We start from the raw sequence: 56,701 nt of genomic DNA on the forward strand, positions 1-56,701 counted from the left end.
ACCGGGGGTTGGCTGCGCCGGCCGCGGCGTGATCACCGCCATCAACTTCCTGGAAGAGAACGGCGCCTATGACGACGTGGACTACGTGTCCTACGACGTGCTGGGTGACGTGGTGTGCGGCGGCTTCGCCATGCCCATCCGCGAAAACAAGGCCCAGGAAATCTACATCGTCATGTCCGGCGAAATGATGGCGCTCTACGCCGCCAACAACATCGCCAAGGGCATTCTGAAGTACGCCCACTCCGGCGGCGTGCGCCTGGGCGGGCTGATCTGCAACGAGCGTCAGACCGACAAGGAAATCGACCTGGCCGACGCGCTGGCCAAGCGTCTGGGTTCCAAGCTGATCCACTTCGTGCCGCGCAACAACATCGTGCAGCACGCCGAACTGCGCCGCATGACCGTGATCGAATACGCTCCCGAGAGCGATCAGGCCCAGGAATACCGTGCGCTGGCCAACAAGGTGCACAACAACTCCGGCCAGGGCGTCATCCCGACCCCGATCACCATGGAAGAGCTGGAAGAGATGCTGATGGACTTCGGCATCATGAAGACCGAAGAGCAGCAGCTCGCCGAGCTGCAGGCCAAGGAAGCGGCCGCCTCGGCCTGATCCTGACGGCTGCCCGTTCCCGGCCGCACCGCCGGGAACGGACGGCAAATCATCGAAAATCGAAGTCGAAGCCGCGCGCGCCGTCGCGCCACGGGTGAGTTCTATCAGGAGGCCGGCACCATGAGCTTGGCAGTGAACAACGACCTGGACGTCAAGGGTCTTGTCGATAAGGTTCTCGAAGCCTACCCCGAGAAGTCGCGCAAGCGCCGCGCGAAGCACATCAACGTTCTTGAAGCCGAAGCCAAGGATTGCGGCGTCAAGTCGAACATCAAGTCGATCCCCGGCGTGATGACGATCCGTGGCTGCGCCTACGCCGGTTCCAAGGGCGTGGTGTGGGGTCCGATCAAGGACATGATCCACATCTCCCACGGGCCCGTCGGCTGCGGTTACTATTCCTGGTCCGGCCGCCGCAACTACTACATCGGCGACACCGGTGTGGACAGCTTCGGCACGATGCACTTCACCTCGGACTTCCAGGAAAAGGACATCGTTTTCGGCGGTGACAAGAAGCTCCACAAGGTCATCGAGGAAATCAACGAGCTGTTCCCGCTCGCCAACGGCATCTCGATCCAGTCGGAATGCCCGATCGGCCTGATCGGTGACGACATCGAGGCGGTCGCCCGCCTGAAGTCCGCCGAAATCGGCAAGCCGATCGTGCCGGTGCGCTGTGAAGGCTTCCGCGGCGTGTCCCAGTCGCTGGGCCACCACATCGCCAACGACTGCATCCGCGACTGGGTGTTCGAAAAGACCTCCCCCGTGGAAGGTTTCGAATCCACCCCCTACGACGTGACCGTCATCGGTGACTACAACATCGGTGGTGACGCCTGGGCCAGCCGCATCCTGCTGGAAGAGATCGGTCTGCGCGTGATCGCCCAGTGGTCGGGCGACGGCACCCTGGCCGAGCTGGAAAACACGCCCAAGGCCAAGGTGAACCTCATCCACTGCTACCGCTCGATGAACTACATCGCGCGCCACATGGAAGAGAAGTTCAACATTCCGTGGGTGGAATACAACTTCTTCGGCCCCAGCCAGATCGCCGAATCCCTGCGCAAGATCGCCGCCCTCTTTGACGACACGATCAAGGAAAACGCGGAAAAGGTCATCGCCAAGTACCAGCCGATGGTCGATGCGGTCATCGCCAAGTACCAGCCGCGCCTGAACGGCAAGAAGGTCATGATCTACGTCGGCGGCCTGCGTCCCCGCCACGTGGTCGATGCCTACCATGACCTGGGCATGGAAATCATCGGCACCGGCTATGAATTCGCCCACAACGACGACTATCAGCGCACGCCCCACTATGTGAAGGAAGGCACGCTGATCTATGACGACGTGACCGCCTTCGAACTGGAAAAGTTCGTGGAAGAGCTGCGTCCCGACATGGTCGCCTCGGGCATCAAGGAAAAGTACGTCTTCCAGAAGATGGGTCTGCCGTTCCGCCAGATGCACTCCTGGGATTACTCGGGTCCGTACCACGGCTACGACGGGTTCGCCATCTTCGCCCGCGACATGGACATGGCGATCAACAACCCGGTCTGGAACCTGACCAAGGCTCCTTTCTAAGTCCGCGCTCGTTCAGCCAGGTACCAGGAGACACCCCATGACGCAAGTCAACGAATTCCCCGTTTCGCAGAACGCGGACAAGGTTCTCGACCACTTCACCCTGTTCCGCCAGCCTGAATATCAGGAGATGTTCAAGCGGAAGAAGGATGATTTCGAGTTCGGCCATTCCGACGAAAAGGTCGCCGAGGTTTCGGAATGGACCAAGTCGGAAGACTACAAGGCCAAGAACTTCGCCCGTGAAGCGGTCGTCATCAACCCGACCAAGGCCTGCCAGCCCATCGGCGCCATGTTCGCGGCCCAGGGCTTCGAAGGCACCCTGCCCTTCGTCCATGGTTCGCAGGGCTGCGTCGCCTATTACCGCACCCATCTGACCCGTCACTTCAAGGAACCGAACTCCGCGGTGTCCTCGTCGATGACCGAAGACGCGGCGGTGTTCGGCGGCCTGAACAACATGATCGACGGCTTGGCGAACGCCTATGCGCTGTACAAGCCGAAGATGATCGCCGTCCTGACCACCTGCATGGCCGAAGTCATCGGCGACGACCTGCAGGGCTTCATCGCCAACGCGAAGAAGAAGGACAGCGTTCCCGAAGACTTCCCCGTCCCGTTCGCTCACACGCCCGCCTTCGTCGGCAGCCACATCGTCGGCTACGACAACATGATGAAGGGCATCCTGACGAACTTCTGGGGCAAGTCCGAAGACCTCGACACCCCGAAGACCGAGAAGATCAACCTGATCGGCGGCTTCGACGGGTATGCGGTCGGCAACAACCGCGAACTGAAGCGCATCTTCGGCCTGATGGGCATCGACGCCACCATCCTGTCGGACGTCTCGGACGTCTTCGACACCCCCGGTGACGGCGAATACCGCATGTACGACGGCGGCACCACCATCGAAGAGACGAAGGCCGCCCTGCACGCCAAGGCGACCATCTCCCTTCAGGAATACAACACCCCCCAGACCCTGCAGTTCTGCAAGGAAAAGGGCCAGGAAGTTGCCAAGTTCAACTATCCGCTGGGTGTCGCCGCCACCGACGAGCTGCTACTGAAGCTGGCCGAGATCACCGGCAAGGCCATCCCGGCGTCGCTGAAGCTGGAACGCGGCCGTCTGGTGGACGCCATCGCCGACAGCCACACCCACATCCACGGCAAGCGCTTCGCCGTGTTCGGCGACCCGGACTTCTGCCTGGGCATGACCCGCTTCCTGCTGGAACTGGGTGCCGAGCCGGTGCACATCCTGTCCACCTCCGGCTCCAAGAAGTGGGAGAAGCAGGTTCAGAAGGTGCTGGACGGCTCGCAGTTCGGCAAGGGCGGTGCGGCCTACGGCGGCAAGGATCTGTGGCACCTGCGGTCGCTGCTGTTCACCAACAAGGTGGACTACATCATCGGCAACAGCTACGGCAAGTATCTGGAACGTGACACGAAGATCCCGCTGATCCGTCTCACCTACCCGATCTTCGACCGTCACCACCACCACCGCTATCCGGTGTGGGGCTACCAGGGCGCGCTGAACGTGCTGGTCCGCATCCTCGACCGGATCTTCGAAGACATGGACGCCAACACCAGTGTCGTGGGTGTGACGGACATCTCCTTCGATCTGGTGCGCTGATCCGGCGGGCTTCGGCCCGGATTACCTCCCGAGCAAGCCCCCGCCCGGTTTTCGGGCGGGGGTGGCCACCACGGGTTCCGGGTTGGCGTTGCCGTTGCACCACGCCACCCGGTTCCCCCTCTTCCGGACCATCGGGCGGGGGCCCGACCCGGAAGACGACCCCTAGGGCGTCATTCGCGCGGAGGCGAACCATGCTGGCGGACAAGATCCAGGAGGTCTTCAACGAGCCCGGTTGCGGTGTCAACCAGGCGAAGACCACCAAGGAGCGCAAGAAAGGCTGCTCCAAACCGTTGAAACCCGGCGCTGCGGCGGGCGGATGCGCCTACGACGGCGCCATGATCGCGTTGCAGCCCATCGCCGACGTGGCGCATCTGGTTCACGGCCCCATCGCCTGCCTTGGCAATTCCTGGGACAACCGCGGCACGCGCTCGTCCGGTTCGCAGCTCTACCGCACCGGCTTCACCACCGATCTGTCGGAACTGGACATCGTTCACGGCGGTGAGAAGAAGCTCTACAAGGCCATCAAGGAAATCGTCCAGCAGCACAACCCGCCCGCGGTCTTCGTTTATCAGACCTGCGTGCCGGCGATGATCGGCGACGACATCGAAGCCGTGTGCAAGTACGCCGCCAAGAAGCTGGGCGTCCCGGTCATTCCGGTGAACGCGCCGGGCTTCGTGGGATCGAAGAACCTGGGCAACAAGCTGGCCGGCGAAACCCTGCTCGATCACGTGATCGGCACGCGGGAGCCGGAGGTGTCCACCCCCAACGACGTCTGCATCATCGGCGAATACAATCTGGCCGGCGAATTGTGGCTGGCCAAGCCGCTGATGGACGAGATCGGCATCCGCATCCAGTCCTGCATCTCCGGCGACGGCCGCTACAACGAGATCGCCGCCGCCCACCGGGCGCGCGTGACCATGGTGGTGTGCTCGCAGGCCCTGATCAACGTGGGCCGCAAGATGGAGGAACGCTGGGGCATCCCCTATTTCGAAGGATCGTTCTACGGCGTCACCGACATGTCGGACACGCTGCGCACCATGGCCACCATGCTGGTGCAGCGCGGCGCCGACCCGGCCATGCTGAACCGCGCCGAAGCGGTGATCGCGCGTGAAGAGGCCGCGGTGTCCAAGCGGCTGGAACGCTACAAGCCCCGCTTCACCGGCAAGCGCGTTCTGCTGTTCACCGGCGGCGTGAAGTCGTGGTCGATGGTGACGGCGCTGGAGGAAGCGGGCCTGACCATCGTCGGCAGCTCCACCAAGAAATCCACCAAGGAAGACAAGGAAAAGCTGAAGAAGCGCAAGGGCGAGGAGTTCCACATGTGGGACGACCTGAAGCCCAAGGAGATGTACCGCATGCTGCGCGACAGCGAGGCGGACATCATGCTGTCCGGCGGACGGTCGCAGTTCATCTCGCTCAAGGCCAAGGTTCCGTGGCTGGACGTGAACCAGGAACGCCACCACGCCTATGCCGGCTACGACGGCATCGTCAACCTGTGCGAGGAAATCGACAAAACCCTGTCGAATCCGATCTGGCGGCAGGTGCGCCTGCCGGCCCCGTGGGAATGAGGAGGCCGCCGCCATGACGCACATCCACCGTTTCCCCGCATCGTCCAAGGCCGCATCCACCAACCCGCTGAAGATGAGCGCGCCGCTGGGCGGGGCGCTCGCCTTCCTGGGCATGGACCGCAGCCTGCCGCTGTTCCACGGGTCGCAGGGCTGCACCGCCTTCGGCATGGTGCTGCTGGTCCGCCATTTCCGCGAGGCCATCCCGCTCCAGACCACCGCCATGAATCAGGTGTCCACCATCCTGGGCGGTTACGAGAATCTGGAAGAGGCGCTCAAGACCATCTACGAGCGCAACAAGCCCTCCCTGATCGGCGTCTGCACCACCGGCGTGACGGAAACCAAGGGCGAGGATCTGGAGGGTCACCTGAAGACCTTCCGCATGCGCAACCCGGACCTGAACGATCTCAATCTGGTGTTCGTCAGCACCCCCGATTTCAACGGCGGGTTCGAGGACGGTTACGCCGCCGTGGTCCAGGGCATCGTCGAGAGCTTTGCCGAGCCGGCGGAGCAGCGGGTCAAGGGGCAGGTCAACATCCTGGCCGGCTGCCACCTCACCCCCGGCGACGTGGAGGAAATCCGCGACATCGTGGAGGGCTTCGGCCTGACGCCGATCATCGTGCCCGACCTGTCGCTGTCCATGAGCGGGCGGCAGCCGACCGAGTTCACCGCCACCTCGCTGGGTGGCACCACGGTGGATCAGGTGCGCTCCATGGGGGCGTCGGAAGTGACGCTGGTGCTGGGCGAGCAGATGCGCCGCGCGGCGGCCGCCCTGGAACTCAAGACCGATGTGCCGTCGCTGTTCTTCGACCGGCTGACCGGGCTGGAAGCGTCGGACCGCTTCGTCAAGGCGCTGGCGGAGATTTCGGGCCGCCCGGTGCCGGCGCGGCTGCGCCGCCAGCGCGAAAGCCTGGTGGACGGGATGCTGGACGGCCACTTCTTCCTGACCCGCAAGAAGATGGTGGTGGCGCTGGAGCCGGATCACCTGTTCACCGTCACCAGCTATCTCCAGGATCTGGGCGTGGACGTGGTGGCCGCGGTGGCGCCGCAGCAGGCGGCGGTGCTGGAAAAGGTCAAGGCCGGCACGGTGATGGTCGGCGACCATTCCGACGTGGAGGCCATGGCCAAGGGCTGCGACCTTATCGTCAGCAATTCCCACGGGCGGATGGGGGCGGCCCACGCCGGCGTGCCGCTGTACCGCATGGGGCTGCCGATGTTCGACCGGCTGGGCAGCGGTCTGGTGGTGACGGTGGGCTACCGCGGGTCGCGCGACCTGCTGTTCGCGCTGGCGAACATCTTCCTGGCCGCGGAAACCGACCACGACTCCCACCACGGGAACCAGTCCCACGAACATGGACATGACGGCTGCTGCGGTGGCTCCGGCCACGGCGGCGGCCGGGAGGGCGGGTCATGCGGATGCACCGGCGCCTGAAGGTCATTGGTGGAACCGACGCCCGCACGGACGGCGCCCCTGGACGGCGCCGCAAAGGAGGATCAATGAAGGTTGCCTTCTGCACCCAGGACATGCAGCACGTCGATGCGCACTTCGGCTGGGCCAAGAACATCGTGATCTACGAGGTGAACAAGGCCGGCTACACCATGGCCGAGACCTGCCAGTTCGGCGGCTCCATGTTCGAGGACGGCAACGAGGACAAGCTGGTCCCGAAGCTCGACGCCCTGGCCGACTGCGCCATCGTCTACCTGTCGGCCATCGGCGCCTCGGCCGCCGCACGGGTGGTGGCGAAGAAGATCCACCCCGTGAAGGTGGAAGCCACCGACACCATCACCGCTCTGCTCGACAAGCTGGTCGTCACCATCAACGGCAACCCGCCCCCCTGGCTGCGCAAGGCGCTCGCCAAGGGCGAGGAGCAGGAATTCGATTTCGAAGACGAGGAGGCGTAAGACCCATGACCGCGACCGATGTGGCCGAAAACCTGGAAGCCCAGTTCGAAAAGACCCTCGTCATGCTGTTCCGCGCCGAGGATTCCTATGGCGCCTGGGAAGGCAAGAGCGACGACGAGCTGCTGTCGCCCTTCATCCTGGACAAGGAAGCCCGCTCCCTGATCCCGATCATCGGCGATCCCGACCCCGACACCCTGTGGCGGCTGGAGCTGTTCTACAAGGCGGTCGGCATCACCATCGAAAAGGTGTCGGGCGTCATGGCCGGCCCGATGCTGAAGATGAGCCACGAGGGTTTCGGGCGCGTGGTGCTGCTGGCGGGCCGTCTGGTGGTGGTGTCGAAGACGCTGCGCGACGTCCACCGCTTCGGCTTCCCCACCAAGGAGAAGCTGAACGCCGACGGTGCCAAGTTCGTCCGCGATGCCCTGGCGCTGATCGAACAGTATCCCGATCTGGCCCGCGCGTGAGGATGACGCCATGACCGACGCCGCCGCCCTGAAGGACGAGATCAAGAAGCTGAACGCCCGTGCGACCGCCAAGAAGATGGATCTGCACGACCTGTCGGAAGAACTGCCGCAGAACTGGCAGACCATTCTGACGGTGGCCCAGGAAACCTATGACGCCTTCAAGCTGCTGACCGAAAAGCGGGCGGAGCTGAAGGCGCTGGAACAAGCCTGAGCCGTCTTCGCCTTTCCCCTCCCCCTGCCAACCATCTTTTTGCGTACGGAGCGTTGATATGAGCGATTTCGTCACCGGCCAGACCCGCGGCGGCGGTTCCTGGACTCCGAAGTTCGTCGAGACCATCGACCAGAAGCAGTGCATCGGCTGCGGCCGCTGCTACAAGGTCTGTGGCCGTGACGTGCTGGAACTGATCGGCATCACCGAGGACGGCGACATCGTGGACGCCTTCGACGACGAGGCGGAAAAGAAGGTGATGAGCGTCAAGGAGCAGAACAACTGCATCGGCTGTGAAAGCTGCTCCAAGGTCTGTTCCAAGAGCTGTATTACCCACAAGCCGCTGGCGGCCTGACGTCATTCCCGTCCGTCCCATCCCCCGGTGGGGCGGACGGGTGCCGGGGGGGCCGCATGTCTTGCGCCTTCCGCCCTTGCGGCCCCCCGGCTCGCTTCTCTTTTCCGTATCCACGCCTGAACGGAGGCCAGCATGGGTCATGTGCCTGTGTCTTCGGACCTTACGCCGGCGGCGCTGTACCAGTGGCTGCTGGACCGTCAGGCGTGCTGCAATATCTTCGACGCCCACATTTTCGCCTGCATCCTGGCCTGCCGGCTGCCGCTGGGGCCTGCGGCGGTGGGGTTGACCCTGCCGGAGCTGACCCGGCTGCTGGCCCGCTATTTCCCCGCCGCCCTGGCCGACGGGCTGCCGCTGAGCGCCGCCGCCTGGACCGCCGCGCCGTCCGCCCCGCCGCTCTCCCCCCTGCTGGCCGCCGAGGTGACGGATCTGGCCGCCCTGATGCTGGACCACCGGGCGCAGGACGCCGAGGAGGAGGGGTGGATGGCCGTGCTGGTGGCGCGGGCCTGCCTGGACACGGCCCCGCTGTGGGACGCGCTGGGGCTGGCGGGCCGCCGCGACCTGGACGCGCTGATGCAGCGCCATTTCCCGGCCCTCAGCCACCGCAACGGCGGCGGCCAGGGCTGGCGCCCGTTCCTCTATCGCCTGCTGTGCCTGGACAGCGGCCTCATCCCCTGCGGCACCGACCACTGCACCGATTGCGGCGCCGGGCCGGTGTGTCTGGGCTGGGTGGAGTGGTAAGCGGCGCCGCCGGGGTAACAGGCCCTCGAGAGGGGGATTGCCCCGGCCGCCGTCAGAAGAACAGGCTGTCGATATCGTCCTCCGCCTGGGCCGCCGGGCTGGCGGCGGGGGGCGGCGTCAGCAGACCGTCGCCGCCCAGAAGGGCCCGGTGGATCGCCCGCTCCCGCTCCATGGTGTAGAGCGGCTGGAGCCGGCGGGCCAGCTCGTCCCGCACCGCCGGTCCCGCCACCGCGGCGCTGTCCGCCGGAACCAGGGTTTCCAGCCGCGCCGCCGCGTCCAGCGCCGCCGAGGCCACCTGATGGTGAATGGTGATGCCGCCGGCGGTGCCGCCCAGCCCCTGGGCCACCGCCGCGGTTTCCGCCCGCAGCGTGTCCAGCGCCGCCGACAGGCTGTCGCCCAGCGCGGTCAGGGCGTCGGCGGATTCCGTCATCACGTCCAGGGGGATGGTGCGTTCGATGGCGTGTTCCGCCTCCGACGCCGCGGCCAGTTCGCCGGACAGCTCCATGATCCGGGCCAGGATGGCGGCAATGGCCTGGGTGCATTCCTCGGTGCGCTTGCTGTTGGCGCGCAGTTCGTGGGCCACCACCCCCAGCGCCCGCCCCTCGGTGCCCAGCCGTCCGCATTTCAAGGTGGCGTTCAGCCCCATGATGCGCATGTCGGCGTCGATGGACCGGATCTTCGCCAGATCGGCGGCCATGGCCTGAAACGCCTGGGACACCTGATCGACCACCCCCTGGATGCGCTGGCGCGCCCCGGCATAGGCCCCCAGAAGCTGGCCGGCGCGGGCGATGTCGCGGGCGATGTCCTGCATGAACAGCCCGCCGCCGCTGCCGGAAAAGGCGGTTTCCGCTTCCGCCTGGATGGCGGCGGCATCGGCGGCCAGGGCGCGGAGGTTGCGGATCAGCCCCTCCACCTCGGCCCGGTAATCCTCCGCCCCGCCGCGCAACTGGCGGGCCTGGAGCAGGATGGCGGCGGCGGCCAGCGCATCATCCCCGGCGCCGGGCGTGCACAGGGTGCGCAGGGCGGTGCGCACATGCTCCAGGCGCTGGCTCACGTTGTCGTTGACCTGCAGCTCGGCCACGGTGGCGGCGATGCGGCGGGACACCTGCTGCGAATGGGTGGCGACGGTTTCCGCCGCGCGGGCGGCCATCTGGCGCCGCCGGGCCAGGGCCGACAGGCTTTCGGTCAGGCGCTGGCGCACGCTGCCAAGCTCGGCGGCCTCGTTCCGTTCGAAATCCGCCGCCGCGGTGCGGGCCGAGGCGATGCCGGCGTTCACCGTGTGCAGACGGATGGCCACCTGCCCGGTCGCCTGCTGGGCAAGCTGGCCCAGCCGCCCCACCTCGCTGGTGAAGACCGAGAAATCGAGCCCCCGCGCCGCCACCTGCACCGCCTGGATCTTGCCGTTGATGGCCAGGGCCGCGACCTCGCCCAGAACGCCCTGAAGGCCGGAAAGCTGCTTGCCCGCCTCCTGCGTCAGCTCCTGCAGCCGCAGCAGCAGCGGTGCCGCCCGGTTATCCCCCTCCGACAGGCGGGTGGTGGCCTGCATCGCCTGTTCCATGGACAGGATCGCGCGGGCCGCGTCGTCCCCATGAAGCTGGTCCCCCAGGGCCGCCAGCGTGGCCGACAGCCGCCCGAACACGTCCACCGCGCGGCCCAGCGTGCCGCCGATGTCCAGGAAGGTCTGGTCGGCGCTGCCGGTCACACGGCCCAGCGCGCCGCCGATGGCGGTCAGAGCGGCGGCGATGCGGTCCGGCTCGGCCAATCCGGCCCGGTACGGTTCTGCAAAATCCGGCATCGTCTTATCCTCCCCTCATCCCGCCGCGACGGACGCCGCGGGGACAAGCAGCATGGTTTCGTCGGACCCGAACAGGTGGCTGACGTCCAGCACGATCACGAACCGGTCGCCGTGCCGCCCCACCCCCTTGATGAACTGCGACTGCCAGCGCACACCGATGTCGGGCGCGTCCTCCATGGGGTGCTCCGACAGGGGCGTGACCTCGTACACCCGGTCGGCCAGCAGGCCCATGATCACCATGCGCCCGTTCAACGGCACGTCCAGAACGATGATGCGCGAGGACGGGGTGGGGGGAACCGGCGGCAGCCCCAGCTTGGTCCGCAGGTCGATGACCGGCACCGTGCGGTGCCGGACGTCGATCATCCCCATCAGGGCGGGCGGCGCGTTGGGGATGCGGCTGATGGGGCAGAGATCCAGGATCTCCTGGACCAGCGCGACGTCGATGGCGAACACCTCCCGGTCGATGCCCAGGGTGACGTACTGGGTGGATGCGCTGAGCGCTGCGGCTGTGGCCATGGCTGGAGATCCCTACAACAAGGATGGGCGCGTCAGTACCGCTGGAACTCGGCGTCCTCGGCGTCCATGTCGATGACGAAGCCGTCACCGCCGGCCACCCGCGCGGCCTTGGCCTTTTTCACCGTCTCGGCCTTGGGGGCGGCGGGACGGACGGCGGCCTTGGCGCGGGCGGCGGACAGGTGGGCCACCGGGGCCGTCTTGTGCGGCGGACGGTGGACGGTGGCTGCCGCGTTCACCACGGCCCTGCCGTCCTCGCCCAGGGTGAAGAAGGCGATGGTGTTCTGGAGCTGCTCGGCCTGGGACGCCAGCTCGACCGAGGTGGCCGACATCTCTTCCGACGCGGCGGCGTTCTGCTGGGTCACCTTGTCCAACTGCTGGATGGCGAGGTTGACCTGATTGGCGCCGGTGTCCTGTTCCCGGCAGGCGGCGGAGATTTCCTCCACCAGTTCGGCGGTGCGCTTGATGTCGGGCACCAGCTTGCCCAGCATCTGGCCGGCTTCCTGCGCCACCTTGACGGTTTCCGACGACAGGGCGTTGATCTCGGCGGCGGCGGCCTGGCTGCGTTCGGCCAGCTTGCGCACCTCCGACGCCACCACGGCGAACCCGCGGCCATGCTCGCCGGCCCGCGCCGCCTCCACCGCGGCGTTCAGGGCCAACAGGTCGGTCTGGCGGGCGATTTCCTGCACCACCGTGATCTTCTCGGCGATGGTCTGCATGGCGGTGACCGCGCGTTCCACCGCCACACCGCTGGTCTGGGCGTCCTTGGCCGACTGGCGGGCGATCCTTTCGGTCTGGCTGGCGTTGTCGGCGGTCTGCTTGATGTTGGCGGCCATCTCCTCCATGGACGAGGCGGCCTCTTCGGTGGCCGACGCCTGTTCGGTGGCGCCCTGGCTCAACTGTTCGGCGCCCGAGGAAAGCTGTTCGCTGCCGGCGGCCACGTTCTGGGCGGCGTGGATGGATTCGCCCACCACCCCGCGCAGCTTTTCCACCATGGTCCTCAGCGCGATGCCCAACTGGTCTTCGTCGCACAGCGGCACGATGGTGACGGTCAGGTCGCCCCTGGCGAGCTGGTCGGCGACGCCGGCGATGGCTTTCTGGTTTTCATTGACGGTGTGGAGCGAGCGGGCCATGTCGCCGATCTCGTCCTTGCGGCCGCGCCCGTCGATGACGGTGCTCATGCGCCGTTCGGCGATGGCGCCCATGGTCCGCACCATGGCGGCGATGGACACGGTGATCGAGCGCACGATCAAGGTGGCGAGCACGATGGCGGCGGCGGTGCCGATCAGCACGGCCAGGATGTTCTGGATGCGGGTGGCGTCGTACGTCTCGGTGGATTTCTCATACTCGGCGCGGGAAATCTGATCCTGGAAATCGATCAGGGTGCGCATGGTGACGTTGACGGTCAGAGCCAGTTCGCGGGCTTCGACCTGAAGCTGGTTTTGCAGCGCGGCGATGGCGGCGGCGTCCGGGGTGCCGCCCAGCACCGCGGCGGCGCTGTCCACGAATTTCATGTAGGCGGCCATGGCGATGCCGGCCTTGTCCGACGTCTCCTTCTCCTTGGGCGTCGAGGCGGTGGAGAGATAGCCCGCCCACTGCTTGTCGATCTCCTTGCGCAGATTGGCGATGACCGCGTTGTTTTCCCGCCGCAGCTCGGTGCTGGAGGAGATGGAGCTTTCCAGCATCCGCCCGCGGATGCGGCCGATGTTGTCCACGATGATGCCAAGCTGGACCAGACAGACCGTGCGGTCGTTGTAGACCGTCCGCAGCGAGGCGTTGATCTGCCCCATGCCCCGGTCGCCCAGCCAGGTGACCAGCACCAGCGGCACCGCCATGGCCAGTAGCAGGATGATCAGCCGCGAGCGGATCTTCATGTTGGCGAACATTATGTCTCTCCCTGATGGGGCCGCCGGACGGGCGGGCGGTTACGGTTCGCCGGTGGCGAAAACCCGGTCGATGTCGAGAATGATGAGGAATTCACCGTTCCGGCGGCCGATGCCGCGGATGAATTCGGGGCGCCAGCGCATGCCGACGCGCGGCGGGGCTTCGATGACGTGGGGGCCGGTGCCGGCCACCTCGTAAACCTTGTCGGCCAGGATGCCGACCGTGGTGGGCTCCCCGTCCACGGTGACCTCGATCACCACGATGCGGGTGTCGATGGTGTGCTGGCCGCACGGCATGCCGAACAGCACCCGCAGGTCCACCAGCGGCACCACCTTGCCCCGCACGTTGATCAGGCCGGGGGCGTGGTCGGGGGCGTTGGGCACGGCGGTGATGGGGATCAGGTCCAGGATTTCGCTGACGATGATGGCGTCCAGGGCGAACATCTCGCCGGCCAGGGCCATGGTCAGCATCTCCATGGGCGGTGACGCCGCCGGGGCCCGCAGGACCGGGGCGGGGGCCGCCGGGCCGCGGGATGCGGTATCGGGGGTGACGGTATCGCTGGTCATCGTGGCGCTCCTTGCCCAAGGCCCGTCCGGTGCGTCACGACGCTTTCCGGTGGTTTTCGCAGGACTGGCCGAAATCGATCAGGCGCGGCACGTCCAGGATCAGGGCGACGGTGCCGTCCCCCAGGATGGTCGCGCCGGAAAAGGACTGAACGCCGGAATGGATCTTCGACAGCGACTTGATCACCGTCTGGTAGTCGCCGATGATCTGGTCCACCGCCAACCCCACCCGCGCCTCGCCCGCCGACACCACCACCACCTTCTGGAAGGGTTCGGGCGGGGCCTGGACGTTGAACAGGGTCTTCAGGCGCAGGAACGGCACCACCTCGTCACGGATGTTGAGGAAATCCCGGCCCGTGGAGCGCAGGTCGTCGGCGGACGTCAGCTCCACGCATTCCTCCACCGCCGACAGCGGGATGACGTAGCGCCCGGTGCCCACCCGCACCAGCAGCCCGTCGATGATCGCCAGCGTCAGCGGCAGGCGCAGCGTCATCACCGTCCCCTGCCCCGGCGTGCTGGCGATGTCGATGGTGCCGCGCAGGGCGTCGATGGACCGCTTGACCACATCCATGCCCACGCCGCGCCCGGACACGCTGGTGATGCGGGCCGCGGTGGAAAAACCGGGCTGCAGGATCAACTGGAACAGCTCGCCGTCCGACAGGTCGGCGCCGGGGGGGATCAGGCCGTTCTCCTCCGCCTTCGCCCGCACCCGCGCCGGGTCGATGCCCGCACCGTCGTCCCGGATGGTGATCAGAACCTGGGCGCCGGAATGGACCGCCGACAGGTGCACGCAGCCCTGGCGGGGCTTTCCCCCCGCGGCCCGTCCGCCGGGGTCTTCGATGCCATGATCCAGGCTGTTGCGGATCAGGTGGACCAGAGGGTCGTGCAGCCGTTCGATGACGGTCTTGTCCAGTTCCGTTTCTTCGCCGGCGGTGGTCAGGACCACCTCCTTCCCCAACTCCTGCGACAGGTCGCGGACCAGACGGCGGAAGCGGCTGAACAGCGAGCCGATGGGCACCATGCGGATGCCCATGGTGGTGTCGCGCAGTTGCGACGACAGCCGTTCGATCTCCTCCACCAGCGCCGTCAGGTGCAGATCCTGGCCGCTGCTGGCCAACTGGCGCAGGCGCGCCTGGGCGATGACCAGTTCGCCCACCTGATCCATCAGCTCGTCCAGCCGCTCGGCCTGCACGCGGATGCCGGTGTCTTCGCGGCGGGCGGCCTTCTCGGCGTCGGCGCGCGGCGGCGGGGCCGGCTCGGCCGGGGCGGCGGGCGCCGGATGCGGCGAAAGACCGCAAGGACCGTCACCGGCCGCTACCGGCACGGGCTCCGTCCGTTCGGGCTCCGGCACCACCGTTTCGACGGTCAGGTCCATGTCGTCCACCACGAACATGAACACCTCGTCGATGCACGAGGCCGGACGGCTGGTGGTCAGGCGGCATTCCCAGGTGAGGTAGCTGCCGCACGGGTCGATCGCGTCCAGCGGCGGGATGGCCGCGGTGTCCGGGATCACGGTGCAGTCGCCCAGATCCCGCAGTTCCCGCAGCAGCAGCAGCGGGTTGGCCCCCATGCCCAGCGCATGGCGGGCCAGGGTGAAGGTGATGCGGAAGGTGGTCCGCCCCGCCCCGCCCGCCGGGCCGGCTGCCCCGCCGCCGGCGCCGGGGACGGCCGGATGGGGGGCCGCCCCCATCACCGCCGCCAGCCGGGCCAGGATCGCCTCGGTCCGGCCGGGTTCGGCGGCGTCCGGTTCCTCGATCAGGGTGCGCATGTGGTCCTTGGCGGCCAGCGCCACCTCGACCAGATCGCGGGTCACCGCCGCCTGCCCCTTGCGCACCATGTCGAAGGCGTTTTCCACATGGTGGGTGAAGGCGGATGCGGCGTCGAACCCGAACATGGCGCCCGACCCCTTGATGGTGTGGAGCGCGCGGAACGCGGTGTCGATCAGATCCTTGTCGGCGGGGCTGGCCTCGATGTCGAGCAGGGTGGTTTCCAGTTGCTCGAACAGCTCGCGGGCTTCGATGCGGAATGTCTCGACGGGATCGGTGGCGGCGGCCATCAGGCAAGTCTCCCTTCGGTCCAGAACGGGGCCTGCGGTCCGTCCGCCAGACCGCAGACCGCCAGGGCATCCAGCAGCGCCCCGCCCGCCGGGCCGGACATCATCAGCGTCTTGCCGGCGGCGGCGGCGCTCGTGCGGGCGGCAAGGATCAGTTGAATGAAGGTGATGTCGGCTTCGGTCACGCCGGAGCAGTCGATTTCGACGCGTTCCGACGTTTCCAGCGCTTCCCTCAGACGCCCGAAGACCTCTTCCGCCTCGCGGATGGTCAGAGCGCCCGAAAACCCGATCACCACGGTCGGTGCCTGCGGCATGTCCCGTCTCCCCGGCCTGTTGGCTTCGGTTCAGCCTAGAAGGGGGACGGGTATATGAGGGAGGAGCGGAACGGCTACGCCTGTATGGAAAAGGTATATGGACGGTCAGCACCCGTCCGGGTGACGCCTATCCGTCCGGATGAAGCCGGCGAAATCATCCGCCGCCAGCGGGCGGGAGAACAGGAACCCCTGGGCGAAATCGCAGCCGCAGTCCTTGAGGAAATCAAGCTGGCCGGTGGTTTCCACCCCTTCGGCCACCACCTCCAGATCCAGGGTGTGGGCCATGGCGACGATCGCCTGGGTCAGGGCCGCGTCCTGGGGCCGGTGCATCACCTTGGCGATGAACGACCGGTCCACCTTCAGCACGTCGAAGGGGAACTGGGTCAGATAGCCCATGGCCGAATAGCCGGTGCCGAAATCGTCGATGGCGAAACGCAGCCCCATGGCGCGCAGGTCTTCCAGCAGCGCCTTGGTATGGGCCGAGGTGTCCAGCAGCAGCCGCTCGGTGACCTCGATCTCCAACTGCCCCGGCGGGACGGCATGGGTGTGCAGCGCCCGCCCGATCACGTCCTGCAGCGACCGGTCGATCATCTGCCGGCTGGATACGTTGACGGCGATGCGCCCGGTGCGGATGCCCCGGGCGCGCCACGCGGCCAGATCGCGGCAGACGGTTTCGATCACCCAGGCGCCGATGGGAATGATCAGGCCGGTGGCCTCGGCCATGGGGATGAACTGGTCCGGGGGCACCGGGCCCAGCTCGGCGGAGGTCCAGCGCAACAGCGCCTCCGCCCCCAGCACGCGGCCGCTGCGCACATCCACCAGCGGGTGATAGACCAGCGCCATCTCCTGCCGGGCCAGGGCGTGGCGCAGGCCGGTTTCGATGGCCTGATGCTGCCGGGCACGGCTGTCGAGCGCCTGGGTGAAGAAGCGCCAGTGGCGCAGCGCGCCCCGCCCCCCGCCCTCGGCCCCGCCGCCCGCCGCGGGCACGGCGGCGGCGGCGCTGCGCAGCAGCATCTGCGGCGTCTGGCCGTCGCCGGGATAGGTGGCGATGCCGATGCGGGCGGACACGAAGATCTCGGTGCCGCCGATGACGAAGGGGGCGCCGAGCGCGGTGCAGATGCGCTCGGCCATGGTTTCGGGGGATGTCACCGCGGGTGCCGTCAGCGGGCCGACGATGGGCATGACCACGGCGAAATCGTCGTCGCCGGTGCGGGCGACGGTATCGGTGACGCTCACCTCCCCCTGCAGACGCTGGGCCACCGCGCGCAGAAGCTCGTCCCCCGCCTCGTGCCCCAGGGTATCGTTGACGGCCTTGAACCGGTCGAGGTCCACCATCATCACCACAAGCTGGCAATGGTCGCGCCCGGCATGGGCGATCGCCTGGCTCAGCCGGTCCTGCAGCAGCATGCGGTTGGGCAGGCCGGTCAGGGAATCGTAATTGGCCTGCCATTCCAGCCGCGCTTCGTATTCCTTGCGCAGGGTGATGTCTTCGGTGATGGCGACGTAATTGGTGATGGTGCCGGCGGCGTCGCGGATGGGCGACACCACCGCCGATTCCCAGAACAGGCTGCCGTCCTTGCGGTGGCTCTGGAAGGTGCCGCGCCAGTCGCGGCCCGCGGTCAGGGCGGCCCGCAGATCCTCATAGGTTTCCGGGGCCAGGATGTTCGGCACCAGAAAGCCCGGCTTTTCCCCGATCACCTCCGACGGCTGGTAGCCGGTGGTTTCCACGAACGTCGGGTTCACGTACTCGATCAGCCCGTCGCTGTCGGTGATGAGCACCGACGACGGGCTCTGACGGATCACCAGCGAGGTCTTGCGCACCTCGTCGGTCAGCCACTGCGACACCTCGGCCAGCGCCTTGTGCGCCCGGCAGGACGCCAGCAGGTTGCGCATGCGCGCCACGAACTCGATGCCGTCGATGGGCTTGGTCAGGAAATCGGTGGCGCCGCTTTGCAGCGCCATGTACCGGACGTCGCGGTCGTCGGCCGCGGTCACCATCACCACCGGCACCAGGGCATGGCGCGGGTCGGCGCGGATGGCCTCGATCACCGCCAGGCCGTCGGGGGGCGGCATCTGATAGTCCACCACCAGCAGATCGAAACTGTTGGCCCGGCACCACCCCATCCCCTGCCCGGAATCGGTGAAGCCGATGGGGGTGCAGTCCTCGATGGCTTCCAGCAGGCGGATCATCTGGCGCAGCGCGCTGGCGCTGTCGTCGATGACCACCGCCCGCTGCCGGGCGGGGGGTGGCAGCCGGGCGGTCACAGCGCATCCGCCCGGCATATTTCCGCCGCCAGCCGGTCCAGCGGCACGATGCGGGTGGCGGCACCGCGGGCGATGGCCTCCTTGGGCATGCCGAAGACCACGCAGCTCTCTTCGTTCTGGGCGATGGTCAGGGCGCCGGCGTTCTTCATCTCCAGCAGGCCGTTGGCCCCGTCGTCGCCCATGCCGGTCATGATGATGCCGACCGCGTTGGCCCCCGCGTACTGGGCGGCGGAACGGAACAGCACATCCACCGAGGGGCGGTGCCGCGACACCGGCGGCCCGTCCTTGACGGCGACGTAATAGCGCGCGCCGCTGCGCTGGAGCAGGGTGTGGCGGTTGCCCGGCGCGATCAGCACGTGGCCCCGCAACACCGGGTCGCCGTCGCACGCCTCCTTCACCGTCACCTGGCACAGCCCGTCCAGGCGGCGGGCGAAGGCGGCGGTGAACACCTCGGGCATGTGCTGGACCAGCACGATGCCGGGGGTATCCACCGGCAGCGCCTCCAGCACCTCGCGCAGGGATTCCGTGCCCCCGGTGGAGGCGCCGATGCACACCACCTTTTCCGTGGTGCGGGCCATGGCGCGGGCCGCCGGCGGGGGCAGGATGACGTCGGCGGTCAGCTTGCGGGGGGGCTGTTCGCGCACCGTGCGGCGGGCGGGCAGCTTCTGCAGCCGGGCGTTGGCCGCGGCCTTGACCGCATCGCGGATGGCGTCGGCGGATTCCTGGAAGAAATCGCGGGTTCCCAGCCGCGGCTTCAGGATCACGTCCACCGCCCCGGCTTCCAGCGCCTGCATCAGCGTGTCCGACCCCTGTTCGGGCAGGGACGAACAGATGACCACCGGCACCGGGTGCTGGGTCATCAGCTTGCGCAGGAAGGTGATGCCGTCCATGCGCGGCATCTCGATGTCGAGCGTGATGACATCGGGCGCCTGATGGGCGATGTGCCGGGCGGCGGCGAAGGGGTCGCAGGCGGTGGCGATCACCTCGATCTGCGGGTCGGACCCCAGGATGTCGGACAGCGTCTGGCGGACGCTGGCGGAATCATCGACGATCAGAACCTTGATCTTCTGCATGTCATTTCCGCCTGAAGATGGAGTTGCCGCAGGATTGCACGGGGGCCGTCATGCCGGAGATGCTGTCGGTGTGCCCAAGGATGAGATAGCCGCCGGGCCGCAGGTGGCCGCACAACTGCCGCACCACCATGTCCTGCGTGCCCCGGTCGAAATAGATCAGCAGGTTGCGGCAGAAGATCACGTCCATGTCGCGGTCCGCGGCATAGCGGTCATCCACCAGGTTGATGCGGGCGAACCGCACGGGCGCACGGGTTTCGGGGGCCATGCGCACCACCTTGCGGGACGGATCGGTCGCCCGCAGCACATAGCGCTGGCGCATGGGCAGCGGCACCGGCTCGATCATCTCTTCGGGATAGACGGCGCGGGCGGCGGTGGCCAGCACCTCGGTCGAGATGTCGCTGGCCAGGATGCTGTAGTGGAAGCCCGGCCACCCGAGGGCGAAGTCGTTGCACACCATCGCCATGGTGTACGGCTCCGCCCCGATGGAGCAGGCCGCGCTCCACAGTTTGGCCTCGCGCCCCGTCTGGGCCAGTTCGGGCAGGATGATCCGGTTGAGGAACGTGAAATGGGCCGGTTCCCGGAAGAAATCGGTCTTGTTGGTGGTCAGGGTGTCGATCAGCCCGATCACCTCGTTCCCGCCGCCGTCGGTGTCGAAGACCAGCCGCAGATAATCGGACAGCCGGCCGATGCCGATCCGCCGCGCACGGCGGCGCAGGCGGCCCTCGACCATCACCTTCTTCGTCGGCGGCAGGCAGATGCCGCAGGCCGACAGGATGAAGGATGCCACCCTGTCGAAATCGTCATCCGACAGGACATCGGCGGTTTCGTCGTGATCAAGCATGGCTGCGGCTCCGGCACGGCTCATGGCACGCCTCCTCCACACGCCCCCGGCGGTGCCGGTTCAGCCCAGCACCTTGCGGACGACCGCCAGAAGCTGTTCCTGCTTGAACGGCTTGGTGATCCAGGCGGTGGCGCCCGACTGCTTGGCTTCGGCCTTGCGGCCCTCGTCGGATTCGGTGGTCAGGAAGACGATGGGAACCCCCCGGTACGCCGGCATCTTGCGCAGCTCGCGGATCAGGGTCAGCCCATCCATGTTGGGCATGTTCAGGTCGGTCAGCACCATGTGCACGCTGGCCGACCCGGCCTTGGTCAGGGCTTCGCGCCCGTCGCTGGCCTCCACCACGTCATAGCCGGCCCCGCTCAGGGTCAGCTTCACCATCTGCCGCATGCTTGCGGAATCATCAACGCTCAGGATCGTCTTCGCCATAATGGCCCCCTCCGGTCAGGCTCCGGTTCAGGCTAGCCAATCCGGCGGGGTGGCGGGGAGACAGCGAACGGCTACGCCGCCATGGCAAAGGTATACGGAACGGGGGGTCAGGACAGGATGTCGGCCTGGGCGATGATGGTCGCCGCCTGTGCGCGGTTCTTCGCCCCCAGCTTCTTGTAGATGCGGGTGAGCTGGACCTTGATGGTCACCTCCCGCAGGTCGAGGATGCGGGCGATCTCCTTGTTCGAGCGTCCCTCGATGATCATCGCCATGATGGTGCGCTCACGCTCGGTGAACCCGTGCCCGTCGTCCGGGGGCACGGCGGGGCCGGCGGGATCCCCCGCCGCAAGGGGCGGGGCGGCGGACGGAGCCGGGGGGACGGCCATGGGAGCAGGGGGGCTGTAGAGCACCTGATGCATTTCGGCCGGCAGGTACGAACCGCCGTTGAGAATCACGTTGAGGGCCGAGGAGAACACCTTGTTGTCGAGCGTCTTGGGCAGGAAGCCGCGGGCCCCGGCGGCGATGCAGGCGCCGACGTCGGTGGGGCACGCCACCCCCGACATCACCACCACCGGTGCCCCGCGCGCCGCCTTGACCACCGTACTCACACCTTCCGGCCCCCGCATACCCGGCATCGAATAGTCAAGTAATAGAAGATCAGCCGGGTGCCCACTATCAATAAGTGCGATCAATTGATCCAGACTCTGCGCCAGATCTATTGAAATCCCGTCGATCAGCCGTTCGAGCAACACCTGAACGGCATTGAGATAGAGCGGATGATCGTCGGCGATAAGTATTCGCATACCGCGAAATCCTGCCTGTGATTCCGTGAAAGTTTGCCCTATCGAACTGTAAGGCGCAATGCTCAAGCAGAAGAGCGGCAACGGTGCGGACACGCGGGAAAGCCGCGGCGGAACGGGAAGGAAAACCAAGGGCGGAAGCCCTTGCCCATATACTTTTTTCGCACCACCCTATCCGACCGCCGGGTGGTTCCGGCGGCGGCGGCGTGGGTAGCTTCGGATGCAAGGCCGCAGCCGGGTGCGGCGGAAAGCCGCGCGATGGGGCGGACGGAAGACGGGAGGAAGGCAATGGATCCAGCCGGTGCGGACTCTTCCGCCGCGGCCGAGACGGCCCCCTGCGCCAAGGGCGAGATCCTCATCGTCGAGGATGCTCCCGAATCCCTGGCCCTGCTGTCCCACATCCTGATGCGGGCGGGATACGCCGTGCGCCAGGCGCCCGACGGCGAACTGGCGTTGTGGACCCTGAACACCCGGCTTCCCGATCTTCTGCTGCTGGACGTGCGCATGCCCGGCATCGACGGGTTCGAGGTGTGCCGCCGGCTGAAGGCCGATCCGCGCCTGTCCACGGTCCCGGTCATCTTCCTGTCGGCCCTGGATTCGGTGGAGGACAAGGTGAAGGGTCTGGCGCTGGGCGCGGTTGACTACATCGCCAAACCCTACCGCAGCGAAGAGGTGCTGGCCCGCGTCGATACCCACATCACCCTGTCGCGCCTGCGTCAGGCGCTGGACGCCATCCGCGAACAGCTCGACCAGCGGGTCAGCGAACGCACCGCGGAGCTGGAACACCAGAAACAGGAGATGGCCAACGTCCTGGCCGCCCTGGACATGGCCGGCGACGGCATCGTCAAGATCGGGCCGGACGACCGCATCAGCTATGCCAACCACGCCCTGCCGGCCACCTTCGGCCTGCCGGGAATGAGCGAACTGGCCGGCTGGCGGATCGAGGACATCCCGACCGGCGGCCGCCCCCTGATCGATCCCGCCGACATGCGGGCGCTGCGCGACACCGTGAACCGCATCGGCCACTGGCAAGGCGAGCTGGCGCTGTGGCGGGCGGGCGAAACCACGGCCCGGCGGCTGCTGGCCCATGTGCGCGCCCTGCCCGACGGGGGGCAGGTGGCGATCCTGACCGACGTGACCAACGTCCGGCGGCGGGAGGAGGAGCAGCGCCGGCTGGAGCTGGAGCTGAAGCAGGCCCGGCGGCTGGAAGCCCTGGGCCAACTGGCCAGCGGCGTGGCCCACGATTTCAACAACCTGCTGGGCGCCATTCTGGGATTCGCCCAGTTCATCGCCGAAGACACCGGGGACGACACCCCCCACCACCGCTATGCCAGCCGCATCATCAAGGCCGGGCAGCAGGCCAAATCCCTGATCGGCCAGATCATGACCTTCTCCCAGCGGCAGGAGGAGGCGGCGGAGGCCATCGACCTGGGGACGATGGTGGACGAGAACCTGTCGATCCTCAAGGCCGTCTCCGCCCCCAGCACCGCCCTCTGCGTGACCCGGCCCGACGGGCCGGTGGTGATCGCCGGCCAGCGCAACCAGCTGGTCCAGATCCTGATGAATCTGGTGGTCAACGGCAGCGAGGCGCTGCAGGGCCGGCCCGGCACCGTCACCATCGAACTGGCCCACATCGATGCGGCGGCGTCCGGCATCCCCCGCCCGCCCGCCGCCGGTCCTGCGGATCCGGTCTCGTCCGATCCGGCCGCCGCCGGGGGGCCGGTGACGTGGACGGACGCGGGCGGGTGGCTGGGCGCGGCCCTGGGTACTCCGCCCGCCGCCGGCCCCTGCATCCGGCTGACGGTCCGGGACGACGGCGAAGGCATGACCGCCGAAACGCTGGCGCGGATCTTCACCCCCTTTTTCACCACCAAGGGCCCCGTCGGGGGATCCGGCCTTGGCCTTGCGGTGGTGCACCGGGTCGTCACCGCCCACCGGGGCGCCATCACCGTCACCACCGCGCCGGGCTGCGGCAGCCGCTTCGACGTGGTGTTCCCGGAACCGGAGGACGGCGGCATGTCACCGGCGGAAAGCGCGGACACGACGGCCGCCGTCCGCCACAAGGGCTCGATCCTGCTGGTGGACGACAGCACGCATTTCGGCGACATGCTGATGACCGCCCTGTTCCGCCTGGGATACGAGATCTCGGTGTGCGACGACCCGGTGGACGCCGTCGGCTATGTCCAGGAAGACCCCGGTGCGTGGGATCTGGTCATCACCGATCAGGCGATGATGAACATGAGCGGCACCGAGCTGGTGGCCGCCGTCAAGCAGATCAGGCCCGGCCTTCCCTGCATCATCTGCACCGCCTTCCCCGCCGGCATCACCGAAGAGGCGGCACGCCAGGCCGGGGCCGACGGTTTCGCGACCAAGCCCCTGGACCTGGGAAAGTTCTCGGTGATGGTCAAGGAGGTTCTGACCCGGTGACGGGATGCACCGGGCCACCGGGCGGAGTATTGCCGGGTTATGCCTTCTTGACGAATTCCGACTTCAGGTTCATGGCCCCGATGCCGTCGATCTTGCAGGCGATGTTGTGCCCGTCGGCCCCGTCGGTCAGGCGGATGTTCTTCACCTTGGTGCCGCCCTTGACCACCAGGGACGAGCCCTTGACCTTCAGATCCTTGATCACGGTCACGCTGTCGCCGTCGCTCAGCACGTTGCCGTTGGCGTCCTTGACCACCTGGTCGCCGGCCCCGTCGGTGGCGGCGTCCGCGGCGGCGGGGTTCCATTCATGGGCGCATTCGGGGCAGATCCACAGCTCGCCGTCCGGGTAGACGTGTTCGGAACCGCACTGCGGGCACTTCAGATCGTCGCTCATGATCGTCCTTATGATTGGCGGAGCCGGGGTATCAGCCCCAGCGCAGGGCCGGGGCGTCAGCCCCAGCGCAGGAAGGTCACCCGCGTGTCGCCATAAAGCCGCTCGTCCAGCGGGGCGAAGCCGTCGGGAAGGATGGGCGTGACCGATGCGGTTTCTTCCAGCATCACCACCGCCCGGGGTGCGAACCAGCCGCCGGCGGCCAGGGCGGCCAGGGCCTTTTCCCCCAGACCGCGGCCATAGGGCGGGTCGAGAAAGGCCAGCGTCGCCGGCTCTTTCGGCGGCGGCGGTTTGGTGGCGTCACCGCGCAGGATCAGGGTGGAGGCGCTTTCGCCCAAGGCGGCGGCGTTGGCCCGCGCGCAGTCCAGCGGCCCGCGCCCCATGTCCAGCATCACGGCCCGCGCCGCGCCGCGCGACAGCGCCTCCAGCGCCAGGGCGCCGGTGCCGCAGAAGGCATCCAGCACCACGGCGCCGCCGATGGGCGATTCGCCGTCCGGTCCCCAGCCGCAATGGGCGAGGATGTTGAACAGAGCCTCCCGCGTGCGGTCGCTGGTGGGGCGCACGTCACGGCCCGACGGGGCCGACAGGGTGCGCCCGCGGTGCTTACCGCCGACGATCCGCACGGCCACCACCACCCCGCGGACCATTGCCGGGCTTGCCGCCCTCGGGCCGGTCCAGACGCAGGCGCTCGCTGAAGGACGCCCGGTTGCCCTGGGGCCGCGGCGCCTCCGTCCGCGCGTCCCCGCGGCCCGCCGGGGCCGGCTTCTGGGGGGCGGACTTCGGGGAAGCAGACTTCGCGGGCGCCGGCTTGGCCGGGCGGCCCTTCGGTGCCGGGCGCTCGTCGCCGCCAAAGCGGTTGCCGGCGGGACGTTCGTCACCAAAACGCTCGCCTCGCACCGGACGGCCCTTCGGCGCCGGGCGTTCATCGCCGCCGAAGCGGTTGCCGGCGGGACGTTCGTCGCCGAAACGCTCGCCTCGCACCGGACGGCCCTTCGGCGCCGGACGCTCATCGCCGCCAAAACGGTTGCCGGCGGGACGCTCGTCGCCGAAACGCTCGCCTCGCACCGGACGGCCCTTCGGCGCCGGGCGCTCGTCCCCGCCGAAGCGATTGCCGGCGGGACGCTCGTCGCCGAAACGCTCGCCTCGCGCCGGACGGCCCTTCGGCGCCGGGCGCTCGTCGCCGCCAAAGCGGTTGCCGGCGGGACGCTCGTCGCCGAAACGCTCGCCTCGCACCGGACGGCCCTTCGGCGCCGGGCGCTCGTCGCCGCCAAAGCGGTTGCCGGCGGGACGTTCGTCACCGAAACGCTCGCCTCGCACCGGACGGCCCTTCGGCGCCGGGCGCTCGTCGCCGCCAAAGCGGTTGCCGGCGGGACGCTCGTCGCCGAAACGCTCGCCTCGCACCGGACGGCCCTTCGGCGCCGGGCGCTCATCGCCGCCAAAGCGGTTACCGGCGGGACGCTCGTCGCTGAAACGCTCGCTGCGGGCCGGGCGGCTCTTGAGCGCCGGGGCCTCCGCACGGGGGCTTGCGGCCTTGGGCGCCGCCGGACGGCGGGCCGGCTTGGGAGAGGCCTTTGCGGCAGGCTTGGACGGCTCGGCATCCTCACCGCTCTGGGCGGCGAAGAAACGGGCGAGCTGGTCCTTCAGCACCCGCTTCGGCACCTCTTCCACCGCGCCCTCGTCCAGCTTGCCCAACTGGAAGGGGCCATAGGCGATGCGGATCAGGCGGGTCACCACCAGACCCAGCGTTTCCATCACCTTGCGGATTTCGCGGTTCTTGCCTTCCTTGATGCCGACGGTCAGCCAGGCGTTGGCCCCCTGCACCCGGTCCAGCACCGCTTCGATGGGGCCGTAATGGATGCCCTCGATGGTCAGGCCCTTGGACAGGTTGGCAAGCTGCTTCTCGTTCACCATGCCGTGGACGCGCACGCGGTAGCGGCGGGTCCAGCCGGTGGCGGGCAACTCCAGGAACCGCGCCAGCTCACCGTCGTTGGTCAGCAGCAGCAGCCCTTCGGTGGTCAGGTCGAGACGGCCCACGGACACCACCCGCGGCATGTCGGACGGCAGGGCGCTGAACACGGTGTCGCGCCCCTTTTCGTCCCGCGCCGTGGTGACCAGCCCGGACGGCTTGTGATAGCGCCACAGGCGGGCCGGTTCCGGCTCGGGCACCGGCTTGCCGTCCACCACCAGCGTGTCGCCGGGGCGCACGACGCAGGCCGGGCTGTCCAGGGTGCGGCCGTTGACCTCCACGCGGCCCTCGGCAATCCAACGCTCCGCATCGCGGCGCGAGCACAGGCCCGCGCGCGCCAGCCGTTTGGCGATGCGTTCACCAGCCTCCGGGGCCGCAGAAGCGCCGGTGCCGTCCACAGAATCAGTCTCAGGGGTGTCCATGGCCGCGACCATAGGGCCAAGCGTGTTTTCCCGCAACGGATTCACGCGGACGGCGGCGCAACGCTCCTCTGTTGGAGCGGCGTCAATCCTCCAGCCGGAACCCCACCTGCATCACCACCTGATACTGGGCGACCTTGCCGCCGCGCACCGCACCGCGGATTTCCTTCACCTCGAACCAGTCCACATGGTTGAGGGTGGATGCGGCGCGTTCGACACCGGCGGAAATCGCCGCCTCGATGCTCCCTTCCGCGGTGCCGACGATATCGACCTTCTTATAGACATGGTGTTCCATGACCGAGCACTCCCTATTGCGGTTCTGTTCATTCGGACCGGTTTCGACAGCGTGAACCTGTCGGCATGCGCGATCAACACCCCACGGCATGATTGATCCCACGGCAGCGCACTTGCGCTGTTCGGCCGCTGGCACTAGTGTCCGCCTGTCTCTTCACCCCCGTTTGCCGAGCGAAACCGCGCCCATGAAGGCTGCCGTCATCGTCTTTCCCGGCTCCAACCGCGAACGCGACGCCGTCGCCGCGCTGGAAGCCGCCTCCGGGGTCCGGCCGTTCCAGGTCTGGCACCGCGACACCGAACTGCCCGATGTCGATCTGATCGTCATCCCCGGCGGCTTCTCCTATGGCGACTATCTGCGCTCCGGCGCCATGGCCGCCCATTCCCCCATCATGCGGGAGGTGAAGGCGCGGGCCGAGCGTGGCGTCCGGGTTCTGGGCGTCTGCAACGGCTTCCAGATCATCACCGAGGCGGGGCTGCTGCCCGGTGCCTTGCGCCGCAACGCCGCGCTGAAGTTCATCTGCAAGCACGCCCCCTTGCGGGTGGAAAACACCGACAGCCCCTTCACGGCGAAATACGCCAAGGGGCAGGTGGTGCGTTTCCCCGTCGCCCACCACGACGGCAACTTCTGGGCCGACGCCGACACGGTGAAGCGGCTGGAAGACAACGGTCAGGTCGCCTTCCGCTACGTCACGCCCGAGGGTGAGGCCAGCGAGGCGGGCAACCTGAACGGCTCCGTCGCCAACATCGCCGGCATCTTCAACGAAAAGCGCACCGTGCTGGGGCTGATGCCCCACCCCGAGGACGCGGTGGAGGCCCTGCACGGCAACACCGACGGCCGCGCCCTGTTCGATGGTCTGGTGGAGGCCCTGTCGTGAGTGACGCTACGGAAGTTCAGGTGACGGCGGAGATCGCCGCCGAGCACGGTCTGACGCCCGAGGAATACAGCAACCTGCTGTCGATCCTGGGCCGCGCGCCGACCATGACCGAGCTGGGCATCGTGTCGGTGATGTGGTCGGAGCATTGCTCCTACAAATCGTCGAAGTTCTGGCTGTCCAAGCTGCCGACCACCGGCCCGCAGGTCATCTGCGGCCCCGGCGAAAACGCCGGCGTGGTGGATTTCGGCGACGGCGACGCCATCATCTTCAAGATGGAAAGCCACAACCACCCGTCGTACATCGAACCCTACCAGGGTGCGGCGACCGGCGTGGGCGGCATCCTGCGCGACGTGTTCACCATGGGTGCCCGCCCCATCGCCAACCTGAACGCCCTGCGTTTCGGGTCGCCCGACCATCCCAAGACCCGCCACCTGCTGGCGGGCGTGGTGGCCGGCATCGGCGGCTACGGCAACTGCGTCGGCGTGCCGACCGTGGCCGGTGAAACCAACTTCCACCCGGCCTACAACGGCAACATCCTGGTCAACGCCATGACCGTGGGTGTGGCCAAGGCCGACCGGATCTTCTATTCGGCCGCCGCCGGCATCGGCAACCCGGTGGTGTACGTCGGGTCCAAGACGGGCCGCGACGGCATCCACGGCGCCACCATGGCATCCGCCGAGTTCACCGAGGATTCGGAGGAGAAGCGCCCGACCGTGCAGGTGGGCGACCCCTTCACCGAAAAGCTGCTGATCGAAGCCTGCCTGGAGCTGATGGCCACCGACACCATCGTCGCCATCCAGGACATGGGTGCCGCCGGCCTCACCTCCTCCTCGGTGGAGATGGCGGGCAAGGGCGGTCTTGGCATCCAGCTCGACCTCGACGACGTGCCGATGCGTGAGACGGGGATGACCCCGTACGAGATCATGCTGTCGGAAAGCCAGGAACGGATGCTCATCATCCTGAAGCCCGGCAGCGAGGATCAGGCCCGCGCCATCTTCGACAAGTGGGAACTGGACTTCGCCGTCATCGGCCACCTGACCGACAGCGGCAAGCTGGTCGTCAACATGCACGGCCGGACCTGGGCCGAGCTTCCCATCGCGCCGATCTCCAACGCCTCCCCGCTCTACGAGCGCCCGTGGGAGCCGACGCCGGCCCGCGCCGAGCTGCCCGCCGACATGCTGGCCGGCTGGAGCCAGCCGCTGGGTGCGACGCTGGAAAAGCTGCTGGCCTGCCCCGATCTGGCTTCCAAGCGCTGGTTGTGGGAGCAGTACGACAGCCTGGTCAACGGCAACACCCGCTTCATGTCGGGTCAGGCCGATGCCGGGGTGGTGCGTCTGCCCGACCAGAAAAAGGCGGTGGCGGTCACCACCGACTGCACGCCGCGCTATTGCCTGGCCGACCCCGTGCGCGGCGGTGCCCAGGCGGTGGCCGAGGCGTGGCGCAACCTGACCGCCGTCGGCGCCCTGCCGCTGGCCATCACCGACAACATGAACTTCGGCAACCCGGAAAAGCCGCGGATCATGGGGCAGTTCGTCGGTGCGATCCAGGGCATGGCCGATGCCTGCCGGGCGCTGGATTTCCCCGTCGTGTCGGGCAACGTCTCGCTCTACAACGAGACCAACGGCGAAGCCATCCTGCCGACCCCGGCCATCGGTGCCATCGGCAGCCTGCCCGACGCCATGATCGCCACCGGGCTGGCCTTCCCCGCCGCCGGCCAGACCATCGTGGTGGTGGGCGAGACCAAGGGCCACCTGGGCCAGTCGCTGTTCCTGCGCGAGATCCTGGGCCACGAGGACGGCCCGCCGCCGCCGGTCGATCTGGCGGTGGAGCGCCGCAACGGCGATTTCGTCCGCGGCCTGATCCGCGAGGGCATCGTCACCGCCTGCCACGACGTGTCGGACGGCGGTCTGATCACCGCCATCGCCGAAATGGCCATGGCGTCGGGCATCGGCGCCACCCTGCCCAGCCTGGACGACCAGCCGCCGGCGCTGCTGTTCGGCGAGGACCAGGGCCGCTATGTGGTCACGGTTGCCCCGGACAAGGCCGCCGACATCATCCTGCGCGCGGGCGAGGCCGGCGTGCCGGTGGCGGTGCTGGGCACCACGGGCGGTGCCGCCCTGGTGGGCGGCAAGGGCGAGATCGTCACCATCGCCGCGCTGAAGGCAGCCAACGAAGGCTGGCTGCCCGGCTACATGGCGGCGGCGGAGTAACACCCTTCCCCCCTCTCCCCCGCGGGGGAGAGGGGATGCCGCCTGACTTCGTTGCCCTCTTCCCGGTTTTTCACAGCCCCCCCTTTTCCTTACAGGAATTGGGGGTATCTTGAATGATCGGGATAGCTGATGACAAACCGCACCGTCCGGCTTAGGTATTAGGGGACACCGCCCCGACGACCGCCGGGCGGGCGCCACAAGAGGCAGACGACACACCATGGCCATGGACGCCGCGCACATCGAAAGCCTGATCAGGGAAGGGATTCCCGACGCCCAGGTCCGTATCGAGGATCTGCGGGGGGACGGCGACCATTACGCCGCCTATGTCGAATCCCCGGCCTTCAAGGGCAAGACCCGCATCCAGCAGCACCAGATGGTTTACGCCGCCCTGCAGGGCCGCATGGGCGGTGAGCTGCACGCGCTGGCGCTGCAGACGGCGGTGCCGAAGGACGCCTGATCCCACCCGCCCATCCGGCGCAACGGGCCATACCAAACAGAGGGTTTACGCGATGGATTCCGCCGTTACCGAGCGCATCAAGCAGGACATCTCCCAGAACGACATCGTTCTGTTCATGAAGGGCACGCCGGTGTTCCCGCAGTGCGGCTTTTCCGCCGCGGTGGTCCAGGTGCTGGACCAGCTGGGCGTGAAGTTCAAGGGCGTGGACGTGCTGTCCGATCCGGGCCTGCGCGACGGGCTGAAGGTCTTCTCCCAATGGCCGACCTTCCCGCAGCTTTACGTGAAGGGTGAACTGGTCGGCGGCTGCGACATCGTGCGGGAGATGTATTCGACCGGCGAGCTGCAGCAGCTTCTCCAGGACAAGGGCATTTCGGCGGTCTCCGTCTGAGATTTGCCCCCCGGACGCCGGCGCCAAAGCCTGCGAATCGACACGGCCCTGCATCCTTTCCGGGTGCGGGGCCGTTTCATTTGTAATCATGCGATGAACGCGCCCCGGCCATGCCGGGACTGCCCATCGCGTGGGCAGACGGGGGCGTGTTAGACAGGGGGGATGACGCAAAGCCCCCTCCCCTCTCCCGCGCGTGATCAGGCCCTGACGGGGCTGTTCGCCGCACTCGGCGCTTTCCTGATCTGGGGGCTGGTGGCTCCCGCCTACTTCAAGTTGCTGGACGGCACCGGCCCGGTGGAGATCGTGGCGCACCGGGTGGTGTGGACGGTGCTGCTGGTCGGCGGGTTCGTGCTGGCGTCGCGGCCCATCGGCGCCATCGTCGCGGCGGTGGGAACGTGGCGGCGGCTGGGGATCTTCGTGGTCACCACGCTGCTGATCTCCTGCAACTGGACCATCTTCATCTACGCCGTCAGTTCGGGCCAGTTGGTGCAGTCCAGCCTGGGCTATTACATCAACCCGCTGGTCAACGTGGTGCTGGGGGTGCTGTTCCTGGGCGAACGGCTGACGCGGCAGCAGATGGCGGCGGTGGGCATTGCCTCAGGCGGCGTGCTGTATCTGGTGCTGTCCTATGGGGTGTTCCCCTGGCTGGCGCTGACGTTGGCCGTGACCTTCGGCTTCTACGCGCTGGTGCGCAAGAAGGCGTTCATCGACCCGATCATCGGGCTGGTGGTGGAAACGGCGCTGCTGGTGCCCTTGGCGCTGGGCTATCTGCTGTGGCTGGGGGCGGACAACAGCTTCATCCACGGCGGCATCGGCCACGGGCTGCTGCTGATGGTGTCGGGACCGATGACGGCGGTGCCGCTGATCCTGTTCATGATGGCGGCATCGCGGCTGAAGCTGTCCACGGTGGGGCTGCTGCAATACATCGGCCCGACGGGACAGTTGCTGCTGGGCGTGCTGGTCTATGGCGAAGCCTTCACCAGCGCGCACGCGGTGGCCTTCGTCTGCATCTGGGTGGCGCTGTGCGTCTATTCCGCCAGCGCCTTCACAGCACTCCGGGCACGGCGGGCGGCGGCGGAGTAGAGGGCGGCGGGGAGGACGGATGGTCCACGACACGCTTCGGGCGGAATACGAAGCCGCCGTCCGCGCCATCCGGTCCCTTGTGGAGGCGATGCGGCGGGACGGCACAGCGGTCGAAGACATCGCCCGTGCCGCGCATGAGCAGCGGCGGCGGTTGGCCACCGACTTCAAGGAACGGACGCCCGAACCCATGCGGTCGCTGATCTACCGGCACACCGCCGCCACCTATGGCGATCCTCTCGGGCCGACGCTCGAAACCCTCCGGGCCAAGGGAAAGACCTGGGAGGAGATCATCGAGAGCGCGGCACGGCCCGGACGCCCCCCACGGGGCGGGGACGCCTGACAGGCCGGTCGTCCCGCCGCTCCTCACATATGACGGCCCCGCCTCACACGATGTTGGTGAACCCATTGGTGATGGGATACCGCCGGTCGCGCCCGAACAGCCGGGGGGTGATCTTCACCCCCGGGCATGCCTGACGGCGCTTGTACTCGGCGATGTGCAGCAGGCGCCAGACCTTGTTCACCGTTTCCGCCGGGTGGCCGCGGGCGATGATGTCGGGGATGCCCATGTCGCGTTCCACCAGACATTCCAGAATGTCGTCCAGCACGTCATAGGGCGGCAGGCTGTCCTGGTCGGTCTGGTTGGGCTTCAGCTCGGCGGTGGGCGGCTTCACCAGCACGCGCTCGGGCACCACGCACCCGCCGGGGCCGCGCGCCCCCGCCGGCTGGTGCTGGTTGCGCCAGCGCGACAGCGCGAAGACCATGGTCTTGTACACGTCCTTCAGCACCGAATAGCCGCCGCACATGTCGCCGTAGAGAGTGGCGTAACCCACCGACACCTCCGACTTGTTGCCGGTGGACAGCACCATGGCGCCGAACTTGTTGGACAGCGCCATCAGGGTCAGGCCGCGGGCGCGGGACTGGATGTTCTCTTCGGTGATGTCGGGGTCGCGGCCCGCGAAGGCCGGGGCCAGCATGGACCCGAACGCGTCCATGGCCGGCACGATGGAGATGGTGTCGATGCGGCAGCCCAGCAGTTCCGCCGATTCCGCCGCGTCGTCCAAGCTCTCCTGCGAGGTGTAGGGGGACGGCATCATCACCCCGTGCACCCGGTCAGGCCCCAGCGCGTCCACCGCCACCGCCGCCGACAGCGCCGAATCGATGCCGCCCGACAGCCCCAGGATCACGCCGGGGAAGCGGTTCTTGTTCACGTAATCGCGCAGGCCCAGCACCAGCGCGCTGTAGACGGCCTCCAGCCCCTCCGCCGGGGGGATCATCTCGCCCTCCGCACAGGTCCAGCGGTCGTCGGCCCCGCGCGCCCACCGGGTCAGGGTTAGGTGCTCGGCGAAGCCGGGGGACAGGGACTTCAACGACCGGTCCCCGTCGATGACGAAGGAGGAACCGTCGAACACCAGCTCGTCCTGTCCACCCACTTGGTTGACGTAGATCAACGGCAGGCCGGTTTCGGTCACCCGCGCCACGGCCAGCGCCACCCGCTGGTCATGCTTGCCCACCTCGAACGGGCTGCCGTTGGGGACCACCAGGATCTCGGCCCCGGTTTCGGCCAGCGCCTCGGCCACGTCGGGGGTCCACATGTCCTCGCAGATCAGCACGCCCAGACGCACGCCGCGGAAATTCACCGGCCCCGGCAGCGGCCCGGCGGCGAACACCCGCTTTTCGTCGAACACGCCGTAATTGGGCAGGTCGTGTTTCAGCCGCACCGCGGCCACCGTGCCGCCGTCCAGCAGCAGGGCGGCGTTGTGCACCCGCCCGTCCTGGCGCCAGGGGGCGCCCACCAGCATGGCCGGACCGCCATCGGCGGTGGCGAGCGCCAGATCCGCCACCGCCTTTTCCACGCGGTCGAGGAAGAAGGGCTTCAGCACCAGATCTTCCGGCGGGTAACCGGACAGCACCAGTTCGGTGTAGACCACCAGATCGGCGCCGCGGGCGGCGGCTTCGGCGCGGGCCGCCAGCACCCGTTCGGCGTTCGCGGTCACGTTGCCGACGGTGGGGTTGGTCTGGGCCAGCGCGATGGACAGGCGGGCGGGAATGGAACGGTCGGTCATGGCCTTACGTCAGCAGCAGCGCAGGCGCGCGCCGCGCCCCATGGGTGCCGCGCCCCGCCCGCAAAAAGGTTCGGGCGACAGCCTAGCACACATCGGGCGGAAATCCTGACACCCGGATTTCCGCCCGATGGTGGAACGCTAGCCGAACGCCGGATCAGCGGCTGGGCTGGTCCGGCTGATCGGGCTGGTCGTCCTGATCCTTGGGCCGGCGGTCGCGGACGATGGACAGGGGTACGTCGTCGGCGGTCACCTCCAGGATCGGGTGGCCGTCCAGCAGGGTGGGACAGATGCGGTCCTGCGTGAAGGCGATGAAGAAATCCGCCTCCCGCCACAGCGGCTCGATGCCGTTGACCAGCTTGAGCCAGGGGGGAAGCTCGTAACGCGCGGCCAGCGCGTTGCCGCACACCACCAGGGTGTAGGTGCGTTCGGGCGGGTGGCCACCATTCTCCATCTCGATGAAGGCCTGGAGCTGCTTGACCGATTCCAGCACCGAATTGCCCCAGTAATCCAACTCGAACCGCCCCTCGGCCCCGCGGGTGCCGCCGACCAGGCTGTTGAAATAGACGTATTCGTTGGGGTGCATCGCCCCCAGATGCCAGCCCCCCACCACGCAGATGCCGACGGCGGCGGCGGCGAACGCCTGGGCGATCCGGGCGCCGGCCCGTTCGGCCATCCGCCACGCCCCGTCCAGCCCGATGGCGGCGAACACCACCAGCGGCGGCACGGTGAACAGGAAATGGCGCACCCCGTTGTACACCGTGGGCCGCATCAGCATGAACAGCACCACCGGCAGGATGGCCGCCAGAATGGTGGGCAGCTTGCGCACCGTCGCCTGCCAGCCGCAGGTGTAATAGCACGGGCGCCGGACCAGCCACGATACGCCGATGCCAATCGCGATCAGCAGGCCGGCCAGCACCACTTCCGGCAGCTTGATCAGCAGATAGACGGGCAGATAAAGCGCCGGCGGGCTTTTCGCCTGCACCAACTGGCCGTTGAACAGCGTCTCGATGTTCAGGGGGAAGTGGGAGAAGGTCTGAACCGCCTTCAGGATGTTCCCCGGCTCCTGCACCACCCACGGCCAGAACAGGGCCATCACCCCCAGCGCCACCGGGATCGACGGCAGCAGCGCCACGATGCCCCGCCCGGCGTCGCTGAGCGCGCGGGTGCGCCCCTCGTTGCGCCAGACCACGGCCCACGCGGCCAGCAGCGCCAGCCCCAGATACCCCGCCACCAGCACCCCGCCCACGCGGATGGCCAGCGTCATGCCGAAGACAAGGCCGAATTTCAGCACCGCCGACAGCCGCGGGCGGGGCAATTGATCGAGAATCCGCGTGGCGAAATAGAGCGACCACACGGTGCCGGCGGCGAACGGCACGTCCTTGGTGTTGTTGAACATGGCGCCGTAATAGACGCCCGACAGCGTCAGCAGGACCGCGGCGATGAACCCCGCCCGCGGTCCTGCCAACAGCCGCGCCAGCCGCCATGTGCCGCCGACGCCCAGCACCCCCACCAGCGCGCACAGCAGGTGGCGGGTGTCGTACTCGCTGAACGGCGAGATGGGCAGCAGCGACGCCACGGTCAGGTCGAACAGCCCGCCGTAATAGAACAGATCCTTGAAGACGAAGGCCGATTTATCGGTGAAGCCGCTGAGGTAATAGGCCAGCAGCTTCTTGCCGTAGATGTGCTGGACCTCTTCGTCGATGCTGATGCTGTAATCGCGGAAGGTCAGCAGCGCCAGCACGAACAGCCCGAACAGCAACAGCCGCGCCAGCCCATCCCAGGGGATGACGGCGGCCGGGGCGGTGCGCGCGGTCACCGGCGCCGTTTCGGTGATGGAACGGGACGGCAGATGGTTCACGGCGTGGAATCCTCACGCGGGGATGCCGGGGCCGGGGCATCCCACGACACGGCGGCGGGGTCGGGGGTGCGGCCGAAGCCATAGGTTTCCCGCACCACGAACAGCGGGCGGCCCTTCACCTCGTTGAACACCCGGCCCAGATAGTCGCCGATGACGCCGAGCGTGATGAGCTGCAGCCCGCCCATGAACAGCACCGACACGATCAGCGATTCGTACCCCGGCACGTCCACCCCGTGGAACAGGGTGCGCAGCAGCCGCACGACGATGTAGAGAAAGGCGAAGCCCGACACCGCCAGCCCAAGCAGGCTCCACACCCGCAAGGGGAAGGTGGAGAAGGCGGTCAGCCCGTCCAGCGACAGGCGCAGCAGCTTCAGGAAGCCCCATTTGGTATCGCCGCCCGCCCGTTCGCCCTGTTCATAGGGGATGGTGATCTGGCGGAACCCGACCCAGGCGAAGATGCCCTTCATGAAGCGGGTGCGTTCGGGCATGCGGTTGATGACGTCCACCACCCGGCGGTCCATCAGGCGGAAATCCCCCACCTCCCGCGGCAGCTTCACTTCCGACAGATTGTCGAAGATCCAGTAGAAGCTGCGGGCGAAGATACGGTGGGCCAGACTCTGGCCCACGCGGGCGTGACGGGCGGCGGCCACCACGTCGTACCCCTCGCGCCATTTGGCGATGAAGGCGGGCAGCAGTTCGGGCGGGTGCTGCAAATCGGCGTCCATGGGCACCACCGCATCGCCCGAGGTGTGGGCCAGCCCCGCCGACAGCGCCAGCTCCTTGCCGAAATTGCGCGACAGCTCCACCACCTTCACCCGCGGCTCGCGGGCGTTGACGGCGACCAGACGGGGCACGGTATCGTCGCGGCTGCCGTCGTTGACGCACACCACCTCCCAGTCCATGTCCAGCGTCTCCAGCACGGGGATCAGCCGGGCGAAGAGGGAGTCCACGTTGGGGCCTTCGTTGTAGAAGGGGATCACCACCGACAGCAGCGCGCGGCTGCCGCGGTGGGAGCGGGGCGCATCCGGCGCAGCCGAAACGGGACGTTCACGGGATTGGGTCATGGAGGGGGGCCAAGGTGGGGTGAGTGCGTTCATGACCGGACTCCGCCAAACGGCGCCCGACGGCTCCGGCCAGCCGCGGGGGTGTCCCGGGCTATAACATGCCTTGCAAGCATGGGCAAAACGCCTCAATGTCTGGTTAATGGCTGGCCGTTCCGCCCACGGGCGGAGCACCACCGGAAAGCATGAACGTCCGCCCCTTCCGGCTTATTCCAGAAAGCGGCGGGATGGCGCGCATTTTCATGGTTTTTGCGGTGCATCACGGCGAAAGGGCACGGCGGCGGCCTGCGGCGCTTGCGAATCGGGGGCCGATGGGGGCAGATAGGGGCAGCATCCCCGATCCCGTTCCGGCTTTTTCCCCATCATGATCCTGACCCCCATCCCCGCCGACGTCCTGCCCGACGCCATCGCCTGCTTCGCCCGTCATCTGGACGCGGCGGGGGACACGGTGGCGCTGGCCGCGTTCCGCCGCATCGCCGCCACCTGGCCGGTGGACAACGGCGTGGACACCCCGGCCCAGCGCGCCGAGGGCGAGGAGTTGGCCCATGCCCACGGCATCGGCACCCTGCGGGAGGAACCGTCGTCGTCCTTCATGTGGGACGGCGCGGTGATCCGCACGGTGGTGGAGGCCACGGTGATCGTGCACGAGGTGGCCCATTGGCTGTGTGCCGCGCCCGAGCGCCGCCATCTGCTGGACTTCGGCCTCGGCCCCGGCCCGGAAACCACCCAGCGCAAGGAAGCCCGCGCCCACAAGCGCCTGAGCTTCGAGGACTGCATGAAGGAGGAGGCGCAGACCTCGCTCCTCGGCGTGCTGTGGGAGGCGGAACTGGGCCACCCCGCCATTCTGGCGTTCCTGGAACAGAACTGGATGGAAGCGTGGGAGCGGCCCGGCACCGCCGCCTATTTCACCGGCCATGTGAACGAGCTGCATGAACGCGGCCTGATCGACGCCGAGGGCCGCCCCACCACCGCCCGCGCCTGGGCCGACGCCCGGCGCCAAGGAGTTGCCGCATGAACACCGTCACCGTCGTCCCCCTGGCCCCGGAGCACGAGGCGGCGTGGCGCCGGCTCTACCACGGCTACCGCGGCTTTTATAAGAACCCGCAGGACGACGCGGTTCTGGACCGGCTGTGGGGCTGGCTGCTGGACCCGGCCCACCCCATGGAAGGGCTGGTGGCGGTGCGCGATGGCGTGCCGGTGGGTCTGGCCCATGTGTGCGCCACCCCCTCCCCCATCCGGGCGGCGGACATCGGCTTTCTCAACGACCTGTTCGTGGACCCGGACATCCGCGGCGGCCGTGTGGGCGAGGTGCTGTTGGCCGCCGTCGCCGATCTGGCCCGCGCCCGCGGCTGGCCGCTGGTGCGGTGGATCACCGCCGACGACAACTACCGCGCCCGCACCCTGTACGACCGCGTGGCGGTCAAGGCGGGGTGGAACACCTATGAGATGAAGACGGTCTAGGTCTTCGCACGGGCCGGGGAATGACGGAACAACCATCCCTCAGGGGCGGCGTGCCGGTTCCACATTCACGATTCGACACGCGCAGCACCCCCGCCGCGCTTGCCCACGACCGATGGCGCGCCCTGATCGGCGTTCTGTTCGATGCCCAGCCGGTCATGGAGGGGGAGCACGGCTTTTCCGTCCAGCTCGACGCCTGGCGGGTTGACGATGTGGGGCTGGCGCTCATGACCGCATCGCCCCACCGCTTCAGCCGGTCGCGGGCCAAGATTTCCCGCGACGGTATGGACGGGTATCTGCTGCAATTCTACACCGCGGGCGAAAGCCGGGACTGGGGCGGGGATTACGCGGCGGGGGCCGGCGATCTGTATGTGATCGACATGGCCCAGCCGGTATCAACCCTGACCACCCGCCATTCCCACATCGACATCGTGGTGCCGCGGCGGCGGCTGGCGGAACAGCTTCGCACCCCGGACCAGTGCCATGAGCGGGTTCTGCCCGCCGGCCTGCCGCTCGTCACCCTGCTGCGCGACATGGCGCTGAGCTATCTGCGGCAACTGCCGTTCCTGTCGGCGGCCGATGCGTCCGCGGCCCTCACCCCCCTGATCGGGCTTGCCGCCGCCGCGATCAACGGCACCGCCGGGGACGATCACGCCACGGCGGTGAGGACCGGCCTCTTCGTACAGATCCGGCGCTTCATCGACAACCGGCTTCTCGACCCCGGCCTGTCGGTGGACCTCATCCTCGTCAGGTTCGGCCTGTCGCGGCGCAGCCTGTACCGGCTGTTCGAACCGGTGGGCGGCGTGGACGCCTATATCAAGAAACGCCGGCTGGCCATGGCGCAGCGCGCCCTGAAAGACCCTGCCAACAGTGCATTGTCGATCGCCGACATCGCAACCATGCACGGCTTCGCCAGCGCCGAGCATTTCACGCGGAGCTTCCGCGGCGCATTCGGCGTGACCCCGCGCGAAATGCGGTTCTACGCCCCCGCCGAATCGGGGGGCGGCACCGCCGACATCCCCGATGCCGCGTGGTCCCGCTGGATCGCCGAGATCGGGCGCTGACCGCACCGCCTTTCCCCGGGCTGGCATCACCGGTCAGCTTTCTGGCTCTGCCGGTCAGATCGGCAGCCGCCCGCCGGGACCTTGTTGAAACGGATCATGAGATCGCTATCAGTCGGCGTCACCACCACCGACGACTCCGACATGCTGCATATCTCCGACATTTGCGACAATAATAGCCCGGAAATCGCCAATCCTCTGTTCTGGTTCTATTGCCCGTTCGGCATCGTCGTTCTCGTCATCCGGTTGTTTATCATTGCCTCCTTCGTCTTCTTTTCCGTTGTGACACCACCGGAATGGCGGCGCGTGTCGTTCCCGGTCCTGCGGTGGCTTCTGGGGATCCGCGTCGGGCTGAACCGGACGAAGCGTGCGATCGGGCAGGAGATCGGGCGCACGGTCGTCGCGGTCAACCACGTGTCCGTCATCGACTATTGGGTCACGCCCGAGATCGGGCATCCGGTCGTGGTGAGCGGCACGGCCCTACGGCGGGAAAACCGCCTCGATCCCATCATCTTCAAGACGATGGAGCTTGTTTCGGGCGTACGCTTCCTGCCGGCGCGCGACGCGCGGGGGATTGCGGCGTTGCTGGAGCGGTGGCGGCTGAAAAAGGAGGCGACCACCCTCTACGTCCCGGCGGAGATGACGATCAACAACGGCAGGGGACTGTTCCGGTTCAACCCGACGCTGCTGTCCCGCGGTTTCCCCGTCGTGCCCATGGCCTTGACCATCACCACGTGCCTGGGCCTCGTGCCGCACCCGTTGATGTCCGGGGGGCTGGCGACGATGCTGCGCCTGCTGATGCTGCCGCGGGTCCGCTTCGCGGTGGCTTATCTACCGGCACAGCACCGCGCGCCGGGGGAGGCCCCCCAGCACTTCGCCGACCGCATCCAACGCATGATCGCGGACCATCTGGGGATTCCCGCCACAGCCTTCACGGTCGAGGACAAGCGCCTCTACCGCAACGCCAAATCATCGGGAGCGCGTGTGTCATGAGCCGGCCCACGATCATCTTTGACTACGACCTCACGCTGTCTCCGGGGGAAAGCCTGGCCGATGTGATCGGTCTGGCCATCGACAGCCATCGGGACGGGGCGGAACTGCGCCGGCGTTTCGACGACCTGCAGGGGCGGTGGCAGGAGGGGCCACGCACCCCCGCCGACCTTCTCACCGCCTTCCGGCTGGTCAGGGCGATCCGGCGGTCCCACATCGACGCCTATGTGGACACGCGCCGCCGGTTGCCGGACGATCTCGGCCATGTGTTCGACGAGCTTCGCCGCCGTGGTGTCCGCCTGCACATCGTCTCGTCGGCCTACCGGGACTGGCTCCTCCCCATCGGGCGCGCCTGGGGGTTTTCCGATCACGAGATCCATGCCCGGTACCATCTCGGGTGGTTCGGCGGGGCGGCCCATCCCCTCACCGTGGGCCACCTCCTGCGGTCCGCGTCGAAAGGCCGGATCATCGAGACCCTGCTGCGCGATGGCGCGGCGGGGCGCCCGCTGATCGTCGTCGGCGATTCCGCCGAGGATCTCCGCGCGGCCCGGCATGTGGCCGCCGACGGCTTTGTGGCCGCCGGCTATTACGCGGCCAGCCCGGTCGATCCCCCGGCTCTGCCGGGCGTTGCCGTCCAACGGGTGGGCTGCCGGGACGCTCTCCCCGCCACCCTTCTGGCGGCTGTGGCCCGCCCGTGACCGCCGTCAGCGCCAGAACACCTCTTCCCCGATCTCCTTCAAACTCCCGCACCCGGTCAGCACCATGGCGATGTCCAGTTCGGTGCGCAGGATCTTCAGCAGGTGGGCCACCCCCACCGGCCCGGCCACCGCCAGGGCATAGAGGTAGGGCCGCCCCACCATCACCGCGGCCGCACCCAGCGCCAGCGCCTTCAGCACGTCGGTGCCGCGGCGGATGCCGCCGTCCAGCAGCAGGGGCACACGGCCCGCCACCCGTGCCGCCACCGCCGGCAGCGCCTCGACGGTGGCGGGAACGCCGTCCAGCACGCGGCCCCCGTGGTTGGAGACCACGATGCCGTCAACCCCGTGGGCCAGCGCCCGCTCGGCATCGTCGGCGTGCATCACCCCCTTTACCAGCACCGGCAGGCGGGTGATGGTCTTCAGCCACGCAATGTCCTCCCACCGCGCGGCCACGGCCAGCAGGTGGCGCAGGGCCGCGCGCTCGTCGTCGAAGGCGGGGGCCGGCGGCTCGCCGCGCAGGTTCACCGCCTCCACCCCCGGCGGGAGACGGAACCCCGCCCGCTGCTCGCGCGGGCGCAGGGACACCGGCGCGTCCACCGTCACCACCAGCGCGCCGTAACCGGCAGCCTCCGCCCGCCGCACCAGATGGGCGGTGAAGCCGCGGTCGGCGTGGATATAGAGCTGGAACCACAGCGGGGCGGCGGCGTGGGCGGCGATCTCCTCCAGCGTACGGCCCGCCTGGGTGCTGATGACGGCAGCGGCCCCCAGCGCCCCGGCGCCGAGCACCGTCGCCACCTCCCCCTCGGGATGCACCAGCGTGTGGAGGGCGGCGGGGGCCAGCAGGATGGGGTGGGCCAGGGTGTGGCCGAACAGGGTGACGCGGGTGTCCACGTCGCGCACAGCGGGCAGCGCGCGGTTGATGAGCACCCGGTCGTCGAAGGCCGCGGCGTTGCGGCGCAGGGTCCGTTCGTCCCCAGCGCCGCCGGCGATGTAGGCCCACGCATTCTCCCCCATCCGGTCCCGCGCCGGGGCCTCGTAATCGGATGCGGTGGCGATGCCGGCGGGGATCATGGACGGGCCTCAGAATATGCGAGTGATTATCACACGCGAGGTTATCCGCTTTGCGCCCGCCGCACCAGCACGAAGCGCTGGTAGACGAAGCCGATCAGCAACAGCACGGCCCCCAGCCCGATGAAGGACACCGCCCGCCACAGGCCGGTCAGCGCCGACAGGTCGATCAGGAAGACCTTGGCCACCGTCAGCAGCACCACCACCAGCGAGGCGTAGCGGAACGCCAGCACGTCCCGCCACAGCCCCAGCGCCAGCAGCACCCCGCCGAAGCCCAGCCACGCAACGGAGTAGGCGTAGAGTTCGCCGTCGGTCACCCCCAGCCATTCGGCGATGACGGGGCCGTGGACCGCGTGGCGCACCTCCAGCGTCAGCCACACCCAGGCCAGCGCCAGAGCGGCCACCCCGGCGGCCATGGACAGCCGCGCCATGCCACGGCGCCCCGACACCGCGGCAAAGCCCGCCGCCAGCCCCGCCGGCAGGGCGTAGAGCAGGAACAGCAGGTTGACGAGGACGGTCTGACCCACCGCATCGCCGGTGAACAGCGGGTTGCCGGCCAGCAGATGGCCGATCACCACCTGCGCCGCCCCTACCCCGGCCAGGATGCGCCAGCCCCACTGCACCACCGGATTCGCCACCCGTCCCGCCCGCACGAACAGGAACAGCCCCAGACCCAGCCACCACAGGCTGTTCAGCCCCTGCTCCAGCAGGCCGTAATCCAGGCGGTCCAGCGGCCCGTCGCCGGCCCACAGGCGGATCTGGAAGCTGACCAGCAGCACCAGGAACGACAGCGCCCCCCCCTCCAGCGTGGTGCGCAACAGCGGGGTCAGCCGCTCCCCGAACAGGTGGCGGGCGGTCAGGAAGGCGGCGATGGACAGGCCGTAGCCGTACCAGAACCACCCGCCTTCCGGCAGCGGGTACCACAGGACGAAGGGATTGCCCGACAGCCGCACGATGGCCGCCGCCGCCAGGGCCAGGGCCACCGCCCGCAGGCTGGCATAGGGGAGGAAACGGTGGACATAGGCGGTGGCGGTGACCGTCCAGGCCAGCGCCACCGTCAGCCACGCATCGCGCAGGATGAACGCCGCCCCCAGCGCCAGACCGGCCAGGGCGGCGGTGGCGTGCCCGGCCAGCACCTGCCCCCACTGGGGATCGTCGCGGTGACGGGCGGCGTAGAGCGCCAGCCCGGTGTGCAGGGCGGCCAGCGCCGCGGCCAGCAGCGCCCAGTCGGGGTCCGGCTGGCCCGAGGTGGCGAGCGCGTAGGCGTGGGCCAGCAGCAGCAGCGACCCGCCCGACCCCACCAAGGTGAAATAGGGCGCGCGCCGGGTGCCGTGGGCGGCGGTGAATCCGGCCAGCGCCAGCCCCGCCGCCGCCAGGATGCCATAGATCCACACCAGCCCCGGTTCGCGCAGCGGATACCCCTCCAGCACCCAGCCGGCCAGGACCAGCAGCGGGATGGCGGCCACGGCGGCACCGGACGACCGCTCGCCCCGGCGGTCGTCGGCGAACAGGGTCACCGTCCCCCCCGCCGCCAGCACGGCCAGCAGCGTCACCGACCCCACGTCGGCCAGAACGAAGCCGGCGCCGGCCAGCGTCAGCACGGACAGCGCGATGCCGGGACCGTCGATGGCCCCCGAAACCCCGGTTCCCGCCGGGGAACGGCGGCGCAGCGCCGCCAGCAGGGCCGCGGCCAGGATGACGAACAGCCCCGCCGCCCACGGCGCCCCGCCCCCGCTGCGCAGGACGATGTGGGCGCCCACATAAAACATGCCCCCGGCGTGGACCAGCAGCACCGCCCAGCCCCAGCCGCGCCAGCGGGCGGTCAGCGCCGTCACCACCGTCACCGCGGCGAGGTAGGAGAACAGGCCGATGCCGGTGGCATCCTCGCCCCCGATCAGGGCCGGCACCGCCAGCGCGCCCACCATGCCCAGGGCCGCCACCGGCGCCCCGTGCAGGATGCCCATGCCCACGGCCACCAGCGACACCAGCGCCAGCCCGCCGAACCCCACCAGCGGCCCGATCAGCCCATAAAGGCCATAGGCGGCGAAAATGGCGGCATAGGCGGCCAGAAGCCCCGCCCCGGTGGCGCTGGGCGCCAACTGGTCCGGCCCCAGCCGCCCGGCCCCGCGGGCCGGGGGATGACGGCGCAGCCGTTCGCCCACCCCGATCAGGGCGGCGGCCAGCAGCAGCCCCAGCAGCACCCGCGGCCCCGGCCCCAGCAGCCCCGATTCGATGGACACCTGCACCAGGAACGCCCCGCCCAGCGCCAGCGCCACCCCGCCGATCCACACCAGCCACCGCCCGGTCAGCCGGCTTTCCAGATCGGGCCGGGGCGGAGGAGGAGGGGGCGGCGGCGGACTGGCCTCTTCCCGCGCCAGCGCCGGATCGGGGCCGGATTCGGGGGCGGGAGGGGATTCGGCGGCGAGATCAGGGGTGGGCCGGGCGGCGGCTTCGGGGGCCGTTTCCCGGCGCTCCTCCTCCAGAACCTGCGCCAAGTCCGGCGGCGGCATCATCCATGGCGGCGGAACGGCGGATGTCTGGGCAGCCGCGGGCGGCTGCACCCCCAGCCCGGCCTTGTGCAGTTGCTGCTCCAGGAACTCCACCCGTGCGCGCAGGCCGTTCACCTTGAAGAAGGCCGCGAGTCCGAAGAACGGCAGCAGGGCGTAGCCCAGCGCCAACACGATCCAGATCCCCTCGTCCACCTTCGGGCCTCCCCCGCCAGCTTCGACCCTATCGACTATAACGGAGCAATAATGTCTGGCGATGGGCGTGAGGGGGTAATCTGGCCGCGCCCTTCCCGTATTGGGCACGAGGACGATGGAATGCACCCGGCATCCCCATTGGCTCGTATGTGCGCACGGGTCTTCAAATGCGCCGCCATCACCATTATGGTGCTTTCCAGAACGGGCGGACGTGCCCGGCCCCAGCCCATCGAAGGTCCGATTTCCGCGATGTCCAGACCCAACAGCTTCCGCACCGGCCCCGACGAGAACGGCCATTTCGGCATCTACGGCGGCCGCTTCGTCGCCGAGACCCTGATGCCCCTGATCCTCGAGGTGGAAAAGGCGTACAACGCCACCAAGGACGACGCGGGCTTTCAGGCCGAATTCCGCGAACGGCTGGTCAATTACGTCGGGCGCCCCAACCCGCTCTATTACGCCGAACAGCTCACCAAGAAGCTGGGCGGGGCCAAGATCTACTTCAAGCGGGAAGAGCTGAACCACACCGGCGCCCACAAGATCAACAACTGCATCGGCCAGATCCTGGTGGCCCGGCGCATGGGCAAGCGGCGCATCATCGCCGAAACCGGGGCCGGGCAGCACGGGGTGGCCACCGCCACCGTCTGCGCCCTCTACGGCATGCCCTGCACCATCTACATGGGCGAGGTGGACATCGCCCGCCAGCAGCCCAACGTGTTCCGCATGCGCCTCTTGGGGGCGGAGGTGCGCTCCGTCACCTCCGGCTCCAAGACGCTGAAGGACGCGATGAACGAGGCGCTCAGGGATTGGGTGTCCAACGTGGACGACACCTATTATCTGATCGGCACCGCCGCCGGGCCGCACCCCTACCCCACCATGGTGCGTGATTTCCAGTCGGTGATCGGCACCGAGATCCGCGAGCAGATGCAGGCGGCGGAAGGCCGGCTGCCGGATTCGCTGGTGGCCTGCGTCGGCGGCGGGTCCAACGCCATCGGCACCTTCCACCCCTTCCTCGACGATCCCTCGGTGGCGCTGATCGGGGTGGAAGCGTCCGGCCACGGCATGGAGACGGGCAAGCACGCGGCGTCCCTGACCGGCGGGCGCCCCGGCGTGCTGCACGGCAACCGCACCTATCTGCTCCAGGACGAGGACGGGCAGATCGCCGAGGCCCATTCCATCTCCGCCGGTCTCGATTACCCCGGCATCGGGCCGGAGCATTCGTGGCTGCACGACCAGAAGCGGGTCGAGTACGTCTCCATCACCGACACGGAGGCGCTGGACGCCTTCCAGACCTGCGCCAGGGTGGAGGGGATCATCCCCGCGCTGGAATCGTCCCACGCGCTGGCCGAGATCATCAAGCGCGCCCCCGCCCTGCCCGCCGACCACCTGATGGTGCTGTGCCTGTCGGGCCGCGGGGACAAGGACATCTTCACCGTCGCCGAACACCTGGGAGTCACGCTGTGAGCGCCGTTTCCACCGAGGGCCGCATCGCCCGCCGCTTCGCAGCCCTGAAGGCCCAGGGCCGGGCGGGTCTGGTCACCTTCATCACCGCCGGCGACCCGGACCACGAGACGTCAGCCGCCCTGCTGGCCGGGCTGGCGGACTCAGGGGCCGACCTGATCGAACTGGGCATGCCCTTCACCGATCCCATGGCCGACGGCCCGGCGATCCAGGTGTCCAGCCTGCGCGCGCTGGCCAACGGCGCGCGCATGACCCGGACGCTGGATCTGGTCCGCGGCTTCCGCGCCAAGGACGCCGACACGCCGGTGATCCTGATGGGCTATTACAACCCCATCTACGCCTATGGCGTGGACCGTTTCCTGGCCGACGCCCGGGAAGCCGGTGTCGATGGCCTGATCGTCGTCGATCTGCCGCCGGAAGAGGATGGCGAGCTGTGCCTGCCGGCGCTGGACGCCGGGGTGTCGTTCGTGCGGCTGGCCACCCCCACCACCGACGACGCGCGGCTGCCGGCGGTGCTCGCCAACACCTCGGGCTTCGTCTATTACGTGTCCATCGCCGGGATCACCGGCACGGCGTCCGCCGACAATTCCCGCGTGGCCGAGGCGGTGGCGCGGCTGAAGCGGCACACCGACCTGCCGGTCGCCGTCGGCTTCGGCATCAAGACCCCGGCCCAGGCGGCGGAGGTGGCCCGCGTGGCCGATGCCGCCGTGGTGGGATCGGCCATCGTCAGCCGCATCACCGACAACCTGAACGCCGACGGTACGCCCCGCCCCGGACTGACGGGCGACGTGCTGGGTTTCGTGCGCGAACTGGCCGCCGGCGTGCGGGGCGCGCGCGGGTGACCCATGCGCTGCTGACCACCCCCCGCCTGGCGCTGCGGCTTGTGGAACCGGACGACGCCGGACCCCTGTCCGCCCTGCTGGCGGGGGATTCGGACGGCATCGCCATGACCGCCCGAATCCCCGACCCGGCGACGGAGGAGGGGACGCGGGACTGGATCGTCCGGGTGCGCGGCGAGGGCAGCCACGCCTGCACCATCCTCCACCGGGACAGCGGGCAGCCGCTGGGGGTGGCGGGATGGATGGGGTGCGACTCGCCGGCTGACAGGATGCCGGAAATCGGCTATTGGATCGGCCGTGCCCACCGCCGCCGGGGCTTCGGCAGCGAAGTGGTGGCGGGCCTGCTGGCGCATCTGGCGCAAAACGGCGCCCGCGGTGCGGTGGCGGAAGTTTTTCCGGAGAACGCGGCCTCTCTGGCGCTGCTGCGGCACCTGGGATTCCGCGCTTCCGGCCTTGTGGAACGCGATCTTCCGCTGCGCGGGGGCTTGCGCCGCCTGCAGCGGCTTGTCATTGATGGGCCGCCGTTTGCGGTGACGTGACCCGGCGCCTTCCTTTCTTTCGGTCTTCAGCCCTTTGGACCTGCGATGAACTGGCTCACCAACTACGTCCGCCCCAAGATCCGTGCGCTGGTCGCCCGCAAGGAGGTTCCCGACAACCTCTGGCACAAGTGCCCCAATTGCGAGGCGATGCTGTTCCACCGCGACCTTGAGGATAACCTCTCGGTGTGCCAGCACTGCGGCTTCCACATGCGGCTCGACCCGGTGAAGCGGCTGGGCATGCTGTACGACGATGGCGAATACCATCCGATCGACGTGCCCAAGCCCCTGGCCGACCCGCTGAAGTTCCGCGACCAGAAGCGCTACACCGACCGCATGAAGGAAGCCCAGGGCAAGACCGGGCGCCAGGACGCCATCGTGGTGGCGCACGGGTCCATGGGCGGGCTGCCGGTGGTGTCGGCGGCCTTCGACTTCGGCTTCATGGGCGGGTCCATGGGCATGGGTGTGGGCAACGGGCTGGTGGCCGCGGCGGAACAGGCGGTGGCCCGCCGGGCGCCGCTGGTGGTCATCCCCGCGTCGGGCGGGGCGCGCATGCAGGAAGGCATCCTGTCGCTGATGCAGATGCCCCGCAGCACCGTCGCCGTGGACATGGTGAAGGAAGCCGGCCTGCCCTACATCGTCGTGCTGACCGACCCGACCACCGGCGGCGTCACCGCGTCGTTCGCCATGCTGGGCGACATCCACATCGCCGAACGGGGCGCGCAGATCGGCTTCGCCGGTGCCCGCGTAATCGAAAGCACCATCCGCGAAACCCTGCCCGAGGGGTTCCAGCGCTCGGAATACCTGCTGGATCACGGCATGGTGGACATGGTGGTCCACCGCAAGGATCTGCGCGACACGCTGATCCGCGTCATCAGCCTGCTGATGCAGCCCATCACCATCGAGGCGGCCCCGGTCCAGGACGTCCCCACCATCGCCGTGGAGGAGGCGGACGCCGAAACCCCGGACGCCCCCGTGGTCGCGGAAAAGGCCTGATCCATCCCCCATGAGGCCCGCCCCATGACCTCCCGCGCCGATCCGGTGCTGGACCGGCTGAAGGCCCTGCACCCCAAGGTCATCGACCTGTCGCTGGACCGGATCCACCGGCTGCTGGGGGCGCTGGGCGGCCCGCACCGCCGGCTGCCGCCCGTGGTGCACGTGGCCGGCACCAACGGCAAGGGGTCCACCGTCGCCTTCCTGCGCGCCATGCTGGAGGCGGCGGGCAAGCGGGTCCACGTCTACACCTCCCCCCATCTGGTGCGCTTTCACGAGCGCATCCGGGTGGCCGGGACGCTGATCGGCGACGATGCCCTGACCGCACTCCTGGAAGAGTGCGAGCGGGCCAACGCCGGGCACCCCATCACCTTCTTCGAGATCACCACCGCCGCCGCCTTTCTGGCCTTTTCCCGCACGCACGCCGACGTGGTGCTGCTGGAAACCGGGCTGGGCGGGCGGCTGGACGCCACCAATGTGGTGGACCGCCCGGCGGTGACGGCGATCACCCGCATCTCCTACGACCACCGGCAATTTCTGGGCGGCACGCTCACCGCCATCGCCGGCGAGAAGGCCGGGATCCTGAAGCCCGGCGTCGCAGCCGTCTTCGCCCCCCAGCCGGAGGAAGAGGCCGCCCGCACCCTGGCCGCCCGCGCCGCTGCCGTGGGCGCGCCGGTCACGGCCTGGAGCGTGACACCGGAAGACGGCGGGTTCCGTTTCGACAGTGCCGCCGCCCACCGCCGGCTGCCCCGCCCCGGTCTGGCGGGCGCCCACCAGATCACCAACGCCGGGGTGGCGCTGGCCTGCCTGGACCATCTGCCCTGGGTGATCGACGACGAGACCGCGGCCCGCGGCCTGGCGGCGGTGGAATGGCCGGGACGGCTCCAGCGGCTGACCCGCGGCCCGCTGGCCGAGGCCCTGCCCGCCGGGTGGGAGCTGTGGCTGGACGGCGGGCACAATGATTCGGCGGGGGAGGTGCTGGCGGTCCACGCCGCCGGCTGGGCCGCCGACGGCCGCCCGCTGGACCTGATCTATGGGATGCTGTCGAGCAAGGAGCCGGCGGAATTCCTGTCCCCCCTCGCCCCCCACGTCCGGCGGATGCGCACGGTGGCGATTCCGGGGGAGGACGCGGCCCTGCCCGCCGATGCCGTCGCCGCGGCGGGCCACGGCGCCGGCATTGCCGACACCGCCGCAGCGGAATCGGTGGCGGCGGCCCTGGACGCACTGAGCCGTACAGGCGGCGCTGCGCCGGCCCGCGTGCTCATCTGCGGGTCTCTCTATCTGGCGGGAACGGTGCTGGCGGAGAACGGCTGAGCCGCTTCTCCACCAACCTTGTCAACAGACGGTTCCTGTCAGCGGACGGTCAGTGGACCGTCACGCCCCGCACCGGCAGCACGGCGGCGGCCACCGGGCCGTTCAGACCATAGGGGCGGTGCAGTTCCTTTTCCAACGTCTGCCAGTCGGGCGCCCCGCCGAGCTGATTCACCAGTTGAGACGTCAGGATGAACACCGCGTGCTCAAGCGGGCGGTTGTCATCGGCGTGGGCGTTGACGGCCAGACAGGAATCGGTGGCGCTGGACACGATGACCGCGGCGGCGTTGGCACCGGGGCCGGGATCGGGCAGCGGCACCGGGGCCGGCGTGCTGCCGGTCTGGCGCAGCCGTTCCAGATTGCCGGCCAGGAGACTGCTGTGGATCGCCTGGTCGATGGCGGCGGCCATGGCATAGCCCGCCTCTTCGTCCACGGCGGCCCGCAGGTGGCGCAGGCCCGCGATCAGCCCATGGGCCACGTCCCCGGCGGAACCGCGCTTGCCCGCGGCGGCCACGGCGTTGGTGACGATGGCGGTGACCACCGGCAGGCTGGAATCCATCTCGGGCACCTGGGGTGCAACGGGGATGCCGGCGGGATCCTGGGTATCGGACGGGTTCATGCTGCCTCCTCGCGGTTGGAGCCGCGCGGTGAGCGCAGCGGGAAACGATGGGGCGGATGACGGCGAAGCGCGTCGCGCGTGATGCTCATGTTTAGGTATCCTCCTGAAGAGCGATAACCGCGCCGGACCCGATCTGTGGCGTCCGGCCTTTCCATCATCTGTGGGCGGCAGGCCCCGGCTTCAAGCCGTCCCCTCTGGTGGGAGGGGTGCCGTCACCCCACATGAGGCACCGTGCGGCCCCCTTTTCCCGGAGCCGGGCCGGTTTTTCACCACGAGGGAACGCGCCATGTCGCCGCTCAGCCTGCTGCTCAACATCGCCTGGATCGTATTCGGGGGCTTCTGGATGGCCCTGGGCTGGGTGGCGGCGGGGATCATCATGATCGTCACCATCATCGGCATCCCGTGGGCGCGGGCGGCCTTCACCATCGCCTTCTACACCCTCCTGCCGTTCGGGCAGCAGGCGGTGCGCCGCGACCGTTTCCGCGGGCGGGAGGATCTGGGCACCGGGCCGCTCGGCACGCTGGGCAATCTGGTGTGGTTCCTGCTGGCCGGCTGGTGGTTGGCGCTGGGGCACCTGCTCACCGCCGCCGCGTGGGCGGTCACCATCGTCGGCCTGCCCTTCGCCTGGGCGCATCTGAAGCTGGCCGGGCTGGCCCTGTGGCCCATCGGCACCGAGATCGTGCCGGCGGACACGGCGGACCGCCGGGGGCCGTACCCGGCCCCCTACCGCTGAGGCGCGGACGCCTCAGCGCATGGCGAACAGTTCCTGGTGAAACCGCGTGCCCACCGGCATCCCGTGGGCGGCGAAATCGCGGCGCAACGCCTGCCCGAACCCCGACGGGCCGCAGAACCACAGGCTGGCGTCGCGCCACCGGGGCACGGCGGCGCGGATGCGGTCCCCGGTCAGACGCCCGTCGCGGGAATCGACCAGCACGTGGAGCCGGATGCCCGCCGCCTCGGCATCGGCGGTCAGCCGGGCGATGGCCTCGGCGTCGTAATCGGTGGTGGTGTGGAACAGATCCACCGTCTGGGGCCGGCGGGGGGATGCCGCCAGATGCTGCATCCGGGCGATGAACGGGGTAATGCCGATGCCGCCGCCGACCCAGATCTGGTGCGGGCAGTCGTCATCGAAGGTAAAGCAGCCGTACGGCCCTTCGACCGTCACCGTCTGCCCCACCGTCAGCGTGTCGCGCAGGCGGCGGGTGTGGTCGCCCAGTTCCTTGACGATGAAGGTCACCTGGGGGTCGCCCGGGTTCCACGCCGACGCGATGGTGTAGGGATGCGCGCCCTCGCCGGCGTTGGACATGGCGAAAGCGAACTGCCCCGCCGTGTGCCCGGGCCAGCCGCGGGGGATGTCGATGCGGGCTTCCATCACCCGGACGCCGGGGTAATAGGTCAGGGCGGCGATGCGGCCCTCCACCCGGCGCCCGGCGGCGACCCGGCCCAGCAGCACGATGACCGCCGCCCCGGTGCCGCCGGCCAGCAGAACGGCCAGCAGCACGCCGAACGGCGTCGCCCAGGTGCCGGCATTGACCAGCACCACCGTGTGGAACACCAGAACCAGATAGACGGCGGCCAGCAGCCGGTGGGTCTTGACGAACAGGCGGTAGGGAACGCGCGTCACCAACGCCATCACGATCAGCACCACGGCGGCGTAGAAGGCCCATTCGCCCACCCCCTCCGCCGTGCCGCGGAGCGCGGCCAGGGTTTGTTCGACGGTGCCGTCCGGCACCGGGCGCGGGCCGCGGTGGGGCCGTTCCAGCAACCCCCAGCCGACGGCCCATTTCGGCCCCTTGGCCCACAGCCAGTGAACGATGCCAAGCGAAAGCCCGCCGATGCCCAGCCATTTGTGCAGGCGGTACATCTTGTCCAGCCCGCCCATCCACCGTTCGGGAAAACGGGGGCGCAGGGCCAGGATCATCGCCACGCTCATGCAGCCCATGGCCAGGACACCGCTGTACTGCACCATGGCACCGCGCACGGCAAAGAAGGTTGACGCCTGGAAAACCGCGGGATCGGCGGCAACCCACAAGACCGACAGCAGGGCAAGGAAACCCCAAAGGGAAAGCCGGATGTTTTGCATGATCGTATCTTCCGGTCTCGAAAAGCCAGACGGACCGGCGGCGCCGATAGCCGCCCCCCGGTCCCGAAAGCCGTGCGCCCGGATTGCAACGCGCGTGTTTCAAAAAGCGGCACAGGTTTCTGAAAAACGGAACCACTTTTTCAAAACAGCACAGCCGATGGCAGGCGGCATGGGGTCAACCCTATGCCGGCCAAGCTGAACGGTGGATGAACCCACCCATACACCGTGAGTGACAGAGATATGCACAAGGAAAGGGGGAGTGGCGGTTCACTCCCCCTTTCGCCCCTTTCGGAGGTCTTGTGGTTATTAGCGGTTCTTTTTCACGAAATCATATCACTTCGGTCAGGCTTTCCACCAACTCCTGTTCCCGTTCCATGGCCGCCAGCTCTTCGCCCACGAAATCACGCATGGACAGGACGCCCACCACCTTGCCGCCCTCGATGACCGGCAGATGGCGCAGACGGTTTTCGAACATGCTGCGCAGCGCCTCGCGCATGGTGGTGTTGCGGTCCACCGTCACCGGGCACCGGGTCATCACCGCCGACAGCGGCGTGGTATCGGGGTCCAGCCCCGCGGCGACCACACGGTCGGTCAGATCGCGTTCGGTAAAGATCCCCTCCAGATGATCGGCGTTCCGCCCGGTCACCACCACCGAGGCCACATGGGCGTCCCGCATGTGTTTGGCCGCGTTGCGCACGCTGTCCGCCGGATCCAGATGAACGACGGTCTTTTCGGTGACCATTTCCCCCACATTGCGGTGCATCATGTCCAGCGCTCCTCTTCCCGATCTCGTGTGTGCAACGCACCGTGTTTTTACGCTGTTGCACAATTTATCTTCGTGTTGTCAGCCCATGTATTTTAAGTTTTCTTTTTCATTCTGGATTGCTGATGAAGAAAGACTATCTCGTTTTTCCAAGTCTTGGGAGATGTCTGGAACGGATAAGCACAGGATGGGAGCCATGAGCGGGCAACATGCGTCATTTCCGCCCGAAACGGGGGCCGCGAGGCTGAACTGGCACGCCGCGTGGCCGGAGCGGCCGGGGCTGACAAAGGGACATTAACCCTTATTCAACTTTATATATGAATTCTGTCCGAACGAAGCTTCCCACGGCATGGCGCACCCGCCATGGGATGCTCAGGGATCGATGGGATATGTGCAATGTCATGGTTGGCAAAGCTGAGCGGCGGAAAGAAGGGTGATTCACCCAGCGGCAGCACCCGCCGCCGTGCCCAAAGCGTTCCCCCCGTGCGCATCATCATCGACCGCAACGAATACCAGGCGGAAGAATTCGCCCTCGGTTCCTTCCGCATCCGTCCCTACGACGGCGACCTGATCGCCAAGCAGCAGTTCGATTTCCGCCTGGCCTTCGCGCTGGGGGAAGAGGCGTTCGACATCGCCTGCCGCGGGCAGGTGGTGAAGCTGGACGAGAAATCCGGCCTCGTCGCCCGCTACCAGAAACCCCAGCCCTTCTACGAACGCAAGCTGGTGGAATACATCTGCCTGCTGAAGGGCGTGTGATCCGGCGGGCCGCCCGCCCCTCCCCCCATCCCGAGTCGAAAAACGCCGGAAACACCACTTACCCATTTGCGGAATGTGGTCTTTTGTGGCAAAAGTCGTTCGTTTCGCCAACGATCGGCGCAGCCTTCCCATGCACCGGCACGGCGGGCGCCCCCCGTTCTGTCGCAAATCCGACAATGGGGGCGGCCCGCCGCCCCCCGGCACCGCGTCCGACATCCGACAAAGTTGGCGTTCCGTGCAAACGTGAAAAACCTGACAATCGTTTAAAAACAACGCCTTAGAATTTGGCACTCTTCTTGCTTTTCTCCCTGCCAGCAACATGGACACACCCGCACCGGGGGTTCCCGGCGGGCAGGCGGCAAGGAGACGGCGGAGATGGTGACACTGACGCAAGCGGCGGTGACCACGCTGGAAGGTGTTCTGGCCCGTTCGGGCGGTGAGGCCCGCGGCCTGCGCATCGCGGTGACCGATGGCGGCTGCGCCGGCCACAAGTACCAGATGGGTCTGGAACGCGACCCCGGCGACGGCGATCAGGTGCTGGAATTCGGCGGCGTGACGGTCTTCGTCGATCCGGCCAGCCAACCCTATCTCGACGGCGTGGTGGTCGATTACGTGGAAAGCCTGGAAGGCTCGGGCTTCCGCTTCGACAACCCCAACGCGGCCAGCACCTGCGGCTGCGGCAAGTCGTTCTCGGCGGGCGAAAGCTGCTCGTCCGCCGGGGCGTCCTCCTGCGGCTCCCACGGTCACGAACACAGCTACGGCGAAGCCTGCTGAGCCGCCCTCCCCCCGAGGCCGGTTCCCCGATCATTCCGACACCGGCCCCCTCGCGCGCCGGATACGAGAGAGGCAGAGTCCCCCCATGTGGAACTACACCGACAAGGTCAAGGAACACTTCTTCAACCCCAAGAACGCGGGCGCGCTGGAAACGGCCAACGCGGTGGGCGAAGTCGGCTCCATCACCTGCGGCGACGCGCTGAAGCTGATGATGAAGGTCAACCCCGACACCAACGTGATCGAGGATGCCCGCTTCCAGACCTTCGGCTGCGGTTCGGCCATCGCGTCCTCCTCGGCGCTGACCGAAATGATCATCGGCAAGACGGTGGACGAGGCGCTGGTCATCACCAACCGCGACATCGCCGAGTATCTGGGCGGGCTGCCGCCGGAAAAGATGCACTGTTCGGTCATGGGTGCCGAAGCGCTGCGCGCCGCCATCGCCAACTTCAAGGGCGAAGAGTGGGTCGATGACCACGAAGAGGGCGAGCTGGTCTGCAAGTGCTTCGGCATCGACGCCGCCATGATCGAGCGCGCGGTGACCGTCAACAACCTGACCACGCTGGAGGAGGTGACCAACTACACCAAGGCCGGCGGCTCGTGCCAAACCTGCCACGAGAAGATCGAAGAGGTGCTGGAGGCGGTGCTGGCCAAGCAGGCGGCCAAGCCGCCGGAAAAGTCGCCGCTGCTGCCCGTCGCCGACATCAAGCCCGCCCCGACGCCGGCCCCCAAGGCCGACGCCCCGGTGGCCGCGGCGCCGAAGATGACCAACGTCCAGCGGATGCAGGCCATCATGATGGCCATCGAAGAGATCCGCCCGCAGCTTCAGCGCGACGGCGGCGATGTGGAGCTGGTGGATATCGACGGCAAGGACATCTACGTCCGCCTGTCCGGTGCCTGCACCGGCTGTTCCCAGTCGGCCAGCACCATGATGGGCGTGCAGATGAAGCTGGTCGAGAAGCTCGGCGAATTCGTGCGGGTAAAGCCCGCCTCCCTGCTGGCGAAGGTGTGATCCATGACGGGCGTCTATCTCGACAACAACGCCACCACCCGCGTCGATGACGCGGTGGTGGAAGCGATGCTGCCGCTGTTCACCCAGCATTTCGGCAACGCATCGTCCATGCACGCCTTCGGTGGTGCTGTCGGCGGGCTGATCGAAAAGGCCCGCCAGCAGGTCCAGGCCCTGCTGGGGGCGGCCCACGACACCGAAATCGTCTTCACCGCCAGCGGCACGGAAAGCGACAACACCGCCATCCTGTCGGCGCTGGAGGCGTACCCGAAGAAGCGCACCATCATCACCAGCGTGGTCGAACACCCCGCCGTGCTGTCGCTGTGCGATTACCTGGAAAACAAGCGCGGCATCACCGTCCACCGCATCCCGGTGGACAGCCGCGGCAATCTCGACATCGACGCGTACAAGGCGGCTTTGTCGCCCGACGTCGCCATCGTGTCGTTCATGTGGGCCAACAACGAGACCGGCACCCTGTTCCCCATCGAGGAACTGGCGAAGATGGCCAAGGCGGTGGGCGCGCTGTTCCACACCGACGCGGTGCAGGCGGTGGGCAAGATCCCCA

At 68.2% G+C, this 56,701-nt stretch carries 55 protein-coding genes (1 of these 55 cut by a window edge); 32 read left to right on the forward strand and 23 right to left on the reverse strand.

Annotated elements, in window-relative coordinates:
* The 10 genes from nifH to M2352_RS00050 form a co-directional block, all read left to right on the forward strand.
* On the forward strand, positions 1 to 607 hold a 607-nt coding region (gene nifH, locus M2352_RS00005), incomplete at its 5' end, for a P-loop NTPase family protein (RefSeq protein WP_264662466.1).
* 120 nt (positions 608 to 727) lie between these two features.
* Positions 728 to 2,167 carry a nitrogenase molybdenum-iron protein alpha chain gene (gene nifD / locus M2352_RS00010; protein WP_264662467.1) on the forward strand — a complete coding sequence of 480 codons (1,440 nt, stop codon included), beginning with the start codon at positions 728 to 730 and terminating at the stop codon, positions 2,165 to 2,167.
* Between the two features lie 37 nt (positions 2,168 to 2,204).
* Complete coding sequence (nifK, locus tag M2352_RS00015; protein WP_264662468.1) at positions 2,205 to 3,776, forward strand: nitrogenase molybdenum-iron protein subunit beta; 1,572 nt, start codon at positions 2,205 to 2,207, stop codon at positions 3,774 to 3,776.
* A gap of 191 nt (positions 3,777 to 3,967) precedes the next feature.
* Positions 3,968 to 5,341, forward strand: coding sequence for a nitrogenase iron-molybdenum cofactor biosynthesis protein NifE (gene nifE / locus M2352_RS00020; protein ID WP_264662469.1), 1,374 nt, complete (start codon positions 3,968 to 3,970; stop codon positions 5,339 to 5,341).
* 13 nt (positions 5,342 to 5,354) lie between these two features.
* Complete coding sequence (nifN, locus tag M2352_RS00025; protein WP_264662470.1) at positions 5,355 to 6,770, forward strand: nitrogenase iron-molybdenum cofactor biosynthesis protein NifN; 1,416 nt, start codon at positions 5,355 to 5,357, stop codon at positions 6,768 to 6,770.
* A gap of 65 nt (positions 6,771 to 6,835) precedes the next feature.
* Positions 6,836 to 7,240 (forward strand): nitrogen fixation protein NifX, encoded by a 405-nt coding sequence (gene nifX / locus M2352_RS00030; protein ID WP_264662471.1) that lies wholly within the window; start codon positions 6,836 to 6,838, stop codon positions 7,238 to 7,240.
* 5 nt (positions 7,241 to 7,245) lie between these two features.
* The gene (locus M2352_RS00035; protein WP_264662472.1) at positions 7,246 to 7,704 is read left to right on the forward strand and encodes a NifX-associated nitrogen fixation protein; all 459 of its coding nucleotides are present in this window, start codon (positions 7,246 to 7,248) and stop codon (positions 7,702 to 7,704) included.
* 10 nt (positions 7,705 to 7,714) lie between these two features.
* Positions 7,715 to 7,915, forward strand: coding sequence for a CCE_0567 family metalloprotein (locus tag M2352_RS00040; RefSeq protein ID WP_264662473.1), 201 nt, complete (start codon positions 7,715 to 7,717; stop codon positions 7,913 to 7,915).
* A 58-nt stretch (positions 7,916 to 7,973) separates the two neighbouring features.
* Positions 7,974 to 8,267, forward strand: a complete 294-nt coding sequence (fdxB, locus tag M2352_RS00045) for a ferredoxin III, nif-specific (protein WP_264662474.1) — start codon at positions 7,974 to 7,976, stop codon at positions 8,265 to 8,267.
* 132 nt (positions 8,268 to 8,399) lie between these two features.
* Entirely contained in the window at positions 8,400 to 9,005 is a 606-nt protein-coding gene (locus M2352_RS00050) for a nitrogen fixation protein NifQ (RefSeq protein ID WP_264662475.1), read from the forward strand.
* A gap of 52 nt (positions 9,006 to 9,057) precedes the next feature.
* Here M2352_RS00050 and M2352_RS00055 read toward each other — a convergent pair whose 3' ends face one another.
* The 11 genes from M2352_RS00055 to M2352_RS00105 form a co-directional block, all read right to left on the reverse strand.
* Positions 9,058 to 10,800 (reverse strand): methyl-accepting chemotaxis protein, encoded by a 1,743-nt coding sequence (locus M2352_RS00055; protein ID WP_264662476.1) that lies wholly within the window; start codon positions 10,798 to 10,800, stop codon positions 9,058 to 9,060.
* 15 nt (positions 10,801 to 10,815) lie between these two features.
* Positions 10,816 to 11,316 (reverse strand): chemotaxis protein CheW, encoded by a 501-nt coding sequence (locus M2352_RS00060; protein ID WP_264662477.1) that lies wholly within the window; start codon positions 11,314 to 11,316, stop codon positions 10,816 to 10,818.
* Between the two features lie 32 nt (positions 11,317 to 11,348).
* Entirely contained in the window at positions 11,349 to 13,199 is a 1,851-nt protein-coding gene (locus tag M2352_RS00065; RefSeq protein WP_264662478.1) for a methyl-accepting chemotaxis protein, read from the reverse strand.
* Between the two features lie 39 nt (positions 13,200 to 13,238).
* The gene (locus tag M2352_RS00070) at positions 13,239 to 13,763 is read right to left on the reverse strand and encodes a chemotaxis protein CheW (RefSeq protein WP_264662479.1); all 525 of its coding nucleotides are present in this window, start codon (positions 13,761 to 13,763) and stop codon (positions 13,239 to 13,241) included.
* Positions 13,764 to 13,797: 34 nt separating this feature from the next.
* The gene (locus M2352_RS00075; protein ID WP_264662480.1) at positions 13,798 to 15,816 is read right to left on the reverse strand and encodes a chemotaxis protein CheA; all 2,019 of its coding nucleotides are present in this window, start codon (positions 15,814 to 15,816) and stop codon (positions 13,798 to 13,800) included.
* The gene (locus M2352_RS00080) at positions 15,816 to 16,127 is read right to left on the reverse strand and encodes an STAS domain-containing protein (RefSeq protein ID WP_264662481.1); all 312 of its coding nucleotides are present in this window, start codon (positions 16,125 to 16,127) and stop codon (positions 15,816 to 15,818) included. The genes M2352_RS00075 and M2352_RS00080 overlap by 1 nt, the downstream gene beginning before the upstream one ends.
* A 105-nt stretch (positions 16,128 to 16,232) precedes the next feature.
* Entirely contained in the window at positions 16,233 to 18,392 is a 2,160-nt protein-coding gene (locus tag M2352_RS00085) for a two-component system response regulator (RefSeq protein WP_264662482.1), read from the reverse strand.
* Positions 18,389 to 19,465: a protein-glutamate methylesterase/protein-glutamine glutaminase gene (locus M2352_RS00090; protein WP_264662483.1), complete on the reverse strand. Its 1,077-nt coding sequence runs from the start codon at positions 19,463 to 19,465 to the stop codon at positions 18,389 to 18,391. The genes M2352_RS00085 and M2352_RS00090 overlap by 4 nt, the downstream gene beginning before the upstream one ends.
* Position 19,466: 1 nt before the next feature.
* Positions 19,467 to 20,306 (reverse strand): CheR family methyltransferase, encoded by an 840-nt coding sequence (locus M2352_RS00095; protein WP_264662484.1) that lies wholly within the window; start codon positions 20,304 to 20,306, stop codon positions 19,467 to 19,469.
* A gap of 60 nt (positions 20,307 to 20,366) precedes the next feature.
* Entirely contained in the window at positions 20,367 to 20,732 is a 366-nt protein-coding gene (locus M2352_RS00100) for a response regulator (RefSeq protein ID WP_264662485.1), read from the reverse strand.
* A gap of 107 nt (positions 20,733 to 20,839) precedes the next feature.
* The gene (locus M2352_RS00105; protein WP_264662486.1) at positions 20,840 to 21,535 is read right to left on the reverse strand and encodes a response regulator; all 696 of its coding nucleotides are present in this window, start codon (positions 21,533 to 21,535) and stop codon (positions 20,840 to 20,842) included.
* Between the two features lie 285 nt (positions 21,536 to 21,820).
* Here M2352_RS00105 and M2352_RS00110 point away from each other — a divergent pair, with 285 nt between their 5' ends.
* Positions 21,821 to 23,959, forward strand: coding sequence for a response regulator (locus tag M2352_RS00110; protein ID WP_264662487.1), 2,139 nt, complete (start codon positions 21,821 to 21,823; stop codon positions 23,957 to 23,959).
* Positions 23,960 to 23,996: 37 nt separating this feature from the next.
* Here the strand turns inward: M2352_RS00110 and M2352_RS00115 are convergent, their stop codons facing one another.
* From M2352_RS00115 to M2352_RS00130, 4 genes are all read right to left on the reverse strand, one after another.
* Positions 23,997 to 24,350: a zinc ribbon domain-containing protein YjdM gene (locus M2352_RS00115; RefSeq protein ID WP_264662488.1), complete on the reverse strand. Its 354-nt coding sequence runs from the start codon at positions 24,348 to 24,350 to the stop codon at positions 23,997 to 23,999.
* 56 nt (positions 24,351 to 24,406) lie between these two features.
* The gene (locus M2352_RS00120; RefSeq protein WP_264662489.1) at positions 24,407 to 24,994 is read right to left on the reverse strand and encodes an RsmD family RNA methyltransferase; all 588 of its coding nucleotides are present in this window, start codon (positions 24,992 to 24,994) and stop codon (positions 24,407 to 24,409) included.
* A complete protein-coding gene (locus M2352_RS26460) occupies positions 24,951 to 26,735 on the reverse strand; it encodes a pseudouridine synthase (protein ID WP_319802005.1) in 1,785 nt (594 codons plus the stop codon). Before M2352_RS26460 ends, M2352_RS00120 begins: the two co-directional genes overlap by 44 nt.
* 82 nt (positions 26,736 to 26,817) lie before the next feature.
* The gene (locus tag M2352_RS00130) at positions 26,818 to 27,027 is read right to left on the reverse strand and encodes a dodecin (RefSeq protein WP_264662490.1); all 210 of its coding nucleotides are present in this window, start codon (positions 27,025 to 27,027) and stop codon (positions 26,818 to 26,820) included.
* A 184-nt stretch (positions 27,028 to 27,211) separates the two neighbouring features.
* On the opposite strand from M2352_RS00130, the gene purQ reads away from it, so the two are divergent.
* The 6 genes from purQ to M2352_RS00160 all read left to right on the forward strand — a co-directional run bounded on the left by purQ (position 27,212) and on the right by M2352_RS00160 (position 32,379).
* Positions 27,212 to 27,901 (forward strand): phosphoribosylformylglycinamidine synthase subunit PurQ, encoded by a 690-nt coding sequence (gene purQ / locus M2352_RS00135; RefSeq protein ID WP_264662491.1) that lies wholly within the window; start codon positions 27,212 to 27,214, stop codon positions 27,899 to 27,901.
* Positions 27,898 to 30,111: a phosphoribosylformylglycinamidine synthase subunit PurL gene (gene purL / locus M2352_RS00140; protein ID WP_264662492.1), complete on the forward strand. Its 2,214-nt coding sequence runs from the start codon at positions 27,898 to 27,900 to the stop codon at positions 30,109 to 30,111. Before purQ ends, purL begins: the two co-directional genes overlap by 4 nt.
* 217 nt (positions 30,112 to 30,328) lie before the next feature.
* The gene (locus tag M2352_RS00145) at positions 30,329 to 30,568 is read left to right on the forward strand and encodes a BolA family protein (protein ID WP_264662493.1); all 240 of its coding nucleotides are present in this window, start codon (positions 30,329 to 30,331) and stop codon (positions 30,566 to 30,568) included.
* A gap of 52 nt (positions 30,569 to 30,620) precedes the next feature.
* Complete coding sequence (grxD, locus tag M2352_RS00150; RefSeq protein WP_264662494.1) at positions 30,621 to 30,956, forward strand: Grx4 family monothiol glutaredoxin; 336 nt, start codon at positions 30,621 to 30,623, stop codon at positions 30,954 to 30,956.
* A gap of 162 nt (positions 30,957 to 31,118) precedes the next feature.
* The gene (rarD, locus tag M2352_RS00155) at positions 31,119 to 32,039 is read left to right on the forward strand and encodes an EamA family transporter RarD (protein ID WP_264662495.1); all 921 of its coding nucleotides are present in this window, start codon (positions 31,119 to 31,121) and stop codon (positions 32,037 to 32,039) included.
* A 19-nt stretch (positions 32,040 to 32,058) separates the two neighbouring features.
* The gene (locus tag M2352_RS00160; protein ID WP_264662496.1) at positions 32,059 to 32,379 is read left to right on the forward strand and encodes a hypothetical protein; all 321 of its coding nucleotides are present in this window, start codon (positions 32,059 to 32,061) and stop codon (positions 32,377 to 32,379) included.
* Positions 32,380 to 32,422: 43 nt separating this feature from the next.
* Here M2352_RS00160 and M2352_RS00165 read toward each other — a convergent pair whose 3' ends face one another.
* From M2352_RS00165 to M2352_RS00175, 3 genes are all read right to left on the reverse strand, one after another.
* Positions 32,423 to 34,102 carry an NAD+ synthase gene (locus tag M2352_RS00165; protein WP_264662497.1) on the reverse strand — a complete coding sequence of 560 codons (1,680 nt, stop codon included), beginning with the start codon at positions 34,100 to 34,102 and terminating at the stop codon, positions 32,423 to 32,425.
* Positions 34,103 to 34,256: 154 nt separating this feature from the next.
* Positions 34,257 to 35,960, reverse strand: a complete 1,704-nt coding sequence (locus M2352_RS00170; RefSeq protein WP_264662498.1) for a glycosyltransferase family 39 protein — start codon at positions 35,958 to 35,960, stop codon at positions 34,257 to 34,259.
* Positions 35,957 to 37,057, reverse strand: a complete 1,101-nt coding sequence (locus M2352_RS00175) for a glycosyltransferase family 2 protein (RefSeq protein ID WP_264662499.1) — start codon at positions 37,055 to 37,057, stop codon at positions 35,957 to 35,959. Before M2352_RS00175 ends, M2352_RS00170 begins: the two co-directional genes overlap by 4 nt.
* A gap of 328 nt (positions 37,058 to 37,385) precedes the next feature.
* Here M2352_RS00175 and M2352_RS00180 point away from each other — a divergent pair, with 328 nt between their 5' ends.
* The 5 genes from M2352_RS00180 to M2352_RS00200 all read left to right on the forward strand — a co-directional run bounded on the left by M2352_RS00180 (position 37,386) and on the right by M2352_RS00200 (position 41,228).
* Positions 37,386 to 38,036, forward strand: a complete 651-nt coding sequence (locus M2352_RS00180) for a hypothetical protein (protein WP_264662500.1) — start codon at positions 37,386 to 37,388, stop codon at positions 38,034 to 38,036.
* On the forward strand, positions 38,033 to 38,482 hold the full coding sequence (locus M2352_RS00185) for a GNAT family N-acetyltransferase (RefSeq protein ID WP_264662501.1): 450 nt from the start codon (positions 38,033 to 38,035) through the stop codon (positions 38,480 to 38,482). Before M2352_RS00180 ends, M2352_RS00185 begins: the two co-directional genes overlap by 4 nt.
* A 50-nt stretch (positions 38,483 to 38,532) precedes the next feature.
* Entirely contained in the window at positions 38,533 to 39,543 is a 1,011-nt protein-coding gene (locus M2352_RS00190) for a helix-turn-helix domain-containing protein (RefSeq protein ID WP_264662502.1), read from the forward strand.
* 141 nt (positions 39,544 to 39,684) lie between these two features.
* Entirely contained in the window at positions 39,685 to 40,533 is an 849-nt protein-coding gene (locus tag M2352_RS00195; protein WP_264662503.1) for a lysophospholipid acyltransferase family protein, read from the forward strand.
* A complete protein-coding gene (locus M2352_RS00200) occupies positions 40,530 to 41,228 on the forward strand; it encodes a haloacid dehalogenase-like hydrolase (protein ID WP_264662504.1) in 699 nt (232 codons plus the stop codon). The genes M2352_RS00195 and M2352_RS00200 overlap by 4 nt, the downstream gene beginning before the upstream one ends.
* A gap of 6 nt (positions 41,229 to 41,234) precedes the next feature.
* Here the strand turns inward: M2352_RS00200 and M2352_RS00205 are convergent, their stop codons facing one another.
* Both M2352_RS00205 and M2352_RS00210 read right to left on the reverse strand, forming a co-directional pair.
* Positions 41,235 to 42,299: an alpha-hydroxy acid oxidase gene (locus M2352_RS00205; protein WP_264662505.1), complete on the reverse strand. Its 1,065-nt coding sequence runs from the start codon at positions 42,297 to 42,299 to the stop codon at positions 41,235 to 41,237.
* Between the two features lie 41 nt (positions 42,300 to 42,340).
* Positions 42,341 to 44,998: a DUF2339 domain-containing protein gene (locus M2352_RS00210; RefSeq protein WP_264662506.1), complete on the reverse strand. Its 2,658-nt coding sequence runs from the start codon at positions 44,996 to 44,998 to the stop codon at positions 42,341 to 42,343.
* A 249-nt stretch (positions 44,999 to 45,247) separates the two neighbouring features.
* Here M2352_RS00210 and trpB point away from each other — a divergent pair, with 249 nt between their 5' ends.
* From trpB to M2352_RS00235, 5 genes are read left to right on the forward strand one after another with little or no spacing between them, the layout of a single operon-like run.
* Complete coding sequence (gene trpB, locus M2352_RS00215; RefSeq protein WP_264662507.1) at positions 45,248 to 46,459, forward strand: tryptophan synthase subunit beta; 1,212 nt, start codon at positions 45,248 to 45,250, stop codon at positions 46,457 to 46,459.
* Positions 46,456 to 47,298 (forward strand): tryptophan synthase subunit alpha, encoded by an 843-nt coding sequence (gene trpA / locus M2352_RS00220; RefSeq protein WP_264662508.1) that lies wholly within the window; start codon positions 46,456 to 46,458, stop codon positions 47,296 to 47,298. Before trpB ends, trpA begins: the two co-directional genes overlap by 4 nt.
* On the forward strand, positions 47,295 to 47,834 hold the full coding sequence (locus M2352_RS00225) for a GNAT family N-acetyltransferase (RefSeq protein WP_264662509.1): 540 nt from the start codon (positions 47,295 to 47,297) through the stop codon (positions 47,832 to 47,834). The genes trpA and M2352_RS00225 overlap by 4 nt, the downstream gene beginning before the upstream one ends.
* A 45-nt stretch (positions 47,835 to 47,879) precedes the next feature.
* The gene (gene accD / locus M2352_RS00230) at positions 47,880 to 48,827 is read left to right on the forward strand and encodes an acetyl-CoA carboxylase, carboxyltransferase subunit beta (RefSeq protein WP_264662510.1); all 948 of its coding nucleotides are present in this window, start codon (positions 47,880 to 47,882) and stop codon (positions 48,825 to 48,827) included.
* A 24-nt stretch (positions 48,828 to 48,851) separates the two neighbouring features.
* A complete protein-coding gene (locus M2352_RS00235; protein ID WP_264662511.1) occupies positions 48,852 to 50,138 on the forward strand; it encodes a bifunctional folylpolyglutamate synthase/dihydrofolate synthase in 1,287 nt (428 codons plus the stop codon).
* Between the two features lie 49 nt (positions 50,139 to 50,187).
* On the opposite strand, the gene M2352_RS00240 is transcribed toward M2352_RS00235, so the two are convergent.
* Positions 50,188 to 50,754 carry a hypothetical protein gene (locus M2352_RS00240; protein ID WP_264662512.1) on the reverse strand — a complete coding sequence of 189 codons (567 nt, stop codon included), beginning with the start codon at positions 50,752 to 50,754 and terminating at the stop codon, positions 50,188 to 50,190.
* A 286-nt stretch (positions 50,755 to 51,040) separates the two neighbouring features.
* Between M2352_RS00240 and M2352_RS00245 the strand changes: the two genes are divergently transcribed.
* Positions 51,041 to 51,487, forward strand: a complete 447-nt coding sequence (locus M2352_RS00245; RefSeq protein ID WP_264662513.1) for a YccF domain-containing protein — start codon at positions 51,041 to 51,043, stop codon at positions 51,485 to 51,487.
* 12 nt (positions 51,488 to 51,499) lie between these two features.
* On the opposite strand, the gene M2352_RS00250 is transcribed toward M2352_RS00245, so the two are convergent.
* Together M2352_RS00250 and M2352_RS00255 are read right to left on the reverse strand one after the other, a co-directional pair.
* Entirely contained in the window at positions 51,500 to 52,837 is a 1,338-nt protein-coding gene (locus M2352_RS00250) for a ferredoxin reductase family protein (RefSeq protein WP_264662514.1), read from the reverse strand.
* Between the two features lie 328 nt (positions 52,838 to 53,165).
* The gene (locus M2352_RS00255; RefSeq protein ID WP_264662515.1) at positions 53,166 to 53,603 is read right to left on the reverse strand and encodes a CBS domain-containing protein; all 438 of its coding nucleotides are present in this window, start codon (positions 53,601 to 53,603) and stop codon (positions 53,166 to 53,168) included.
* Positions 53,604 to 53,996: 393 nt separating this feature from the next.
* Here M2352_RS00255 and M2352_RS00260 point away from each other — a divergent pair, with 393 nt between their 5' ends.
* From M2352_RS00260 to nifS, 4 genes are all read left to right on the forward strand, one after another.
* Entirely contained in the window at positions 53,997 to 54,356 is a 360-nt protein-coding gene (locus tag M2352_RS00260; protein ID WP_264662516.1) for a hypothetical protein, read from the forward strand.
* A 375-nt stretch (positions 54,357 to 54,731) separates the two neighbouring features.
* Positions 54,732 to 55,130, forward strand: a complete 399-nt coding sequence (locus tag M2352_RS00265; RefSeq protein WP_264662517.1) for a HesB/IscA family protein — start codon at positions 54,732 to 54,734, stop codon at positions 55,128 to 55,130.
* An 85-nt stretch (positions 55,131 to 55,215) separates the two neighbouring features.
* Positions 55,216 to 56,139, forward strand: coding sequence for a Fe-S cluster assembly protein NifU (gene nifU / locus M2352_RS00270; protein ID WP_264662518.1), 924 nt, complete (start codon positions 55,216 to 55,218; stop codon positions 56,137 to 56,139).
* A gap of 3 nt (positions 56,140 to 56,142) precedes the next feature.
* Positions 56,143 to 56,701: the start of a cysteine desulfurase NifS gene (nifS, locus tag M2352_RS00275; RefSeq protein WP_264662519.1), read on the forward strand. Its footprint extends 644 nt past the window's final position; 559 of the gene's 1,203 nt are visible here — the first part of the coding sequence; it begins with the start codon at positions 56,143 to 56,145; its stop codon lies beyond the right edge, outside the window.

It is taken from the genome of Azospirillum fermentarium, from assembly GCF_025961205.1.
GTDB lineage: Bacteria > Pseudomonadota > Alphaproteobacteria > Azospirillales > Azospirillaceae > Azospirillum > Azospirillum fermentarium.

Coding starts and splice junctions, on each gene's coding strand:
- nifD (WP_264662467.1), top strand. CDS start 728: ATGAGCTTGGCAGTGAACAACGACCTGGACGTCAAGGGTCTTGTCGAT.
- nifK (WP_264662468.1), top strand. CDS start 2,205: ATGACGCAAGTCAACGAATTCCCCGTTTCGCAGAACGCGGACAAGGTT.
- nifE (WP_264662469.1), top strand. CDS start 3,968: ATGCTGGCGGACAAGATCCAGGAGGTCTTCAACGAGCCCGGTTGCGGT.
- nifN (WP_264662470.1), top strand. CDS start 5,355: ATGACGCACATCCACCGTTTCCCCGCATCGTCCAAGGCCGCATCCACC.
- nifX (WP_264662471.1), top strand. CDS start 6,836: ATGAAGGTTGCCTTCTGCACCCAGGACATGCAGCACGTCGATGCGCAC.
- M2352_RS00035 (WP_264662472.1), top strand. CDS start 7,246: ATGACCGCGACCGATGTGGCCGAAAACCTGGAAGCCCAGTTCGAAAAG.
- M2352_RS00040 (WP_264662473.1), top strand. CDS start 7,715: ATGACCGACGCCGCCGCCCTGAAGGACGAGATCAAGAAGCTGAACGCC.
- fdxB (WP_264662474.1), top strand. CDS start 7,974: ATGAGCGATTTCGTCACCGGCCAGACCCGCGGCGGCGGTTCCTGGACT.
- M2352_RS00050 (WP_264662475.1), top strand. CDS start 8,400: ATGGGTCATGTGCCTGTGTCTTCGGACCTTACGCCGGCGGCGCTGTAC.
- M2352_RS00055 (WP_264662476.1), bottom strand. CDS start 10,800: ATGCCGGATTTTGCAGAACCGTACCGGGCCGGATTGGCCGAGCCGGAC.
- M2352_RS00060 (WP_264662477.1), bottom strand. CDS start 11,316: ATGGCCACAGCCGCAGCGCTCAGCGCATCCACCCAGTACGTCACCCTG.
- M2352_RS00065 (WP_264662478.1), bottom strand. CDS start 13,199: ATGTTCGCCAACATGAAGATCCGCTCGCGGCTGATCATCCTGCTACTG.
- M2352_RS00070 (WP_264662479.1), bottom strand. CDS start 13,763: ATGACCAGCGATACCGTCACCCCCGATACCGCATCCCGCGGCCCGGCG.
- M2352_RS00075 (WP_264662480.1), bottom strand. CDS start 15,816: ATGGCCGCCGCCACCGATCCCGTCGAGACATTCCGCATCGAAGCCCGC.
- M2352_RS00080 (WP_264662481.1), bottom strand. CDS start 16,127: ATGCCGCAGGCACCGACCGTGGTGATCGGGTTTTCGGGCGCTCTGACC.
- M2352_RS00090 (WP_264662483.1), bottom strand. CDS start 19,465: ATGCAGAAGATCAAGGTTCTGATCGTCGATGATTCCGCCAGCGTCCGC.
- M2352_RS00095 (WP_264662484.1), bottom strand. CDS start 20,306: ATGCTTGATCACGACGAAACCGCCGATGTCCTGTCGGATGACGATTTC.
- M2352_RS00100 (WP_264662485.1), bottom strand. CDS start 20,732: ATGGCGAAGACGATCCTGAGCGTTGATGATTCCGCAAGCATGCGGCAG.
- M2352_RS00105 (WP_264662486.1), bottom strand. CDS start 21,535: ATGCGAATACTTATCGCCGACGATCATCCGCTCTATCTCAATGCCGTT.
- M2352_RS00110 (WP_264662487.1), top strand. CDS start 21,821: ATGGATCCAGCCGGTGCGGACTCTTCCGCCGCGGCCGAGACGGCCCCC.
- M2352_RS00115 (WP_264662488.1), bottom strand. CDS start 24,350: ATGAGCGACGATCTGAAGTGCCCGCAGTGCGGTTCCGAACACGTCTAC.
- M2352_RS00120 (WP_264662489.1), bottom strand. CDS start 24,994: ATGGTCCGCGGGGTGGTGGTGGCCGTGCGGATCGTCGGCGGTAAGCAC.
- M2352_RS26460 (WP_319802005.1), bottom strand. CDS start 26,735: ATGGACACCCCTGAGACTGATTCTGTGGACGGCACCGGCGCTTCTGCG.
- M2352_RS00130 (WP_264662490.1), bottom strand. CDS start 27,027: ATGGAACACCATGTCTATAAGAAGGTCGATATCGTCGGCACCGCGGAA.
- purQ (WP_264662491.1), top strand. CDS start 27,212: ATGAAGGCTGCCGTCATCGTCTTTCCCGGCTCCAACCGCGAACGCGAC.
- M2352_RS00145 (WP_264662493.1), top strand. CDS start 30,329: ATGGCCATGGACGCCGCGCACATCGAAAGCCTGATCAGGGAAGGGATT.
- grxD (WP_264662494.1), top strand. CDS start 30,621: ATGGATTCCGCCGTTACCGAGCGCATCAAGCAGGACATCTCCCAGAAC.
- rarD (WP_264662495.1), top strand. CDS start 31,119: ATGACGCAAAGCCCCCTCCCCTCTCCCGCGCGTGATCAGGCCCTGACG.
- M2352_RS00160 (WP_264662496.1), top strand. CDS start 32,059: ATGGTCCACGACACGCTTCGGGCGGAATACGAAGCCGCCGTCCGCGCC.
- M2352_RS00165 (WP_264662497.1), bottom strand. CDS start 34,102: ATGACCGACCGTTCCATTCCCGCCCGCCTGTCCATCGCGCTGGCCCAG.
- M2352_RS00175 (WP_264662499.1), bottom strand. CDS start 37,057: ATGAACGCACTCACCCCACCTTGGCCCCCCTCCATGACCCAATCCCGT.
- M2352_RS00180 (WP_264662500.1), top strand. CDS start 37,386: ATGATCCTGACCCCCATCCCCGCCGACGTCCTGCCCGACGCCATCGCC.
- M2352_RS00185 (WP_264662501.1), top strand. CDS start 38,033: ATGAACACCGTCACCGTCGTCCCCCTGGCCCCGGAGCACGAGGCGGCG.
- M2352_RS00195 (WP_264662503.1), top strand. CDS start 39,685: ATGCTGCATATCTCCGACATTTGCGACAATAATAGCCCGGAAATCGCC.
- M2352_RS00200 (WP_264662504.1), top strand. CDS start 40,530: ATGAGCCGGCCCACGATCATCTTTGACTACGACCTCACGCTGTCTCCG.
- M2352_RS00205 (WP_264662505.1), bottom strand. CDS start 42,299: ATGATCCCCGCCGGCATCGCCACCGCATCCGATTACGAGGCCCCGGCG.
- trpB (WP_264662507.1), top strand. CDS start 45,248: ATGTCCAGACCCAACAGCTTCCGCACCGGCCCCGACGAGAACGGCCAT.
- accD (WP_264662510.1), top strand. CDS start 47,880: ATGAACTGGCTCACCAACTACGTCCGCCCCAAGATCCGTGCGCTGGTC.
- M2352_RS00235 (WP_264662511.1), top strand. CDS start 48,852: ATGACCTCCCGCGCCGATCCGGTGCTGGACCGGCTGAAGGCCCTGCAC.
- M2352_RS00240 (WP_264662512.1), bottom strand. CDS start 50,754: ATGAACCCGTCCGATACCCAGGATCCCGCCGGCATCCCCGTTGCACCC.
- M2352_RS00245 (WP_264662513.1), top strand. CDS start 51,041: ATGTCGCCGCTCAGCCTGCTGCTCAACATCGCCTGGATCGTATTCGGG.
- M2352_RS00250 (WP_264662514.1), bottom strand. CDS start 52,837: ATGCAAAACATCCGGCTTTCCCTTTGGGGTTTCCTTGCCCTGCTGTCG.
- M2352_RS00255 (WP_264662515.1), bottom strand. CDS start 53,603: ATGATGCACCGCAATGTGGGGGAAATGGTCACCGAAAAGACCGTCGTT.
- M2352_RS00260 (WP_264662516.1), top strand. CDS start 53,997: ATGTCATGGTTGGCAAAGCTGAGCGGCGGAAAGAAGGGTGATTCACCC.
- M2352_RS00265 (WP_264662517.1), top strand. CDS start 54,732: ATGGTGACACTGACGCAAGCGGCGGTGACCACGCTGGAAGGTGTTCTG.
- nifU (WP_264662518.1), top strand. CDS start 55,216: ATGTGGAACTACACCGACAAGGTCAAGGAACACTTCTTCAACCCCAAG.